This is a genomic window from Microcoleus sp. Pol17C6, assembly GCF_036701145.1.
Lineage (GTDB): Bacteria > Cyanobacteriota > Cyanobacteriia > Cyanobacteriales > Microcoleaceae > Microcoleus.
Genome location: NZ_JAUBQH010000049.1, coordinates 1 through 49,887 on the forward strand (window position 1 = coordinate 1; position 49,887 = coordinate 49,887).

General features: G+C 46.4%; 37 protein-coding genes. 12 read left to right on the forward strand and 25 right to left on the reverse strand.

From position 1 onward, the window contains the following. Window positions 1-346 precede the first annotated feature (346 nt). Window positions 347-1,078 carry an IS66 family transposase gene (locus QUA25_RS21285; RefSeq protein ID WP_333041133.1) on the forward strand — a complete coding sequence of 244 codons (732 nt, stop codon included), beginning with the start codon at window positions 347-349 and terminating at the stop codon, window positions 1,076-1,078. A gap of 380 nt (window positions 1,079-1,458) precedes the next feature. On the opposite strand, the gene QUA25_RS21290 is transcribed toward QUA25_RS21285, so the two are convergent. From QUA25_RS21290 to QUA25_RS21300, 3 genes are all read right to left on the reverse strand, one after another. Then, the gene (locus tag QUA25_RS21290) at window positions 1,459-2,919 is read right to left on the reverse strand and encodes a response regulator (RefSeq protein WP_333041134.1); all 1,461 of its coding nucleotides are present in this window, start codon (window positions 2,917-2,919) and stop codon (window positions 1,459-1,461) included. A 226-nt stretch (window positions 2,920-3,145) separates the two neighbouring features. After that, entirely contained in the window at window positions 3,146-5,359 is a 2,214-nt protein-coding gene (locus QUA25_RS21295) for an ATP-binding protein (protein WP_333041135.1), read from the reverse strand. A gap of 866 nt (window positions 5,360-6,225) precedes the next feature. Beyond that, on the reverse strand, window positions 6,226-6,939 hold the full coding sequence (locus tag QUA25_RS21300; RefSeq protein WP_333041136.1) for a DUF1997 domain-containing protein: 714 nt from the start codon (window positions 6,937-6,939) through the stop codon (window positions 6,226-6,228). A gap of 121 nt (window positions 6,940-7,060) precedes the next feature. Here QUA25_RS21300 and QUA25_RS21305 point away from each other — a divergent pair, with 121 nt between their 5' ends. Together QUA25_RS21305 and QUA25_RS21310 are read left to right on the forward strand one after the other, a co-directional pair. Then, entirely contained in the window at window positions 7,061-7,720 is a 660-nt protein-coding gene (locus QUA25_RS21305; RefSeq protein ID WP_333041137.1) for an NAD(P)H-binding protein, read from the forward strand. Between the two features lie 288 nt (window positions 7,721-8,008). Beyond that, the gene (locus QUA25_RS21310) at window positions 8,009-9,295 is read left to right on the forward strand and encodes a glycoside hydrolase family protein (RefSeq protein WP_333041138.1); all 1,287 of its coding nucleotides are present in this window, start codon (window positions 8,009-8,011) and stop codon (window positions 9,293-9,295) included. A 122-nt stretch (window positions 9,296-9,417) separates the two neighbouring features. Here the strand turns inward: QUA25_RS21310 and QUA25_RS21315 are convergent, their stop codons facing one another. From QUA25_RS21315 to QUA25_RS21330, 4 genes are all read right to left on the reverse strand, one after another. Further along, on the reverse strand, window positions 9,418-9,810 hold the full coding sequence (locus QUA25_RS21315; protein ID WP_333041139.1) for a hypothetical protein: 393 nt from the start codon (window positions 9,808-9,810) through the stop codon (window positions 9,418-9,420). A 350-nt stretch (window positions 9,811-10,160) separates the two neighbouring features. Further along, complete coding sequence (locus QUA25_RS21320) at window positions 10,161-10,286, reverse strand: hypothetical protein (RefSeq protein ID WP_333041140.1); 126 nt, start codon at window positions 10,284-10,286, stop codon at window positions 10,161-10,163. Between the two features lie 244 nt (window positions 10,287-10,530). Then, window positions 10,531-10,779, reverse strand: coding sequence for a hypothetical protein (locus tag QUA25_RS21325; protein WP_333041141.1), 249 nt, complete (start codon window positions 10,777-10,779; stop codon window positions 10,531-10,533). Between the two features lie 171 nt (window positions 10,780-10,950). After that, window positions 10,951-11,295 (reverse strand): hypothetical protein, encoded by a 345-nt coding sequence (locus tag QUA25_RS21330; protein ID WP_015174589.1) that lies wholly within the window; start codon window positions 11,293-11,295, stop codon window positions 10,951-10,953. Window positions 11,296-11,502: 207 nt separating this feature from the next. Between QUA25_RS21330 and QUA25_RS21335 the strand changes: the two genes are divergently transcribed. After that, window positions 11,503-13,011 (forward strand): SGNH/GDSL hydrolase family protein, encoded by a 1,509-nt coding sequence (locus QUA25_RS21335; protein WP_333041142.1) that lies wholly within the window; start codon window positions 11,503-11,505, stop codon window positions 13,009-13,011. Window positions 13,012-13,173: 162 nt separating this feature from the next. Here the strand turns inward: QUA25_RS21335 and QUA25_RS21340 are convergent, their stop codons facing one another. The 5 genes from QUA25_RS21340 to QUA25_RS21360 all read right to left on the reverse strand — a co-directional run bounded on the left by QUA25_RS21340 (window position 13,174) and on the right by QUA25_RS21360 (window position 17,898). After that, window positions 13,174-13,986, reverse strand: a complete 813-nt coding sequence (locus QUA25_RS21340) for an MlaE family lipid ABC transporter permease subunit (protein WP_333041143.1) — start codon at window positions 13,984-13,986, stop codon at window positions 13,174-13,176. A 225-nt stretch (window positions 13,987-14,211) separates the two neighbouring features. Beyond that, window positions 14,212-15,246 carry a patatin-like phospholipase family protein gene (locus tag QUA25_RS21345; RefSeq protein WP_333041144.1) on the reverse strand — a complete coding sequence of 345 codons (1,035 nt, stop codon included), beginning with the start codon at window positions 15,244-15,246 and terminating at the stop codon, window positions 14,212-14,214. Between the two features lie 156 nt (window positions 15,247-15,402). Further along, on the reverse strand, window positions 15,403-16,023 hold the full coding sequence (gene mtnB / locus QUA25_RS21350; RefSeq protein WP_333041145.1) for a methylthioribulose 1-phosphate dehydratase: 621 nt from the start codon (window positions 16,021-16,023) through the stop codon (window positions 15,403-15,405). Window positions 16,024-16,271: 248 nt separating this feature from the next. Further along, window positions 16,272-16,940, reverse strand: coding sequence for an HAD-IB family phosphatase (locus QUA25_RS21355; protein ID WP_333041146.1), 669 nt, complete (start codon window positions 16,938-16,940; stop codon window positions 16,272-16,274). Between the two features lie 124 nt (window positions 16,941-17,064). Further along, on the reverse strand, window positions 17,065-17,898 hold the full coding sequence (locus tag QUA25_RS21360; protein ID WP_445242201.1) for a Crp/Fnr family transcriptional regulator: 834 nt from the start codon (window positions 17,896-17,898) through the stop codon (window positions 17,065-17,067). 355 nt (window positions 17,899-18,253) lie between these two features. On the opposite strand from QUA25_RS21360, the gene QUA25_RS21365 reads away from it, so the two are divergent. Together QUA25_RS21365 and QUA25_RS21370 are read left to right on the forward strand one after the other, a co-directional pair. Next, window positions 18,254-19,234 (forward strand): DALR anticodon-binding domain-containing protein, encoded by a 981-nt coding sequence (locus QUA25_RS21365; RefSeq protein WP_333041147.1) that lies wholly within the window; start codon window positions 18,254-18,256, stop codon window positions 19,232-19,234. A 346-nt stretch (window positions 19,235-19,580) separates the two neighbouring features. Continuing rightward, the gene (locus QUA25_RS21370) at window positions 19,581-21,113 is read left to right on the forward strand and encodes an MFS transporter (protein ID WP_333041148.1); all 1,533 of its coding nucleotides are present in this window, start codon (window positions 19,581-19,583) and stop codon (window positions 21,111-21,113) included. Between the two features lie 180 nt (window positions 21,114-21,293). On the opposite strand, the gene QUA25_RS21375 is transcribed toward QUA25_RS21370, so the two are convergent. From QUA25_RS21375 to QUA25_RS21390, 4 genes are all read right to left on the reverse strand, one after another. Continuing rightward, window positions 21,294-21,461, reverse strand: coding sequence for a hypothetical protein (locus tag QUA25_RS21375; protein ID WP_333041149.1), 168 nt, complete (start codon window positions 21,459-21,461; stop codon window positions 21,294-21,296). Window positions 21,462-21,543: 82 nt separating this feature from the next. Next, complete coding sequence (locus QUA25_RS21380; protein WP_333041150.1) at window positions 21,544-22,701, reverse strand: ATP-binding protein; 1,158 nt, start codon at window positions 22,699-22,701, stop codon at window positions 21,544-21,546. Next, window positions 22,698-23,069: a response regulator gene (locus QUA25_RS21385; protein WP_333041151.1), complete on the reverse strand. Its 372-nt coding sequence runs from the start codon at window positions 23,067-23,069 to the stop codon at window positions 22,698-22,700. The genes QUA25_RS21380 and QUA25_RS21385 overlap by 4 nt, the downstream gene beginning before the upstream one ends. Window positions 23,070-23,505: 436 nt before the next feature. Beyond that, window positions 23,506-24,969: an ATPase domain-containing protein gene (locus tag QUA25_RS21390; protein ID WP_333041152.1), complete on the reverse strand. Its 1,464-nt coding sequence runs from the start codon at window positions 24,967-24,969 to the stop codon at window positions 23,506-23,508. Between the two features lie 97 nt (window positions 24,970-25,066). Between QUA25_RS21390 and QUA25_RS21395 the strand changes: the two genes are divergently transcribed. The 3 genes from QUA25_RS21395 to QUA25_RS21405 all read left to right on the forward strand — a co-directional run bounded on the left by QUA25_RS21395 (window position 25,067) and on the right by QUA25_RS21405 (window position 28,351). Continuing rightward, a complete protein-coding gene (locus QUA25_RS21395) occupies window positions 25,067-26,482 on the forward strand; it encodes an FAD-binding oxidoreductase (protein WP_333041153.1) in 1,416 nt (471 codons plus the stop codon). A gap of 174 nt (window positions 26,483-26,656) precedes the next feature. After that, window positions 26,657-28,066 carry a heterodisulfide reductase-related iron-sulfur binding cluster gene (locus tag QUA25_RS21400; RefSeq protein WP_333041154.1) on the forward strand — a complete coding sequence of 470 codons (1,410 nt, stop codon included), beginning with the start codon at window positions 26,657-26,659 and terminating at the stop codon, window positions 28,064-28,066. 66 nt (window positions 28,067-28,132) lie between these two features. Next, complete coding sequence (locus tag QUA25_RS21405) at window positions 28,133-28,351, forward strand: hypothetical protein (RefSeq protein ID WP_333041155.1); 219 nt, start codon at window positions 28,133-28,135, stop codon at window positions 28,349-28,351. A gap of 85 nt (window positions 28,352-28,436) precedes the next feature. Here QUA25_RS21405 and QUA25_RS21410 read toward each other — a convergent pair whose 3' ends face one another. Beyond that, a complete protein-coding gene (locus QUA25_RS21410; protein ID WP_333041156.1) occupies window positions 28,437-30,755 on the reverse strand; it encodes a hypothetical protein in 2,319 nt (772 codons plus the stop codon). Window positions 30,756-31,371: 616 nt separating this feature from the next. On the opposite strand from QUA25_RS21410, the gene QUA25_RS21415 reads away from it, so the two are divergent. Beyond that, on the forward strand, window positions 31,372-31,887 hold the full coding sequence (locus tag QUA25_RS21415) for a phycobiliprotein lyase (protein WP_333041157.1): 516 nt from the start codon (window positions 31,372-31,374) through the stop codon (window positions 31,885-31,887). A 25-nt stretch (window positions 31,888-31,912) separates the two neighbouring features. On the opposite strand, the gene QUA25_RS21420 is transcribed toward QUA25_RS21415, so the two are convergent. From QUA25_RS21420 to QUA25_RS21435, 4 genes are all read right to left on the reverse strand, one after another. Next, window positions 31,913-32,584, reverse strand: coding sequence for a hypothetical protein (locus QUA25_RS21420; RefSeq protein WP_333041158.1), 672 nt, complete (start codon window positions 32,582-32,584; stop codon window positions 31,913-31,915). Between the two features lie 160 nt (window positions 32,585-32,744). Next, window positions 32,745-35,273, reverse strand: coding sequence for a DUF3769 domain-containing protein (locus QUA25_RS21425; RefSeq protein ID WP_333041159.1), 2,529 nt, complete (start codon window positions 35,271-35,273; stop codon window positions 32,745-32,747). Window positions 35,274-35,574: 301 nt separating this feature from the next. Then, window positions 35,575-35,691, reverse strand: coding sequence for a photosystem II reaction center protein I (locus tag QUA25_RS21430; protein ID WP_039887172.1), 117 nt, complete (start codon window positions 35,689-35,691; stop codon window positions 35,575-35,577). Between the two features lie 78 nt (window positions 35,692-35,769). Continuing rightward, entirely contained in the window at window positions 35,770-37,743 is a 1,974-nt protein-coding gene (locus tag QUA25_RS21435; protein WP_333041160.1) for a hypothetical protein, read from the reverse strand. Window positions 37,744-37,925: 182 nt separating this feature from the next. Here QUA25_RS21435 and QUA25_RS21440 point away from each other — a divergent pair, with 182 nt between their 5' ends. After that, on the forward strand, window positions 37,926-41,654 hold the full coding sequence (locus tag QUA25_RS21440) for an alpha-mannosidase (RefSeq protein WP_333041161.1): 3,729 nt from the start codon (window positions 37,926-37,928) through the stop codon (window positions 41,652-41,654). A gap of 57 nt (window positions 41,655-41,711) precedes the next feature. Here QUA25_RS21440 and QUA25_RS21445 read toward each other — a convergent pair whose 3' ends face one another. The 3 genes from QUA25_RS21445 to QUA25_RS21455 form a co-directional block, all read right to left on the reverse strand. Beyond that, a complete protein-coding gene (locus QUA25_RS21445; RefSeq protein WP_333041162.1) occupies window positions 41,712-42,899 on the reverse strand; it encodes an anion transporter in 1,188 nt (395 codons plus the stop codon). Between the two features lie 180 nt (window positions 42,900-43,079). After that, complete coding sequence (locus QUA25_RS21450) at window positions 43,080-43,670, reverse strand: cytochrome b (RefSeq protein WP_333041163.1); 591 nt, start codon at window positions 43,668-43,670, stop codon at window positions 43,080-43,082. A 128-nt stretch (window positions 43,671-43,798) separates the two neighbouring features. Next, window positions 43,799-44,011, reverse strand: a complete 213-nt coding sequence (locus QUA25_RS21455) for a hypothetical protein (protein WP_333041164.1) — start codon at window positions 44,009-44,011, stop codon at window positions 43,799-43,801. A 297-nt stretch (window positions 44,012-44,308) separates the two neighbouring features. Here QUA25_RS21455 and QUA25_RS21460 point away from each other — a divergent pair, with 297 nt between their 5' ends. Beyond that, a complete protein-coding gene (locus tag QUA25_RS21460; protein WP_333041165.1) occupies window positions 44,309-48,262 on the forward strand; it encodes a PAS domain S-box protein in 3,954 nt (1,317 codons plus the stop codon). Window positions 48,263-48,360: 98 nt separating this feature from the next. Here QUA25_RS21460 and QUA25_RS21465 read toward each other — a convergent pair. Further along, window positions 48,361-49,887 (reverse strand): calcium-binding protein (locus tag QUA25_RS21465; protein ID WP_333041166.1); only part of this gene is annotated, 1,527 nt, incomplete at its 5' end.

Here is a 49,887-nt window from a genome sequence, read left to right on the forward strand (position 1 = left end):
GGTTTTTAGCTGGCATTTTTGTAGAGATTGACTAAACTCATTTTTTATTATACCCTATTTAAAGGCACAACAGCTTAATTCAGGACTAGCGAGTAGTCCTTGGCAACACTTCGACCAAACTGGCGCGCGTGTAGGTGGAGTCAACCATACCACCAATATCATCTGCAACCCTTTATATACAGTCTACTTCACAACAGCTAATAAAGATAGATTGACGGTAATCAAAGGATTACAGCCCGGACGAGAACTAAAATTTATTCTGAATCCACTGACATTCTCACTAATTGGGGACTTCAAAATCCCGACTAAATGGCAGAATGCTCTCCAGCTATTACCCCAAGGAACTGTGTTGAGTGATGCACAGTTGAATCACCTACTCAATAAGTATGTACCCAAACTGGGCGAGCAACAAGTTACCCGGATTAGGGAAGCAGCAGCTATTGCTTTCTATCATCAGCAAACAGATTGCCCAGTCGTACAAACCCTCTGTTGTGATGATGCTCCGCAATTCAAGTTAATCACTGCCGAGCGAGCGTTATGTTGGGTACACGAGGGAAGACATTACAAGAAGTTAAGCCCGGTATTCGCTTGCCATCAAGTAATTTTAGGGCAGTTTATCGAAGATTTTTGGGATTATTATCGGGAATTATTAGCTTACAAAGACGCTCCCAGTCCCGAAGCTGCACAGCCTTTAAAGGCTAAATTTCGGCTGCTTTTTGAAACTCCGAGTGGCTATGAATTGTTGGATGAACGCAAACAATTAACTGCGACAAAAGCATTCGAGTTGCTCAGAGTTTTGGAGCATCCTGAATTACCTTTACACAATAATCCGGCTGAGTTAGCCACCAGAACTATGGTGCAGCGACGTAATATTAGCTATGCAACTCAAACGATTGAGGGTACGAGGGCTTGGGATACTTTTATGTCTCTTGTGGCTACTACTCGTCAGTTGGGAATCAGTTTTTTCGATTATGTGCGTGACCGAATTTCTCAACTTGGAGTTATTCGCTCTCTCTCTACTATTATTCGCTCCAAGTTTTCTCTTCATCCCTTGGGCTTGTCTTGGCAACTAGATTAACTGTTACCCCGACTTATTGAGCCGATACTTTTAACCCAATATAACTTTGGTGGTCGCAACTAAAATCTTTTTTGCGTATGTTCGCTCCAACTACTACGTCCATGATCGATCAAATAATTGCCGTTGCCCTGAACTTAATCAATCCTCAACATTTAAGAAATTGGTTTGCTAATTGTTGCTACTGTACTTCATAACAGCGGGAACCGCTGTATCCTATTTTTTGTTTAAGTCCCGCTAACTCCAATTAGAGTAGACCTATTGCATAAATCTTTCATTGATAGGGAAAGCACAGACGCAACGCAGATGCAATGCAGGATAGTGATCGACTTTTTCAATAGGTATTAACTATTGTGGGGTGGGCTTCAAGCCCGCCCTAAACGTTAAATCGAACTGCTATTTGCAGGTAGAAAACCTAGTTTTTCCTGGCAGCGATTTATATAAAAACTGACGACTGTATCAGCAGGGTTTTGTTCGATTAGTTGCTGAAAATACCCCAAGGCTGCGACAAATCTTTCGGATTGCCATCCTTGAATGCCTTTGTCAAATAAACTCTGGGTAAGCTGCTTTGCCTCAGAGTCTGGACAGGAGGCTGCCCAGATTTCGTAGATTTCAATAGCTTCCTGCTTGCCGCGCGGGGTTACTCGATCGATCCAGCGATAGTAATAATTGTTGCGGGGCAAATGGCTGTCAGCAGCCGTCGCCCCAGAAGTAGAAATAATACTCTCCTGTGTTTCCACTTCTAAGTCGCACTTTAATAATAGACTTTCTTTTGAGTGGGAGTTGGAACTTATGCCATTTAGAAATTCTCTCGCATGAACGATCGCATTTTCGCTAACAATAATTTGGCAGCCGTATATTTTAGTTAAATTTTCTAACCGAGAAGCTGTATTTACCACATCGCCGATGACTGTAGAGTCCATGCGGCGATCGGAACCTAAAGTGCCGATCATGCCGATACCTGTGTTAATTCCCGTACCAATATTGACGGGAGATTCTAAATTGTATTGGTGGCGACTGGCATTAAATTCTTGCAAAGTTTCTTGCATTGCTACTGCGGCTTCGATCGCATCCATGGCGTGAGAATTTGGCTTGTCAAATACTGCCATGATTGCATCGCCTAGGTATTTGTCAATAAACCCGCCGTGAGACGTTATGCACTCGTTCATTTTAGTAAAAAAAGCGTTCAACCATTCAAAAGTCTCGCGAGCTTGTTGAGATTCAGCGATCGCAGTAAACCCGCGAATGTCACAAAATAAAACAGTCAGCTCTTCTTCTGTGGCATTGCCCAACTGAATAGATTCTATTCCTTGCGGCGCAATTCGCTCCAGAATTTGCTCTGGCACAAATAGCTGAAATTTTTCTGAAAGATATTCGTTGGCTTCCCAAGCTGCGGCGATTTGGCGTTTGCTTTGCTCTCTGACTTGCTGGTTGAATAGGGAAGATACAGCTTGCGATCGCATTTGACTCAACTGCAAAATATTTTCCACTTTCGCCAGCAACAAACGACTGTTAAAAGGCTTTGTCAAATAATCATCAGCCATCATTTCTAACCCTTTGATGCGAGACATATCGTCATCGAGGGCCGTCAAAAAAATCACCGGTACAGTTTGCAATGCCGTATCCTTCCGCAGGATCTCGCACACATCAAAACCGTCCATCTCCGGCATCATAATATCTAGTAAAATTAAATCGGGTCGAGAGGCGCGGGCAAGGGAGAGCGCTTCATGGCCAGATAGCGCTGATACTGTAGCGTATCCTTTCAGGTGCAATAACTCTTCCAGTAAAGTCAGATTAGCTGGCTCGTCATCAACCAACATGATGCAGGGCGACTTGTTTGACATGGAATATGATATAATATATTGAATTTAGCTCGGGAGTTGCGCGTGGGGAAGCTCGAAAACGGGTTGATTGGTATATTTCTCCTTACTAAACTCGATATTTTTCGTAGGAACAGGCTTTCGGAGGCAAGTGCGGGCAAGTCATATAGATATTTATCTACTATTGAGTTTAACCTTTGTTGTTATCAATTATCATAAATGGCAGTGCTGGAACTGCAAATAATTATTGTTAGCCAAGAAAAGAACGGACAGTAGCGATCGTCAAATTCAAATCCAGTGGCTTGCTCAAATAAGCAGAAGCGCCAGCTTCCAAACATCGCTCACTGTCACCGGGCATCGCCATCGCCGTCACCGCAATCATCGGTACCGAATCCCAGACAGGATCTGCTTTAACTCGGCGCATCAACTCAAAGCCGTCAACATCCGGCAACTGAATGTCCATCAAAATCAAATCCGGCAGCAACTCCGGGGCTGCAGAGGCGGCGAGAATACGATCGGCCATCGCCTTCCCATCTGCGATTATCTCTACCCCGTACCCCTCCAATTCCATCACCTCAGAAATTAACATTTGGTTAAAAGGCTGGTCTTCGACAACCAAAATCCGCTTCCTGGCAATTGGTAAAGCAATCGCAGAAGCAGGAACTAACTTGGTATCCAAAGCACAAGAAGCAAAGTTTCCCAACTGTTGACGTATCTCCGTCAAAGGCAGCCAAACGCGGAAAAGACTTCCCCGATCGCAAACAGATTGAAAAGAAACAGTTCCCCCGTGCAATTCTGCCAGACGCTTAGTCAAAGCCAAACCCAAACCTGTACCTTCGTGCCTCCGAGTTAGGGAAGAATCCACCTGTTGAAAAGGTCGAAATAACAAGTGCCAGCGGTCTTGAGGAATGCCGATGCCGGAGTCTTTCACCTCAAAACAAAAATAAGGAGTGCTGGCATTTACAGGAGAACAATCCGGTCGGTAGTCGCCGTCTATTTCGCTGCCGTAGGCCAGACGCCCGCTGAGTTTAACTTGTCCCTGTTCGGGGGTAAATTTGATGGCATTGGAAAGTAAATTAATCACAATTTGTCGCACTCGCCGTTCGTCGAGCCAAACTTTAGTAATACGGTTGTCGAGTTCTAAAGACAAACCGATTCGCTTTTTCTCGGCCCGTGGCTGCATCATTTTCAGACAGTCTGTCGCGAGTTCTTGAACACGAACAGGCTGTAAGTTTAGTTCTACTTTCCCCGCTTCAATTTTAGAAAGATCGAGAATATCGTTGATTAGCTGCAACAAGTGCTGGCCGCTTTTTTCGATCAGTTCTACATAGTTGATTTGTCGATCGCTCAACTGTCCCGCCGTTTGCCGCAGCAGCAAGTCAGAAAAGCCCAGAATGCTGTTCAGAGGCGTCCGCAATTCGTGGGACATCGAGGCTAAAAACTCCGATTTCAACTGAGAAGAATACTCTAATTCTTCATTAACTTGGCGCAAGTTCTCTTGTGTCTGAGCCCGCTCGATCGCCGCCCCCAAAGTCCGGCAAGCAGCCTCCAGCACTTCTTGGTTGAGGGCGGTTTGCAGTTTTTTGACGTTGCGGGACTCCAGCGTCAGTACGCCAATAATTGTACCGTCGGTGGCTGCGATCGGAAAAATGCCCAGTTGTCCAATTCCTGGATGCCGAAATTTCGGCACGGCATTGGGATGTTGGGCATAATCCTCTACGAACAAAGGTTTACCAGTTTTCACCACTTCCCACAGCAAACCGATGCCGTAGGGAATGCCTTGGTCGAGCAATTCTTGCATTGCTGCGACTACTGGTTCCCCGTAAGTAGCCAGAAATTGACCAGAAATGTGGTTGGAAATCGCCGCCGCTTGCCGATCGTTTCCCTTGCCGCTAATCACCTTGACATCTCCGAAAGCAGCATTCATTGCCTCTACTAGATAGGTGAGGGCAAACTGACCTATTTCTTGCAAACTGTCAGACTTTTGCAGGCGTTCGGTTAAACCTAAAAGAAATCTCAGTCGCCTGACTTCTGCGTTCAAGCTAGCTTGGGAGTTTTGGTATACCGTAACGTCTCGAAAGGTAAACAGCCGTCCGCCGCTGTTGGTAATCGTGGCGCACACCTCCAAACAAACCGCATTGGATTGCTCGAAATAAAATGATAAACTTTCCTGCTGAGATTTTTCGAGCGCTTGCTGAAACTCTTGCCACTGCTGAACTGACAAGTAACCCCGATCGACAATTTCCGCAAACAGCAAGTGGCACTTCGGCTTTGTTTCCAGCCATTCTGGGGACAGTCCCCAGATTCCCGCCAATTTTTTGTTAAACAAAACTAAGCAATCAGACGAGTCGAACAGAGCGATCGCATTGTCTACTTGATTGAGAATCAGTTCTTGGTCTGCCCTCAACTGGTGCAAGTCTCTCTCCATTTTCTCTGTGTGTTTAGCTCTTAGTTTCGTTGTCATAACTTTCTAGGGATATGGCAAGAGTTATTTTATAACTCCTTACTTAAGGTGACATAATTTTATGTTTTTGGGCAGTGAGGGCGATCGATCGGTCTTGTGATCTGAGACACTTGCTGGTTTCGGAGGGCGATCGGAACCCGCTTTGAACTGCGTCGGCTACACTGCTTAATCATGAGGCAATAAGGAGGGAAAGCATTATGAGAGAAGCAGAATCTTTTAATAACAATGCTGTCGAACTTGATGGCATCTGACTTGAAACTCTTGTGTCCAACCCTGTGCTAAATTTACCCATAATAAAAACTAATTCCGATGATAAGAAATCAGCATATAGCAATCATAAGTCATTTGTGAATTTCTTACGGACTCCCAGCGGGTTCGGGGAGGGTTGGGGTGGGGTAAAAAATTTACGACTCCTGCAAGGATTGCTATATGTCAAATGCAATCATGACCTTACCCTTAAATTTTATTAGCAATAACTTGATGATTGGGATTAACTGCTCAAGCAAGTATTGGATTCAAAAACATAGGCATAAGGCGCGCCCTAAGCACCCGGAGACAGTGATATCAGTTTCAAAAAAGCAACTGTAGCCTCGTGAACCCAACCCATACACAATCAGTTATTCCCAATAATTTAACCTCAAATTGTGCGACTGAGCGCTCACGCCCAACTCTAAAATATACAATGGTATGAGTTATGACGATCGCACTTATGAGTAAGGTGTGCAGTGCACACCCTACAAATGTGAGTTAAGCTAATCCGCATTTAAATTGCAGAGTAAAATAAATCTTTACTCTTGTGGGGTGGGCAGGAGATGCCGCACTTAACATACAATTTAAATGCAGTACATGTTAGAGCGTAAGTATTGTTAATGTTTCTTAGGATTTTTCGGAAAAGGAATGCCCAAACTTTCGTGAAAAACAACCTGAGTTTTATAAGTCAAGCGCCGGTTAACTTGTTTGATGATTTTTTCCAAAAGCGCATCGCCGGTTTTTTCTATTAAAGGCTGAGACATCGATCGAATAAACTTGGGAAAGCAAACCCCCACAGCCAAATCCAGCTTCCAGCTAGTAATGGTAATCGCAGGCGGCAGCTTAGCACGTTCCGAGCTCGGCCAATCGGCGGCAAACTCCTGAGACGGTATCTCCACTAGCTTCATTGCCGATCGAAAATCCACTTCATACCCAGGCGAGGTATAATCCGGAACCGGAATAGTCTTAATTAAATAGCAGCCTTCAGCGTCAGGCGGCAGCAACTCTAAACCAATTCTCGCTTCAACGCGGTAGCCGAAAGCCCCAAAACGCCCGATTAATAAATCATAGCCGTTTTCTCCGAGCGGCTCGGCCTTCATCGGCGAAGCGCACTGGCAAAACCAAGTCTTGTGGTTGTTCAAATGCTTTGCCACCGTCTCCGCATCGGCGTACATCTCCATGCTGTCTTCAAAATGCGTGTGAAACCAAATCGGCTCAACTTCCTCTCCTGCATCCGCGCTTTGACTTTCCGGCTGTCGGAAACTCGCATCTGGGTAGTAATTTTCGTCAGAAGCTTCAACAGTGTGATATTCAGCGGAATCCTGCTTCATTGTATGCTCTCCTGTTATACACGCCAATCGATCCGGTTGGGGATGTGTTAAGGGAGTTTCCTCCCTACAATTGAGAAATTGATAGTAACAAAACTTACCCTAATCCAGCATAACTCGACTTATGAAAGCATTTGTAGCAGGAGCCACAGGTCAGACTGGCCGCCGCATCGTCGCAGAATTAGTCAAGCGAGGTATTCCCGTGCGCGCCTTAGTCCGAAATCTAGACACAGCTAGACAAATTTTACCACCGGAGGCTGAGTTAGTGACTGGGGATGTATTAAATGCGACTTCCCTGGGCGATGCCATCGGGGATAGTACGGTATTGCTGTGTGCGACAGGGGCGGCCCCTGGTTTTGACCCGACAGCGCCTTACAAGGTGGATTTTGAAGGTACTAAAAATTTGGTGGATGCAGCTAAGGCTAAGGGCATTGAGCATTTTGTGCTTGTGACTTCTCTGTGCGTCTCTCAGTTTTTTCACCCGCTGAATTTGTTCTGGCTGATTCTGGTTTGGAAGAAGCAAGCCGAGGAGTATTTGCAAAAAAGCGGTTTGACTTATACGATCGTCCGTCCGGGCGGTCTCAAAAATGAGGATAATTCAGATGCGATCGTCATGACTGGTGCGGACAAAATGTTTGAGAGCAGCATTCCCCGCACCAAGGTAGCCCAAGTGTGCGTGGAGGCGCTGTTTCAGCCGGCTTCTCGCAACAAGGTTGTGGAAATTGTGGCGAAGTCGGAGGCTCCGCAAAAGAGTTTTGAGGAGTTGTTTGCCAGTGTGATTTGATTGAATTAGCCTCGCTTGGGTTCGGTGCGTCAGACCAAAAACACTTTGATTTGGATCTGAGATGTTGCACCATTGTCAAGAACAGGCTTTCCGGCCTGTTCCACAAAAAGTGCATTTTCTTGTGGGGTGGGCATCCTGCCCGCCCAAAAAAGGCTTATCGAGAATGGTGCAAGATGTGATTTGGGTCAAAGATTCGGGCTGACGCACCCTACAGCAATTTTCCGATCGCCAAATCTGGCAAAATCTTAATAGTTTTACCATTCGCCGTTGAAATTTCTCTCTCCCAGCATGAAAACTCTCAAGTGGCCAGCTTGGTTCCCCTATCCGATTTCGTGGTTAAGGGCATTTGCTCTCGCTCAGAGTTTTAGTTTTGTCCTTGGCAGGGGCATTCCTTTTGTCAGCGACGATATCGGCTTTCTGACTCTACTGCTGGCGGCTTGGCTGATTCAGTTGCCTGTGTTTTTTGTTTGTCACTTTTTAGCAGTCAAAATCTTAAATCCCTTACTAATTATGCTGCCGGGGCGCTTTCGCGTTGCGCGCAAGTTCAAGCGCCGGCATACGGGTATTCGATCGCACTTGCGAGAAGGGTTGAATGCTGTTGTAGTGATTTTTTTTGCCTTTAATCTGTCGCTGTTGGTGCAACTTGCGATTTTTTATTGGCCAGCGCGATCGATCGATCCGGCTCAGTTACTAACAGGAATATCTACTCTGACAAATGTTGCGGTAGCCGGTGAATTAGATTTCTGGCTGATTAAATTGGCGGGGGTTTTATCGAGTCTAACGCTGGTAGCCGCCCCCCTATATCAATACGATTTTCGGGTGCGCCGGATGCGGGCGGCTCGAAAATGGGTTGAATTGGCGGAAATGGAAATGACCTTGCTGGAAGCTGAGAAATTGAGCCGTCGAAAAAGAGGTTTGCTGAGGCGATCGGAGATTCAAATCCTCGGATTTATACTTTTAATCGGCGCTGTGATTGGCGGCGGTGTTTTTTTGGTTGACAGTTTGCGGGGAAATCAGCAGTTGTCGCAGTCGGCAAGCGGGGTGGGAAAATTTCCGCCGCTGGCTATGAAAACCGGCGATCCTTACATTCGAGCCCTGATGCGAACTATTTCTGCTAGCGAGTCGAATGTTGCTCGACCTTATCACGTTGTTTACGGTGGCAAATATATATTAGATTTGAGCCGCCATCCTGACTGGTGCGTGAAGATTGTTAATGGCCCGAATCGAGGCAAGTGTACTACCGCTGCGGGCAGGTATCAATTTCTGACTTCGACTTGGAAGGAGAAGGCGAAGCGCTATCAGGCCCGTCGTGCTAATTTTTTATTTTGGGAAGATTACAGTTTTGAACCAGAAGATCAGGATGCTGTGGTTTATGCTTGGTTGAGCGATCGCAAGTTTTGGAAAGCTGATATTCCTGAGATGTTGCGGCAGGAAAGATTAACTGAGGTATTGCGGATGCTTTCGGGAACTTGGACGAGTTTGGGATATGGAATTGAGAACAATTCTATGAGTTCTCGTTTGCCGAAAGTCTACCGGGAAATGCTGCGGGAAGAATTGGAAAATGCTGGTGCTTAGCGAGTTAAATGTTGACTGTTGACATTTGACTGTTGACGGTTGACTGTTAACTCTTAACGAATGTTGTTGGTTATTAACAAGCCAAAGCGATTAAGAAGTAACCACTAATAAGTAACGAATAACTAATCTTTCAAGTTTGGTAAAAATGCTGTCAAACATTTGTACAATTCTAATCCAGGTCCAGCTTGCAGGGGATAAAGCCTGTCGAAATTAATGGGGTTTCCCGGTGCTAATTTCCACTCGGTTTGCTGTGCTGTTTTTGGGGAAATTTCGATCGCTACCGTGATGTTAATAATGTTGTTGTGCTGGGGGATGCCACGGAAGCAGTAACTTTTGCCGGTGCGTTTGTCTGAATCGCTGCCGGTGATGTATCTGTCTTGTTTGCGAAATTGAATTTCTCTGAAAGGTCGATCGATCGCAAAGGAGTCTCGGTAGCGGTAGTCTCCGTCGCGCAAGATTTCGACAGTCGGCTTGATTTGACTTATCACTGTTGCTGGACTAAGAGTTAGCATCATTGATCCGCGTTCCTCCTGTGAAATAGGTGATTTTGGTTGCTGGTGTCTGAGTCTCTGGGGGCGATCGGCTTAAACAAATCCGCCCTGTAACAAATTAATAAAAGTTGTGATGCAGTTTAAGTTGATCCCTGTTTATCATGAATAATTATTTCATGGTTTCATCTCTGTTACCTATCTGAGTAATAATAGAAACATACAGCAAGCCGTGAGAAATTTTACGGGCGCATATTTAGGGATTAATTGACGATACTGCGAGGATACTGCTATGTTGTGCGTGACGCGAGAAACAAAAAATTTAGGGCGGCTTGAAACCGAAAATTCCCAACGGCGAGGCTCTTTCACCTCTGCGTCTAAAAGTACCCGTATTCTGCGATCGCGAGTTTACAAAGATGAGGCTCTGGTGTCGGCCACGCTAGCGGGACTGCCAGCTCTTTTGGCATCCCTCGAAAGCTTTCGCGAGCAGTAGAACTTGGCATTTTCTCTTGCTATATTTGGCCCGTGGATGTTTGTGATAGCGCCTGCCAACCGAGTAGGGGCTGTTTTGATTGCACCTAAAATTCTCCTCGATTTGAGTAGAGTTTTGCTGTGCTGAACTATTCCAGGACTCAGAAACCTGGTTGTTTATACACAAACATTTTTACAGCCCTTTGTTATGGTATGAAAAATGGTATAAAAACCAGGTTTCTTGGTATCTGTCCGTAAGTATTGTGTTAACAAAATTTATTTGTCAGTGTCATCAGGTGCGATCGATGCCTCTACCTCTTGGGAGGAACGGCTTAACATAGAGTCGTGCAGGTGTTCGCTGTGCTGCCTTTCTTGAGCCATTAATTCTCTGGCTTTTTCTTCAGCAATTCCCTCCCCAGGTGTTTCTAGCTCGTGGGAGGAACGGTTGAGCATAGAGTCTTGCAAATGTTCGCTATGCTGTCTTTCTCGTGCAATTAGTTGTCTAGCTTTTTCTTCGGTGTTCATGAGTAGTTTCTCCAATTGTTTTTGAGAACTGATTCTTATATTAAGATGCCACAATTCGAGGGTAAATGTAGCAATTTTAACATAAATTTTTACAAATAATTGTAGAAAAAAATGTAGAAAAAAATTGAGTCGGCTGGCGGTGGGTATCGGGATCGGTGGTTGCCGAGCTAATTATTGCCAGACACCGGAAAAGATATTCTTGACTGCGATCGCAATTCGATTTAAGTCTTCCTTCAGCAGCGGTGGCCAAGAAACTCCTCTGCGGAGTCCAGCTTCAAATTGCTGCAAACCTTCTACTGACAGTAAATGCAGTGCCGAGATCAATTGTCGATCGAGCATTGGAGATTCTTGCAGCCCTTCAAACAATATTTTTAAAGCTAATAAAATCGATGTCACCTGTCCGGGTACAGGGGGTTGACCTTGTTTGAGACGCATCAGGAAGGCGTCGGGATTTTTCTTGGTTTCCAGGGCGGTTCCTTGGTCGATCAGAAAACTGCGGGCTGTTTTGTAATCCATTTGACGTGCGATCGCTCTCCTGCAATTAATTAGCAGGCATTATATCACTTTTTGGCTCGCTCAATTTGGTAATATATTTCCATACAGCCTACACTACAGCTACTCGTGAGGTGCGCCCATAAGCACGCTACAGCTACTGATTAGAGGCGTAGCATTCATCCCACAGTCGCCTTGAGCGAAGTGAAACGGACAGCGAAAAATAAAACAATGGCAAAACACCAAGGAAATAGCAGAAAATCCAAGATTTATCGCTACTTGTGGCTGCTTTTTTTGTGTCTGAGCTTTCTGTTAGTTCCGCTCATCCAAAAAATAGCTGCCGATACGCCATTCCCCCCACCCGCTCCTATTGAAAATAGTGCTACTTTTGGAGCGAGGATTCAAAGGACGATGGGGCTACTTGCTGCTAGCACTCCAACAGACCGCCGCCAAGTGCGTATCCTATTCTACGGTCAATCCATCACTCAGCAAGATTGGTGGCAAGATGTAGTGAAGGATTTGAGACAGCGATTCCCCAATGCAGATTTAATTGTGGAAAATCGGGCGCTCGGAGGATTTGCAGCACCGATTTTAATCCGTCCCAGCGAACACGATTTGTATCCTTTTTATCCAGACTTGCTAATTTTTCACGTCTACGGAGGTGGTGAAGATTACGAAGCCATAATTGCCAATGTCCGCAGCCGCACTGCTAGCGAAATACTCTTGCATTCTGACCACATCGACTGGATGCCGACAGGCAACAGCGACGATCCAAATTCAGTCAAAAGATACGAATGGCACAACACTCATTCTACTAAATGGCTGCCGGAGTTGGCCGATAAGTACGGCTGTGAAATCGCAGAAATTCGCGAACCTTGGCGCAGGTATTTGAAAGACAATCGCTTGCAGCCACAACAGCTATTGAGCGACAGCATTCACCTTAACGATTGGGGAAACTTTCTCCTAGCTGCTCTGATAAAACCGCATCTGCGATACAAGCCAAATTCTTCTCAACCGCCGCAGGATTTAGTGAAAACCTATATGGTTGGCAGCGATGTTAAGTGGCAAAATGGCAAGTTGGTTTTAGAATTTGAAGGAAATAGAATAGATGCGATCGCCGATAAAACCTTCAACGGCAAGGCAATGTCTGCTAGAATTGCGATCGACGGCAAAAAACCCTCAGAATTTCCTGAACTTTACAGCATCACCAGACCTAGCGTTACTCTTGGCGTCGGTTGGCCGGCAATCATCCAAGTATCCAGCCAAAAACCGCTAATCGTCGAAGATTGGAAAGCCATAATTACTGAGATTAACAGCGACGCTAGCAAGTTTAAATTTGACGTTGTAGGTTCTAAAACAGGTTACGACGGCAGCGGTACAAACGACGAAATGTTTGTCTCAAACTCTGGCCGCGTCGTGATTGAACCGAGAAACTGGTGGCTGAAAAATTCTTATGAAGACTCTCAAAAACCGACGCCTAAAGGCTTTGAAATTTCCTGGCAGGTGCGACCAATGTTTGTTGATTCATACGTTCCTCCACAAATTACGGATTCAAGCCGCGAGTATTCTACAACATTGGCTCAGAATTTGAGCAACTCCAAACACATCCTCGAAATCGTCCCCGAAACAGATGGGAAAGTTCCTATTGAGGCAATTCGAGTGTATCGCCCTCCTTTCTCCAATCTACCATCTAAAGTTGAGAGTCTTAAACCGCAGAGTTCAGCGGATGAAGACGGATGAACGCTGATGCAATTTGAGCAGCGTTTATTTGCGTTCATCAGCGGTTTAAAAAATATTCCTGTTATTTTATAGCCATCCTGGTGGCACTCGGGTTGATGAGTGTTCAAACCCTTAATATTTAAGCATCTTGACTCCTGACTACGGCCATAATCGCCAAGATTATCAACTTCTCATAATCCCCAACTCTTGAAACATCAACAGCGATAAAAAGAAATCGGCCACAAAAATAAACACCCACGAAGTCACAACCGCGGCCGTTGCAGCTTGGCCTACTCCTTTCCCTCCGCCCACTGTCGTCAATCCCCAACCGCAACCGACAAGGGCAATTATTAACCCAAAAATAAAACTTTTAATCACCACAGTTACTAAATCCCCAGGCCCCAAAAAAGTCCGCACCGATTCCAAAAATACCGACGGTTCCAAATTATAAAAATGAACCGCTACAAATAGCCCGCCCAAAATCCCCACCGCTACCGCAAAAATTGTTAAAATCGGCAGCATGATGCAGCAAGCTATCACCCTCGGCACTACTAAATAATCAACCGGATTTGTTCTTAACATATACAGGGCGTCTATTTGTTCCGTCACCTGCATTTCTCCTATCTCCGCCGCAAAGGCCGAACCTACTTGTCCCGCCACCACGCCCGCCGTTAAAAGTGGTGCTAGTTCGCCACAAAATGCCACAGCAAATGCACCTCCCATAGCCCCAACCGCCCCAAAGCGCACCAATTCTCTGGCTGATTGAAATGTAAAAATCATGCCGCCAAAAAAGGCTATTAGCAGCACGGATCGCAAAGAATCCAGGCCTACTGTTACTAAATGTTCCATGATTTTGCGGCGGTCAATTTTGCCTTGGAGTATGCGTAGCAGCACTTGGCCACCCAGGAACAACGTCACAAAAAACCGCTGAAACCACCTGTTATTGAAGGTTTCATCTAAATGTCGATCGTACTTTTCTTGGTATTTTTTAACCAATGACGGAGGGCTCGCGATTAATTGCAAACAGGGCGAAGCACTGCCACATAGAGATTTTCGGCAATCCTACAGCAATTATTGCACGATTTGTCAACATATATTTTCAGTCGGCTTGCCCTGCGGTTGGTGCCCTATACCATTTTAGACTTTAGACTGGCAGTGATTGATTCTGTGGTCATTATCACTCATTTCCCAATCTAAAATCTAAAATCTCAAACCCTAGGACTACTCCGCAAGTAATAAGTCAATAAAATTATCCAACTGTTCATTATTCTTTTCGGCTTGCTCCTTGCCAATTCTCAGCAGGTCTGATATTTTATCTTCCGAGGCATCATCAATCGGCAGCGGTTGTTCGTGGCTCAAATCGGGAGTAATTCTCAAATATTGATTCGGTCTTTCAACCGCATCATAAATTTGAATTAGTTGATAATTTACAGTTTCCGCTACTCCCGTCATCATGATATTAATCAAAGGCTCAACCCACTCAACTTGACCCCAATTTTTTACTTTTTCGTAGGCGAATTTTTTCTGAGCTTCTCCTGTTCCCAAGGATAAAATTACCATATCTTTTGCGGTCGGGCCTTTGTCGGAGCGATCGTCAGGAATTGTGAATTTATTTCTAACTTCTGCATAGGCACAAAGTGCCGGATTGTTTGCGAAGACTCCCCCGTCAATTAAAGCGTAGCATTCGTTGCTAAAAGAGTAGAGTTTAGAAACCTCAAAATAAGAGGGAGCTGCCGATGTTGCTCTGGCGATATCTCTAATAAAATAGTCTTCTGCTGGACATTTTTGAGCATCTATTTGATCGAAGAAGTGAGCTTTTCTCCTTTCGATGTCGTAACTGGAAATTAAACAAGGTTTTAGCAGTTCGCTGAGTTTGCAATCTCTAAAATTTTCCCAAAATAATTTTTCTAAGGGATCGCTGGGATATTTCTCATCTCTCAAACCATCTAGAGATCTGACTTTTTGCCACAATGAAGTCTGAAAAACGTCGCGGCCGCTCTTAATCGAAAAATTAACAGCGTCTTGGGCCGCCCACCGAGGCCTGCTAGGATTTTCGGCATCGGGACACAAATAGATGCAAGTTAAAATTCCTCCCGCACTCGTGCCCGCGATTAAATCAAAATAGTCAGCTATTCTCGCATCTGGGTTGCCACTTTTTTGTTGCAGCTTTGACTCAACGCTAACTAAAACTTGCGCGGGAATAATTCCTCTAATTCCGCCTCCATCTATGGATAAAATTCTGGTATATTTAGCCATAACTGTTGCCTCTTCTGAATGTTTGCTCGTTTCCTACAGTCCGGGATACAAAAATTGGTTTGAGAGGCTAATCATAGCGGTAATAGCCGTAAGCTGCTTAGGGCGCACCTACATAATTCCGAATTCATGCACCGCTCAATCTCAAATCCCAAATCTTCAATCTAAATTTAATGGGCGGGCTGCGATCTTATAGCGAAAAATGTATTCTACAATTTCTACGTAATTGTAAGCTGCCGCTGGCGAGTCTGCCCAGACTGTGATGCCGTGATCGCGAATTAACAAAGCGGGTACAGAGGGCGCACAAATGGCAAAGAATTCGCAAATTTCCTTGGCTATCTTAGGGACTTCTAAATAATTTGTAAAGAGGGGTATCGACACTTGCGGGTTTTCCTCCCACACCCCCAAACCTTTCAGCATTTCGATCGCGGGTAAAGGCACTGCATCTCCTGCGGTTAGCCGAGAAACTAAATTTGCCTCGATGGAGTGCACGTGATAGCAAGCTTTAGCGTCTGGAAAACAATTGTAAACGGCTAAATGAATGCTGGTTTCGGCCGAAGGGCGGCTGTCGGCAACAGGTTGCTCGACAATTGCCCCCTCTGAGTTCATTCTGATAAAATCTTGTTCAGTTAACTGCCCTTTGGCGCGGCCGCTAGCAGTAATCCAAAAACTGCCATCTGGTAAGCGGGCTGAAAGATTGCCAGCAGTCCCAACCATCCAACCGCGATCGTAAAAATGTTTGGCTGCTGCAATTAAATCCGATCTCAAATCGCCACTCATTCTTTACAAATCCTCAGTTTTTAATCTACTTTTTACTTTAATAGGAGTTGCGCTGGCCTATCTAAACGTATGGTAATCCGTGCAAAGCTTATATCAAATTCGGTCGCATCGGACTTATCTGCACGGGGGCGGGTTTATTATATTGTTTATTATGGGCAATTATTGTTGGTGAACCCGCCCCTACAAAATTTAACATCATACAATACCGATGCAAACGGAATTTATATTACCTGAGAAAGGCGATAGTTTCAATTCCATTTTTGGGACAAATTTTCCAACACATCAAAAAAATTATCCCATTTAGTATAAGGCTTTTGTTGTTCGTCTAGATACTCGGCAAGCCGATCGCGCGCAAACACCGACGAAGCCTGCAAAGCCATATTAAAATCCGTCAGAGAATCTCCGATCGCCACCTGTTCTTCGGCCGGGTGCTGCGCCATCACCCGCACCTTAGCCACCAATTCCTCATCTCCTTCCAACTCAGAACTGACTTGCAACCGAGGGCCGCTAGCGTCCACATCCACAGCGTAAATAACGCTCGCCCGGTGTACCAAATCGCCCATTACCGTCTCTACCATGACCCGAAGACCGCCGGACACGATCGCAAAATCTACCTTTTTATCGTCCAAAAAATCCAGCAATTCCAACAATCCCGGCCGCATTAGCCTTCCCCTAGAAAATTCCACAATTTCCCCGTAACATTGCGAGGGAATAGACTCTAATAACTGCCGCACTCCCGATCGCAAACTCAGCCTTCTAGCGTATATTTCAGGCATTAGTTGAGACGACAATTCCGGTGCGAAATGCTTGAGCATTGCCACAAAAGTTTCTTCAACAGTTATCGTGCCGTCAAAGTCGCAGAATACCACCCGTTGCTGATTGTTCGGGATTGAAGATTTTTGCTTGTCATCGGTCATTGTCAGTCGCACCTTTCGAGAACGGGAAAAGTTTACACAATTCATCGTACACTATCGAGCGATCGAGCGGGACTGCCCAAAACTAATAGTGAGGCGCTGTTTGTTGGCAATTTCCCGCAGGATTTTATGCAGATTCTTCGAGAGAATCTTCATCTTCCAGGGAATCTTCATCTTCCAGGGAATCTTCCAGCGAATCTTCCAGGGAATCTTCCAGGGAATCTTCTAAGTCCTGCTGTTGGTTTTTTGTCTTTTGGGGGTTAGACTTAGCCGGCAAACAGATTAAATTATCATCCTCAGTATTAATCAAACCTTTCGATCGCAACTTACCCATCAGGCGCGTCACAGTCACCCGCGTTGACCCGATGGCGCTACCAATTTGAGCGTGAGTCAAGGCCCAAGGCAGGCGGTAGCCCCGAACCACATCCGGTTCGCCGTCACCTACGTAAGGTTCGCCGAACTCCTCGATCAACAAAGTGAGAAATCCCAACAGTCGGTCGATCGTCCGGCGCTGTCCCAAAGTGCTCAGCCAGAGAAGTTTCCGCTGGTGCTGGTAGCGAAACGCATCCAAAATTTCCCTACGAAAGTGAGGCCAATTATCCAAGTCGTGCCAGTACATCCACACTACGTGAGTTTGATCGGCATGAGCGTAAGCTTGGAGAGTAAACGGAGACTGAGCAACCAGTTCAAAGGGCTGGCCAGCGCCGACGAAGCCCAAGAAAGCTTCTTCTGTAGTTTTGTCAACGGATTTTGACTTCGCCGCCGCAGCGCTAACTTGAGCGCTACCTACGAGCCGCACAGAACCTTTCTGAACTAAATACAGCAGTCCGGGCCTTGCGGGAATCCGCTCGTCTTTGCTAAAAGTCCGGCAGCGGTAGTGTTCCTGGGCCCAGTCGATAATTCGCTGCCAAGTGATAAAAGGTCGATCGATAGTCTCTAGAGGTGTGGAAGTTGATTGCATAAGTGAGGCTCTGGGATATATTTAATAGTGAGACAAACAGTTTCTGCCAGCAGTGCGATACAAAGTGAGATAACCAACCCCCGATCGAGCTTGTACGCTTCTTAACTGTGCTGACTTTTCTGTGTTTTACCGAAAAATTAAATGTAGCAAAAAATACATCAAAATGGTAGAGATCAGCAAAAAATTTGTCTGAAATAATTGTATATTTAGCCCCAAAATCGCTACAAAGCCGATTAATTCGATTTAGCCCCGTCCGGGGGAGGCGATCGACTATCCCTGACATCCGCAGTTTAACGTACAAGAAAAGTGCAAGCGGTCACAGTGGATCGTTGCTTTTACGGTAGGATGAGCCGATATGGATACAGCAAAGAGCTCACAGTGCCCGGAAGTTACAGTGAAGTGTTTCTTGCTTTCAATGTTCCAAAGCGCGATCGCCCAGCAGGGAACACTGGCCCAAATTCCGTTAAATCCCATAGGTGGCAGCCTTTTCAAGAACAGGCAAGATGCCTGTGAAGCGAAGAGTGAATTTGATTGTGGGGTGGGCATCCTGCCCGCCCATAACAAGCTTATTGAGAAGGGTGCAATAATTCCGTTAAATCGAAGTAAAGATACCGCGCGGGTGCTGTACGTGTCTGCGATCGCCCTGAAATTGGCTAAAACTTGGCAGCAGACACCGCAGACAATCGCCGCCGAGTTGGTCGAAACACTCGAACCGCTGTGCTACCCAGATTTCGCCGTTAAAGTAGCGCCGGGGGGAATGATCGAGATGGAGTTGACTGATGCAGGTTTAGCCGTCTGGTTGCAGCGTTTAGCTCAAACGAACCTTCCAGTTTCAGGATCTAAAATATTAGATTCTGTTGTGTGTGCCGATCGACTGTTTCCCATTCAATACAGCCACGCGCGCTGCTGTTCCCTGCTGCGAATGGCTCACCGCGATCGGATAATTGCGATCGCCCAGCCCGATGTCACTACAGCCCCGGAAATTTGGTCGCTGGCGAGTCCAAATCCTATCCCTTGGATTGACGAGGGCGATCGACTGCGGTTAGTGCATCCAGCAGAACGCCGTTTAATATCGCAACTGTTAACAGTGCTAGACAATTTATATCCTACTTTTGAGGTGAAAAACCGCGAAAAACCTGTTAATTATTTCAAATTAGCCAATAGTTTGAGCGAAGCCTTTCAGATTTTTTACAGCCAGTGCCGAATTTGGGGAGAAGTTAAAATAGAACAGCCAAAACTCGCCCAAGCGCGATTAGGTTTAATATTTGCAACTCAATCTTTGCTGCGATTTATCCTAGAAAATTTGTTTAACGCTCTTGCTCCTTTAGAACTTTGATTTGGTTCTCATTTTTAGCAACCTTTATTCATAATAAAAGGTGGGTTTCCGAAACTAACCTTGACTTCTTTCATCTGAAAAGCTCTCTATTTTATAGGATTCATCCTGAAGAATCCAGTAACCTAATGTCGCAAAAAATATAAAAAATTAGCTCTTTATATAATTATAATTAATAATATTTCGGGAATTTGGGCATTCTTATTTTTTCTAATTTATTTAAGTAATCTTTCTTTTGGCTTTTGAGAGAAATGATTTTTAGCTTGCATCTATGGCTGTGCTCCTTAAAATACTTAACCTTATATTATACAATTAAGCTGCGTAGCAGCTCATCTATTGGCTATCCAGTATGCTCGAAACACAAGAAGAAGATTACAGCTTAGTAGGAACGAATCCTCTCCCTCTTCAGGAAATCCAAGAGGATATAGCCTTACCAGAGACGGTACTTCTGACCAATCCGCCTCTAAAATTTTCCAAACCGGAAACTCGGTTAAGCCTCAGATCGCTAACTTTGGAGAGTGTCTTCGCTACGCTTTTTTACAGCATCATCGGCGGCGCGTTGCTCAGTAATTTCTTGCTGGATTTAGGGGCTGGCCCAATCGAAATTGGTATGCTCGCCTCCATTCCTCAACTGGTAAATCTGCTCCAACCGTTCGGAGCTTATATAGGAGACCGACTGCAGAGCCGCCACTGGTATTCCATCTGGATTTTCGGACTGTCGCGACTGCTGTGGCTGATTATCGTGCCAGCCATTTGGTTGGGAGGGTCATTTCAGCTCGCTGGACATCAGCTAGTGCAGTTGACATTGGCAATCATCTGGGTAACTCAAGTCTTAGAATCTTTAGGTCGTGCTTCCTTCTTGAGCTGGTTGGCGGTTTTAGTACCTCAGCGGTTGCGCGGGCGGTATTTTGGCTTTCGCAATAGTGCTGTCAGCTTGACGAATCTCATTGGTGTGCCGTTGCTGGCTCTAGTGGTATCGAACTGGCCCGGTGGAAGGCTCCAAGGTTACGGTGCCATCTTGGTTTTAGGAATTGTGCTTGGCATCATCAGTCTAGGTTGTCAGTTCTTTATGACCGATGTGAACCCAAAGCTTGTACACGTCACGCATTCAGATAGAGGCGAAAAATCATCCATAGGGACAATTTTTAGCTTTCTCAAGGAACCCAATTTTTTAAAGTTTTTGCTTTACTCTGCTCTATGGAGCTTTGCCGTTAACGTCAGCGCTCCCTTCTTTAACCTCTATCTGCTGGATAACCTAAGTATAGATGTCAGTGTGGTAACGCTCTACAACAGCTTAGGAGCAGGTGCTAACTTACTGCTGCTGGTTTTTTGGGGCAAACTGGCTGACCGGGTTGGGAACCGCCCGATCATGATAGTAGTGGGAATCTTGGTGGCTCTGACCCCTCTGCTCTGGCTAGAAGCTGGAACGGCTCCAATTTTTATATGGGTGTGGTTCCCCCTGTTGCACATCATCGGCGGTGCCACGTGGGCGGCGATCGACCTGTGCAGTGGTAATCTGATGATGTCGGTGGCACCACTACGTAATCAGTCCCTTTACTTTGCGATCGCGGCGGCGGTTCCTGGTGTCACTGGGGCAATGGGAATCACCCTTGGTGGCTTTATCGCCACTTTGACCAATCTCGGTGGCTTGCCAGGGGTGTTTGCCCTCTCAGCCGTCTTACGAGTGGCGGCTCTCCTGCCCTTGGTTTTTGTTGGCGAGCAGCGTTCTGTGTCTTTGGGTAAGTTTTGGCTGCTCTTGTTGCCAGCTTGGTGGAGAAAAGTGCCAATTGAACCTGGAAACATCAGGTTTCAACCATTAATAGTTGAACAGTTGGACTCTGGGCCTGAAAGCTCAGGCGATCGCTCTTCAACTCTTGATTGATTGTAGTCGGACAATAATTCAGAAAAGAGTTGATTAACCATTTTTAAAGTGTTAAAATCAGCATCATATCATCTAAGATGTGACGGCTGTTGGGTCGCTTTTTTTCAGAAATATAAAGTCTGGCAATTCGGGATAAGTTTTGTAGGGCATCTAATTATTTTTGGGTGCCTTCAACATTTTTTACGATAGCGATCGTTCGTCGCAGCTCGATCGCCAATTCTCCCGCTCGTCGCTCGCTCCTGGAACGACGCTGCTCAATTTCATCAGTTGACCAGCGGTTGTTAAGGGTTCTTCAAATTCTGGCGTTGTAAAATAGCGAGAGTTTTCTTCACTTTTTTGAGGATACATCTCATGGTCACACTACCACGTATAGCCTCACCCGGTCGTGAAATTCATCGATGAATATCCCAATATAATGCCTGCATCTAGTTTAAGGCGTTGCAGGCGAGATTTGCTTTTTTCCAGGTTTTGCGATCGGCAGCGTTACTGTAAATGTACTGCCGACGCCTTCTTCACTTATCAAAGTAATTTCGCCACCGTGCAAGTCCACGCATTTTTTAACAATGCTCAGCCCCAGTCCAGTACCGGGAATTCGACCGACATTTTTAGCCCGGTAAAATGAATTAAACAACCGTTCTTGGTCGGCGACAGGTATGCCAATCCCTGCATCCAGTACCGAAAAGATCGCCTCGGTTTCAGTAAGTTTTAATTCAAAGATTACTTCGGTATTAGGGGGAGAATACTTAATAGCATTGGACAGCAAATTCCCCAGAATGCGCCGGAGCAAGCTTACCTCCAAACACGCCATCGCGGATGGATTGTGATTTACAAAAATCAGCGTCACCCGGTCATTTTCAGGTTTCAACTTCAGGCTGTTCTGAAATTCCCCTACCAACTCATTACAAAACTTTGTTAAGTCTATCGGTAGCAAGGAAAACCCGGTTTTTCCAGACTCAACACGCCCCAGCAGCAGCACATCATCTAATAACAAATCTATGCCTTTTGCTGCTGCTTGAGTTTTGTCTAGAAGTTCTTGGGTTTTCTCCTCTGTTAATGTCAACTTGTACTTGCTAAGAAGTTGTGTAGTGCCGATGATGAAATTCAAAGGATTGCGAACGTCATGGGCAATCATGTACAGCAAAGATGTTTTCATCTCGTTGAGTTCTTGGGCTGTTTGCAGAGTGCGATCGAGTTGGTCGTGAGACAATTTGAGAGTTAAAGACAACTGGCGCGATCGCAGCAAAATCTCCACCCGCGCTTGCAATTCTATCTTCTCGATCGGAGCGATAATCAAATCGTCAATACTTTGCCAAATAAATTGCGTTGCCATCCCTACATCCGAGCGGGATGTAATCAAAAGAAAAGGCAAGCATACCGGGTGTTCTGCCTGTTTTTGGGCTGCAACCCATTGCCAATGGCGTTTCAGGGCAAGACCGTCAATTATAGCCAGGTCAAAAGATTGATTAAATGGTAAAAAATCCTCACTATCTGTTGAGTTGGGCAGCAATACCTCATAATAAACTGCTAGCCATTCTAATAACAAGCGGCGATTTTCTTTCTGTTCGACAAGCAATAAAATTTGACTCACGCAGGTTCTCCTAGCAAGCTGTGCACAATTCCCAGCAAATCTCTAACGATCAAAGGTTTTACCAACATATTCCGAGCACCGTGGCAGAGGCTTTCGTGCTGAATGGCAGCGCTTTGTTTGGGCGAGAGTATCAGAAAAGGGATTTGGTGATTTCGCAGTTGTTCGCAGCACTCCCAAATCCGGCGATCGAAACCAGAAATATCTACTAAAGCCATCCCGATCCTAGCAGGCTGACTGATAGCTTGTGCAACATCTTCAAAGTTATAAGCCGCGATCATCTGGTATCCTTCTTTGTTGAGAAACTGTGCTAATAGTTCCAAGTTGCGCTGATTGCGGTCTACGGCTAAAATTATTGAAGTGCCAGTCATTTATCAGCTTCCTGTGAATACGGGTTATAACCATTTTAGAGTTTAGAGTTTAGATTTTAGAAGGGGGAGTGACTGATTATATATGGGTTGGGAGGTTGTCTAAAGTCGGATTCTTTTTTTATCTGGTATTAGCTTACTTTTCGGCGATGGATTACATGGGTTTTCAGTGGAGTGAAGTACAGATGATCAGACACAGGACACGGCCCCGCGCCCTTTGCCCATACTGTATTTCCTAGAAGTGAAAACTGCTATAAAAGTCGAAAAATACACAAATTTACCAATATATTTAAGTTTTCCAGGACTTAGGCTAGTGGTGAGGTGCGCGGTGCGCGCAGTACAGCTAGTGGTGAGGTGCGCGGTGCGCCCCTACTGATTAGTAGATTCACGACTGCAAAATTAGCTGCAATTGCCCCAAAACAGCAGGACAAATCCCGATTCAATCTTCATCTGCTCCCCCCTCAATCCACACCGGCGCCGAACTCAAAATGCCGCGTAGCCCCCCTATCGGTTTGCTGACTTTGATGCCGTAGCGAGTAATCTCAAGTTCTCGCAGAGTTCTCTCGAAATTGCTGACTCGTTTTTTAATTACTCCGATCCCCTTGCGGATTTCTGTCCTATTATGCAGTTGGCGTTCCATATAGCGTATAAACAGAAGATTATCCGCCAAATAGCTAATCCCGATCTCGGTCAGGCGAAAATCTCCGCTAATGGCTTCTACCTCATTAATCAAGATAACCGTAACTCCCATATTTTTCAGATACTTGCACAAAGCGTGCAAATTATTTACCAAATCTTGCCCCTGCATCGAAAGCTGATAGCCAGAAATACTGTCAAGCATCACAATCCGCGTCTTTTCCTGCTCCACCTCCTGGCGAACCATACAGGCAAACTGATCCGGTGAGTACAGCAAAGGTTCCACGGGTATCACCGAAAGACTTCCTTGCCCCATCATCGCCCCAACCGGGATGTTAACTGATTCGCAGCGCTGCAGCAGAGTAGAAGTTGACTCCTCAAAAATGTAAACTACCGATCGCTCCCCCCTTCCTGCTGCTTCCTTCATAAACTGAATGCCCACCGTCGTTTTACCCACGCCGCTAGGCCCGCTAATCACCGTCACAGTCCCCCGTTCCAGTCCCCCGTGCAGTAGTTCGTCAATTTCTGGAACCCCAGAAGAAATTGCTTCAGCAACAAAATCCTGTTGATAGTTGTCCGGCAGCAATCGCGGATATACCTCCATACCAGCCTGAGTCAGGCGCAGCGAATGGCGGCCGCTGCGGAAGTTGGACCCTCGCAGCTTGGTGACAGAGAGGGCGCGTCCTTCTTTCAATAGTTCTAAATAAATTACTCCGTCGCTGATGAACTGCAAATCGTCGTCGGGAGCACTTGATGTGCCCTCGGAGGTAAACACCACCGTCGCCCCCCCTTCCACCAAAAACCGCAGAAAAGACAAAACTTGCTTGCGAAACTGAAACTCATCCGCAGCTAAGTAGCGAAATTGAGTGATTGCGTCCAAAAACACCCGTTGTGGCTTGACAGCTTGGACTCGCTCAATAATCTTTTGTGTAGTCGGTTCTCGCTCAACCTCGGAGGGGGAGAAAATGTCATAAGTCTGAACTTCTGTAAAGAATTCTGACGATGGGCTCAAATCCAGGAACGCCATCGCTTCCATATCAAAACCGAGACTTGCCGCATTGGCCCGCAATTGCGCTTCGGGTTCTCCTAAAGTAATAAACAGGGGCGTTTCTCCCACAGCCACACCTGCTGCCAAAAAGTGAAAGCCCAGTGTCGTCTTGCCAGTACCCGGGCCGCCGCGCACCAGATAAGAGCGTTGAGAAATTAGGCCGCCGCCAATCACTTCGTTGAGACCGGTAATTCCCAGAGAAATTCGGTTTTGAGACATTTGTTTGTTCATGTTTTGAATATCGGGCCCGTATTAATATTTAATGGTTTTAGGCACTGTTTTGATAATTTTTTTTACCGGGCGTCTGATAACCTTCATGAAATCTTTTTCTACCGAAAATTACGTAAGCACACAAGAATTAGAAAGTATTGTCGGGACTGCTGGCATCTGTCGCTGGCAAGATACAGAGCAATTTTGGCAAGAACGGGTAGAAAAAGCAGTTGCCCCTGACACGAAAATAGATTGTACCGTTTACCCGAATACTCAGGAAGAACTGGCGGCTGTCATTGCTTGGGCACAGCAAAATCGCTGTGCAGTCTTGCCTTGTGGTAGCGGCAGCAAACTTGATTGGGGCGGTTTAGTAAAATTAGACTCCGATCCCCCCCAGCCCCCCTTAACAAGGGGGGAGGAAGATGTTGTCAAAGTGGGTCTTTTGAAGGGGAATTTAAGGGTATCTTCTGATGCAGCGGGGCTTGTGGCTGTCAGCACTTCGCGCCTCAATCGACTTGTACAGCACGCTGTGGGCGATTTAACGGTGACTGCCGAAGCGGGGATGAAGTTTGCGGATTTGCAGCAAATTTTAGCAGCAGCAGGTCAATTTTTGCCGATCGACCCAGCATATCCGCAACAGGCAACCTTGGGCGGCATTGTCGCTACTGCTGATGCGGGTTCCTTGCGGCATCGCTATCGGGGGGTGCGCGATTTGCTGTTGGGAATTACGTTTGTGCGATCGGACGGTAAAATTGCGGTAGCCGGGGGTCGAGTTGTTAAAAATGTCGCCGGTTACGACTTGATGAAACTGTTTACTGGTGCTTACGGCACTTTGGGGGTCATCAGTCAAGTAACTTTCCGAGTTTATCCGCTGCCTGAATCATCGGGAACCGTAGTGCTGACAGGGGAAGTTAATGCTTTGTCCCAAACGGCTCAAATCTTATTATCCTCTGCTTTGACACCAACAGCAGTTGATTTGCTGTCACCTGAATTAGTCGCCAAATTAGGCTTAGGAAAGGGCACGGGATTAATCGTCAGATTTCAAAGTATCGCAGAAAGTGTTAAACAACAATCAGCCCGCTTGCTGGAAGTTGGCGAAAAGTTGGGTTTGCAAGGCACTAGCTGCTGCGAAAATGATGAGCATCAGTTATGGCAAAGATTGCCAGAAACAATGTGGAATTCTGGTACAAAGTCGGCAATTATTTGCAAAATAGGAATCAGACCGTCGGAAGCTGTAACCGCAATTAACGAATTGCCTGTACAGGACGCTTGGATTCATGCAGGCAGCGGTTTGGGGGTTTTGCGGTTTGAGAATGCGACGGCGGACAGGTTGTTTCAGGTACGCAGAGGGTGCGAAGCGAAAGGCGGTTTTCTGACTGTTTTAGCAGCGCCGACCGACCTCAAGCAACAGTTAGATGTTTGGGGCTATAATGGAAGTGCGATCGATTTAATGCAGCGGATTAAACAGCAGTTTGACCCGGAAAATCTTTTGAGTCCCCATCGTTTTATAAGCGGTATTTAGTTTAAAGTTTGTAGTCAGGACTTGATTCGTTCATAAATTATGTAAAAAGTGGTTTTACACGCTACTTATAGCGGCAAATTTCCCGTTGCAAACATACATATAAAGCTTCTGCATAAATTCCATTAAGCTGATTAAACTCCTTGCTACGAAGAAAAACAATTAGGTAATATATATATGCAAACTTCCGAAAAATCTCCAGTTCCCAGCGACGATTTAAGACCTGCCAAAGAAAGCAATTTTCTAGCACAAAATCCCCACTTAGAAACCCTAGAAATCCCAGGTTTCGACGCCAATAATCCGCCCGATCCGAAATTAATCGATACTTGCGTACACTGCGGCTTTTGTTTGTCAACTTGTCCGAGTTATCGCGTACTTGGCAAAGAAATGGATTCCCCCAGAGGCCGCATTTATTTAATGGATGCAATTAATGAAGGCGACGCACCTTTAAACGAAGCAACCTCACAGCATTTCGATACTTGTTTGGGCTGTTTGGCCTGCGTAACAGCTTGTCCGTCTGGAGTTCAATACGACAAATTAATTTCCGCCACTCGCCACCAAGTTACTAGAAATCAGGAACGCACTTTTTCCGACAATGTAATTCGCACTCTGATTTTTAATCTCTTCCCTTATCCTCACAGATTGCGACCTTTGCTTGTACCCCTGTTTATTTATCAAAAATTAGGACTGCCAAAACTTGTCCGCAAAACAGGTTTGCTGAAAAAAGTATTTCCTCGCTTGGCGGCGATGGAATCAATTTTGCCGAAAGTTACTGTCGATTCTTTCCGGGATAATTTACCAGAGGTAATTCCGGCACAAGGAGAGAAACGCTATCGAGTCGGTGTGATTTTAGGCTGCGTGCAGCGGCTGTTATTTTCGCCAGTTAATGAGGCTACGGTGCGAGTTTTGACGGCTAACGGTTGCGAGGTTGTGGTTCCTAAAAGTCAGGGATGCTGTGCTGCTTTGCCGGAACACCAAGGCCAAGCGGAACAGGCTAAAGCTTTGGCGAGACAAATGATTGATAGCTTTGAAAATACGGGTGTTGATTTTGTAATTATCAACGCTGCTGGGTGCGGTCACACTTTGAAAGAATACGGTCACATTTTAGCAGATGACCCGCAATATCGGGAGAAAGCTGAGAAATTTGCTGCTAATGTTAAGGACGTGCAAGAGTTTTTGGCAAGTGCGGGAATTACGGCGAAACTCAATCCTTTGATTGAGGGAGATTTGACAATTGTGTATCAGGATGCTTGTCATTTGTTGCACGGGCAAAAGATTAGTTTGCAGCCGCGTCAGTTACTGCAACAAATTCCAGGGGTGAAGTTAAAAGAACCTGTGGATGCGGCTTTGTGCTGCGGGAGTGCGGGGGTTTACAATATGCTTCAGCCAGAGATTGCTGATGAATTGGGAGTGCAAAAGGTGGAGAATTTGCTGAATACTGGCGCGGAGTTGATTGCTTCTTCTAATCCGGGTTGTTCTTTGCAAATTAAGAAGCATTTGGAGTTGCAGGGAAAGGAAGTTACTTTAATGCACCCAATTGAGCTTTTGGATTATTCGATTCGCGGGGTGAAGTTGCTGAGGAAGTAGTTTTCTAGGGCGGGCGGTGTCCGCCCTATTTTCGATGCGCTCTTTTGTGAATGAGATTTTTTTTTAATGAATTGCAAGAATTCACAGGCGGGGCGCCTGTTCCACAGAGGAGCGTCGGGTGAAGAGTTGCAAATTTATCGCCCTGAGAGCGAACTGTTTAGAAGTTATGAGGAGGTTTCTCGCCACTTGGAACAAGCCGAAGAGCGTGCAGAACAAGCCGAAGAGCGGGCTGCTGTACTGGCAGAAAGACTGCGAGCGATGGGAATTGACCCGGAACAATTGTAAACTAGATGTGGGAAAAGAGCGATCGCACTCTTAAATTTTAGCAAAAGTGCGATCGGCATAATAACTAATAACTAATGACTGATGACTATTTCCCCTCTTCTAACCTCAAAAAATGCACCTGTCCCGAAGCTTCCGCCACTACGATTGTCACCCCATCTGGTGCAATAGCGCAAGCTTTCAAAGCACTATCTCCCCTGAAACTAGCAATTACTTCTCGACTTAACAAATCCCAAACTTTGAGAGTATTATCGTCCGAAACAGAAATTGCCTTTGTTCCCATAGTCGCCAGAGATGTTACCGCCTCAGCATGACCTGCCAAAGTAAAAACTTCTTTTCTACCTGACAAATCCCAAACTTTCAAATTGTGTTCCCGCCCTCCTGAAATCGCCCATTTGCCATCCGCTGTAACTGCCACAGCATTCACAAAACTCTCATGACCTTTGAGAGTGAAAAGTAGATTTTTGACGGCTAAATTCCATAAAATTGCCAAAATATTCTTTTCTTTCCCCAAACTCCAAACTTTCAGAGTTTGGTCGCCGGAAGCCGAAATAACCCGCTTGCTGTCAGGAGTAACTGCCACAGCTTTTATCCCGTCCTCATGACCTGAAAAAGTAAAAAGTTCCTCTCCTGTTCCTAGATTCCAAACTTTAATAGTTTTGTCTCCCGAACCGGAAATCGCCATCGTCCCATCCGCAGTCACTGCCACAGAATTTACCCAGTCTGTATGACCCGTGAAAGTAAAGATTTCCTTTCCGGTTTCTAGATCCCAAACTTTCACTGTTTTGTCGCCGGAACCCGAAACAACTCGCTTGCTATCCGGTGTAATTGCGATCGCTTTTACCCAATCTTGATGTCCCGAAATAGTAAAAATTTCCTGTCCGTTTTTGAGATTCCAGACTTTAATGCTGTTGTCTCCTGAACCGGAAATCGCTTTCGTACCGTCCGCCGTCACTGCTACAGCATTTACCCAGTCATCGTGACCTGCAAATGATAAATTTTCTTTGCCTGTTTCTAAGTGCCAAACTTTGAGAGTTTTGTCAGAGGAACCAGAAATTATCCGCTGACCGTCGGGGGTAACAGCCACAGCATTCACTGGGGCGATGTGATTGGTAAAAGTGAAAAGTTCTTCTTTTGTTTCCAGATTCCAAACTTTCAGCGTTTTGTCGCCGGAAGCGGAAATTACCCGTTTGCCGTCGGGACTGACTGCCACAGCTTGAACGAAACTGCTGTGTTTTCCTAAAGTGAAAAGTTGCTTTCTTTCTGACAAACTCCAGACTTGAACAGTTCCGTCGTAACTGCCGGAAATTATTTTTTCGCCGTCAGGAGTAACTGCTACACTTTTTACCCAGTCTTCATGACCGATGAGAGTAAAAAGTTCTTTTCCGGTTTCTAGGTTCCAGACTTTCATGCTGTTGTCTCCCGACCCGGAAATCAACCGTTTGCTATCAGGAGTTACTGCTACGGACTGGACAAAACTGCTGTGACCTTTAAAGTTAAAAATTACTTCCCTGCTTCTCAAATCCCAAACTTTAATACTGCCATCCCAAGAACCTGAAATTACTCGCTTGCCGTCGGGAGTTACTGCTACTGCTTCTACGGCAAAAGTATCGCCGGCAAAAGTAAATATTTCTTGTCCAGTTTCTAAACCCCAAATTTTAATAGTATTGTCCCAAGAACCGGAAATTACTTTAGTGCCATCGGGGGTGACAGCTACAGCATTGACGTAGGTAAGATGACCTTTGAGGGTGGCAAGTTCTTCTCCTGTTTCTAAGTGCCAAATTTTGAGATTGTGGTCAGAGGAGGCAGAAATTGCCCGCTTGCCGTCGGGGGTGATTGCTACAGCTTGTACCCAGTCTGTATGTCCGGTGAGGGTACGCAATAATCTCCCGCCGGGAGGAGTAAAGCTGGGCGTTAGCGGTCGCAGCCAGGGGGTTGTTTGGTGTTGTGCCTGTGCTAGCAGTGCTTGAATATCTGGACTTTCAAAGCACATCAAGCGGGCTATTAGTTGGGTCGCTAGTTGGCTTTTATCTGTGGCTAGAATGTGGGCAGACAGCCGAATTGCTTCTTGGATTAATTTGAGTTGGTCGGCTTTTTGCTCTGAGATAATAATATCGGAACTTGTTGCTAAATCGTAATCTTCTATTAGCGCCTGTACTCCCGATGCTGACAGCTTGGCTTTAATAAAATTGTAATCTGTTAGTAAGCTGTATAATTTTTCGGAGTCTGAAGCTGCTGCTAGCTGACTTGGCAGGATTCCCAGGTAGTGCGTCTGTTCTGCGGGCTTCATTTTATCCAGCCCTTGTTTAAACTCGGTCATAAATTTACGGATGTGTTTTTTAAATGTATACGCTAGCTGCACCCTACCGAAAAGCCGATCGAGAATCTTTTCTCTTAGACTTAGCATGACATATTTGAATGCTATGTGCTATGGGCTTGCTGTCCTCGGTTTGGTGATGGTTGGATGAATTGCTTGTTTTTTAGTCGAAGTCTGCTTTGAGAATTTTCAAGCAGTGCGATTACAATAAATCGCCGCCAATATAATTGAACTCAGCAACGCCCAATTTACCGATCGATCGACAAAAGCTCACATATATCGTTGTTTTTCTTAACATAGCTGGTATTTGGGCGATGATGGTCGATCGATCAACACTGTCAAACCTAATAATTTTTAGGTATCGCAATCCTATTTAAAGTGCGAAAAAAACTTTTTATAACGAAACATGATGGCGGATGATCTAATTTTCTCTCAAGTCGGCCGCATCAGCGAGGCAGATGTCCCCCTGGTTGGGTTTGCTACCTCAACGGCATCTGCAATCTGTTTCACCCAAAGCTCTCAGAAAGCTTTGCAGGTGCGCCCCCTTCCTCTAAAATATAGAAAAGGACTTGCACTCTTAAACCGGGTTTCTAGACAAAATCATTGGTTTGACCGCTAGGTACGTAGGAAGAAACCGGGTTTCTGACTCCATAGCGCGCAAGTCACGATCGCAAATAAAGCAGTATTGACTTTAGAGACAAATTTCATGGATGTTATCGAGTTTTTCGAGTTAAGTGCGGGTAAATGGTTTTCTCAGCGTACCGTACACAATCTCAATTCTGGGGAATTGCAGGCGGGTAAATCCGACCTCAACATAGAAATACTGACAGCTAGCGATGCAGCAGTCGTCAAACTTTGCCAACAACACTCGATTAACCCGGCTTCAACTAAGCTAACCAGCGTTCGGATTAGTTGGGACGGTATTCCCGATCGCGACAAAGCTAAACAAATCGGTTCTACAATACTAGCGATCGTACCAAATCCCGACAATCCCAGCGAAGGCAAAGTATTGCAAGACAAGGGTAACAGTCGGTACGTGATGGGCGACGACGTGCTGACATTGATTACAGAATCAGACACCCTCCATGCCGAAGAAAGGCTGTGGTATCTCATGCCCAACCTGCGGCTGCGGACTAGCGTTGTTAAGCAAGCTAACGGTACCGAACAAGCATCTTTTTGTTCGGAAATTCGGATGGGAGTAAGTGCCCAAAATGAAAAGTGAAAAATAACTATCTAGTTCCCAAAGTTTACACTCTATTTCTGCTTTCTCCCTTCTTTCTTCGGCCTTCTCTGGCAATGGCTTTTAACTTGGTGTGAAAATCTGTGTGTTTGACAACTGGGAATGATTTTGCCACAGGTTTGTCGGCTAATTTGTGCTCAGCTTCGGCTCGATCAGCGAGGGCGGTAACAGCCACATCTTCATATACTACAAATTCTGTATTTTCTTTTGTGCGATCGTCCGCTGCGGGTAATTTTCCTGTTTCCTCTGCCTCTGTGTTTGGGACTTCTGCATGAAGTGCCACATCAAGTTGCGCCTCTGACGGTCCACGCCACTCTAACTCTGCGGCAGTTACTTCCGATTCCTGGTTTGATAAAAGTATATCTTCCGGTGACAGTTGATCAGCACTTTCCCCGGTTAAATTTTGAGGAAAATTATTGCATACCAAGCGTTCAAACTCGCGATTGAAATGATAGAGAGGTTGACCTATCCGATGCCACATACTCAATAGCTGTCCCACAGAAACAGCCTTGTAGCGCCCTTGATAAAGCGCTTCAACCACTGCTAAACGCAGCCAATAGCCGGGATACTTGGTCAGCCATTCACCCGCCAATTTCTCGGCTTTTTTGCCACCTAGGTCAAAACCGTAGTGAACCAGCAGAGCCGCTGCTTGTGCAGATATTGCCGTCACTTCTGTCATTTGTTGTCTGTTGACTGTTGACTGTTATCTGTTATCTGTTGACTGTTGACTGTTGGTTCCAATTACCCAATTACCAATTCCCCATTACCTATTACCTATTCTTAATTCCCCCTTACCAATTCCCAATGCCCAATGACCAATGCCCAATTAGCCAATTGAATTAATCTGATAAACGCACGCCTCCTTCTACAGTTCGCGCGTCCCCGGAAAAAGGTTCGGGAGTCCCATTCCAGTTGAAGTCGCTAACTCTAAAAGTCAGGCTGCCGACTTGACGCTCAGGATTAAAACGCAAAATGATTGCGTAACTGCGGCGACTGTATTCTAAAGTGTAATTCGTACTGATTGTTTCCCCGCTTTCTAAATTAATAGCACTTTGAAATCCAACTCGAAACCCTCCGTAAACTTGCTGGACAAGCCCAAAAGACAGGACTCTCAAATCTACTAAGCGATCAAATAAAAACGGCGATATACCATCCCGCCCCACCTGGGTATAAGTCACGTTAAACCCAGTGTAATCGAGGAAAGGGCGGGAGAAATGACCGAACTGCCCTTGAATGCCGACGCTGCCGGCGAGGGAATTTTGTCTGTCGCCACTGCTGTAATAAGTGCCAACTCCCCGGAGTCCCAAGGCCAGTTGCAAGAAAGGAACCACCGGCGACCGCGTATACCTCAAACCCTGGGTGGGAGTGCGGGGCAGCGGTTCGCCCTCCCAGAGGTTGAAGCCGCGGCTTAAGGCGAAGCTGACTTGGGAACGGCCCAGATCGACGCGGTTGTTTTCCCGCACTGGTTCGAGCAACTCTGCTCGATCGGTGTCAGCATTGATAAATTGATACCCAGCTTGGTAGCTGAGATTGATGCCAGTGCCTCCGAGTGGGATGACTGGGGAAGTGAGGACTGCCCCGAGGCTGCTCTGCACGGTTTGATAGCCCAGAGAACCGTTAAACAGCCGATCGCGATAACTGTATTCTGCTGCCAGAGTGTGAGTGCCGATCAACTGTCGCAGGCGCAAATTGCCCCGAAAGCTGTTTTCCGGCAAATTCGGGAAATCTTCCAAACTCAGAAATATTGCCGCTCCGTCCAGCCTGGTGCGCGGGCCGAGACTAGCGCGTAACCTCGCTTTCAGCCCGTAGCTGTCGGGAGAAAACGGATTACCGCCGTGCTTTTCCACAACCCGCTGCAGGTAAATTTGGGGCGTTAGGGTCAGCCGCACCGGCCCGTTTTGCAACACCTCAAAACCGCACTCGGCATACAAACCGCCGCGGTCGCCTCCGTCGTAGCCAAAGGTCAAACACGGGCCGTTCTGCTGCCTGCTGTCAAACACTTGCCTGCGGGGATACACGGGTATTTTCACGCGGTTGTCGAACACCAAGCGGGGTTTAGTTGTGACCAATTCCTCTGCCGTGGGCGAAATCCTTCTAATCGTCGCCCTCCGGGCCCTGTATTCAAATTCCGGCGGGGAAAACGGATCGTTAGTAAGCCGAATGTTGGTTGCTACCCTCGCGCCGTCTGGCAGCAGTTCGATGCGTTCTGCTTCAAAGCGGACGCGGTTGACCGCGCCGGTCACTTGGGGGGCTGCTAGCTGTCCGCCGCCACCGAGAGTCACTGTAGCAGCGCCGGGGGATTTGACTCCGCGCAGGGGCTGCTGGCTGGTAATTCGATCGCTCAGCGGCTGTTCGAGAATCGTCCCGGCACTGATATCCGTCGGCAGTGTGGGGGTCAATTCGCTACCTGCTGCTGGCAGGAAAATTTCGCCCCTGGCTTGTTCGACTGCGCCGCTGTTGAGGCCGAGATTGAACTCCATCCGCTGGCCGCGCACTACTTGTTGGCCGCGGGTATAGGCGACATTGCCGGATGCTACCACTTGGCGGGTGACTAAGTTGACGATCGCTCGATCGGCATCAATCACAGTTTGCCGGAACCGGACAACGACATTACCAACCGCCGTGACAATTTGCTGCTTGTCGTCGAATTCTTGGCTGTCAGCCTTAACTTCAATAGTATCGGCCGGAGTGACCGGAAAAGGCACCGTCCGCTGAGAAGGCGCGGTGCGGACTCCCGGCGCGGCTGGTTTAGGCTTCGGTGTCGGCGCAGCGGGTGTTCTGGGTGCGGGGGCAGTTCCTGGTGTGGGAATGTCGAACTGCTGTTGCCCGCTGGGTGCTGGTTCTAGCGCGGGTTCTGGAACGGGAATCTCCGCAGGTTCGGGAGGGTTATCTTCTAACTGCCGGCCTTGGGCCTGATACCAACTTTCCTGCTTTCCGGCAAGATTTCTCTCCTGTTTTCTCTGCGCCTCTGCGGTTCGTTTTCGATTGCGAATCGCAACGGCATTTTCTACCGAACCCAATTGGTAAGCAGTAAACGAGGAATCTTTCGGAGTTTCCGCAGTTTCGGGTTCTCCCACAGGAGGCCGACGCTGAAATCCCACCACTGCCTCGCCGCTTTCCACGGCAGCTAGGGGGTCGGCGATTTCTGGAGGCTGGTCGGTGGCTGGGGTAGTGCCGAGGAGTGTGGCTGCGGGTTCTGCTGGGGCCGGTGTGGGTTCTGGCTGAACGATATCTGGGCTTGGTTCCGGTATTTCTGCAGGGTTGCGGAGGGTGTCTCCATCGCCTGCCGCGACAGTGAGGGCGACTTTTTTTGGCTTTGCGATGTAGATGATGCCAGGGGGTTCTGGCGGCGGTACCGGATAGGGCATAGTTATAACAGGTAAGTCATCCGATTTTAGATTTTAGATTTTAGATTTTAGATTTTATAGGGTACAAATTATTGAAAATTTTTGCATCTAAAAGGCAACTGTTTAGACATTAATCTGACATCTAAAATTTGCAGTGGCTTTGGCGCGCCGAAAGATGGCTGATTTGAGAACTTGCTTTCGCCACAAGATAACCTCGCTGCTGGTGCGAGGTCAAGTTTTGTTCGACTAATTTTTGCGAGTTTGCGGGCTGGCTGCGGGGCTGCGGTAGCGTACCCCCCAGCCAGCGGGCGGGATAACTTGTTTATTCCATGTCTCTGCGGTTGGGGTTCCGGGCTGGGTCATTGGACAAAAATCCAAATATGAACAGGGAAACAAAAAATAAAACAACTACATTAACTACGATTTTGAGGGTTAGCACTGTGGGAGTCTCCAAAGATGGCATAATACTGAGCTGATTTGCTGCTGTTGCGGCAACTTTTTTATCATAAGCTAAAGATTAGTCAATTTTCTCTTTGCTTTTGAGGATTTTTGGCAAGTTGATTTTTGCCCAATTCCAGAGTTGCTCCGCGATGTTTTCTAGCCGCAGCATAACTCGATCGAGCCATTCGAGCACTTGTTCTAGCGGATGCTTAATGTATCCCATCGATTCTGCTTTTGTTTCTAAGTAGTCTCCATCGGATGGGACGCCTGCGCTGGGATTTTTTGGTTCGGCTGCGGCGGCGGGGGTTGCGGCGGTGTATCTGCTAGTTTGCGCGGTGATTGCTGCTGGGGATTGGTTGTTTTGTGCGGTGTTCGGGTTTGTGTTTTTTGGCACTTGGGTTTCCGGCGCGCGCCCTGGGGTTGATTCTGCTGCGAGTGCAGAGCTATTTTTTTGAGTAACTGCTAAATCAGATAAATCAGATGCTGTTTGGGGTTGACTTTTTGAGCTTTTTGTCAGCAAGCTCTGTTTTAGCTGCCCCAGCAGGCTGTGAAGTGCTTCGGGGTAAGGGGATATTGAGACTGCGGTTGATCGACCTTCTGCCAATTCTCCTAATTCTGCTATTTTCTCCTTGACTTTAGCGCTGCTTTGAGCTGCTGCCTGGGTTTCGGAACTTCCGTCGATTAAATGCTGCGGTGCTGCTTCGCCGAATAAGTCTTGCCAGTTCAGCCACGGTCGATCAACCTCTGGGCTTTTTTCGGTGTTTTCTTGTTCTTGTCGCTGTTTCAAATAATACTGAATTGCGACTGATTTCTCAGTATTATCACTCGCTGCCGTTTCTTTGCCCAAAAGGTGGTCTACTGACGACCAAATGACTTGTTCGATGTTGCGAGCGTATTTTTCGAGGATGTCGCGGGCGGAAAAATCTAAATTGGTTTCGGTGCTGGATGTGTCAATTTTTACTCCAGAGTTTTCTGTGGGTGCGGCGATTGTTTTTACCGATGGCGGTAGAGTAAGTTCTTCCAGGTTGACGGCGGCGCGATCGAGTAATGTAACAAAGGAGAGAGGAGTAGGGGGTCGATCGAACTTGCTGTTAAAATTAGTTTCTAGTTTTGGGGTATTTTGGTCGATCGAATTCGATGCCACAATTGACTGCTGTGCGGTTTTTGCTTCGATCTGGGCGCGGGCTTTTTGGACTAGGATTGAATTGCGGTCGATCGATTTTTTAACTGCAAGGATTGATTCTCCAAACTGATTTCTTTTGAGAGCAACCGGACTCGTCTGAAGCCATGCCATCAATTCCCAAAAACGACGCACCGGCGGCAACTGCGCTTTTTTGGCCGCCGACTCCAAACCGAGATTAAATTTTAATTCTTTTTGGGTAATTTCCCGCCGTTCCGGCCCGCAGTTTGCTACTTCCCAAGTTATGCGACCTTCGAGCAGTTCCTGCTGTTCGGGTGTCAAAATATCTAAAACCTGATTTTCCCTTCCGACCAATACTAAAGTGCGGGCTGGGATAAAACTGGCAATTCCCTCAACTTTTGGTTGCGGTTTTAATCCTGTTTTAGCAACCGGGAGTTCTAAGACGGAAGTTGTTTGATGCTTTGTGATTTGTCCGCTAAAATTGATTGCCGGAGGTAAATCGCTAGCAGTATTTCCCTGATTAATTAACAGCGGGAAGGTGGCTAAAGTTTTCGCGGTTTGCGACGAGTTTAGTAAATTTTCGGCGAGGTGCAAAATTTCGGCGATCGAACTTTCGTCGGAAGTTTCCCCCTGATACCAATTTTGTTGCCCATCGGGATTTTCGTCGCCCACAAATTCTTGCAGTTCAGGTAAATCTACTTTTTGACTTGATTCCCGCAACTGTCTGCCTAGCAGTCGGGAACTTTGCACCAGCAAATAAGCTGGATAAAGCAGAATTTGGGTAGCGGTGAGAGTGGCTTCTTTAATTTGACGCCAAGTTCGATCGCAATTGTCAGCGACTTGGCGGGACTGTTTCGATATAAAATTTAATAGCCGGCTTTGGTATGGGCCGTAGTAACCGTTGGACATAAGTTTAATTATTGAATTCAGATTTTTGATTCGCGCCGGAATAGCTGAATATTGCTGTAAAATCAAAGCGAGATCTTAATCGCAGCTTCAAACCCTCTGAAACCTTTATTTCTTCGCGTCCTTTGCGTCGGGGCGGTTTAATCCGATTTTTGATTAATACACAATTCCTATTTTAGCGAAATATGAGCGCTTCTGTGTCACCTGCTAGCAACAATATTTCTGCCGCTGTCGAGAAGTTGCGCCGCCTCAGCCAAGTGGAGGTTCAGTCTGGTTGGAGGTACTGCGATTCTGAGTCGGCTGTCTCTTCGGTAAATATTTGTAACAGCCCTGTTGCTGAACTTAACAGCAAAGGACATATTGCTTGGCCGTCTGGGAAGCAAGTTTTGTATTTGGGCCAGCAATTTGTAATTCCTGACAATTTGCACGGCTATCCTGTGGTTGGTTTGCGGTTGCTGCTGGGCTTGACTTGGTGGGCAGAAGATGCTCAAATTTTTGTGAACGGCGAGTTAGTCGGACAGGGAGATTTATTTGATTTTGCCGATCGAGTTTTGTTGAGTTCGTCGGCCAATCCCGGAGATGAATTTTTAGTTATTTTGCGGTTGGTAAGTCCGGGTCACGATAACGGTGCTTTAGTACGATCGATTTGTTTGTACGAAGCTGCGGATTCTTCTTATTTCGATCCGGGTTTTGTGGCTGCCGAATTAGAGATTTTGCAAAATTCGCTAAGTCGAAATTTAGAAAATTTAAATTCCCAATACCTCTCCACTGAAACAATAGCAATTCGCCCTATGTTTGTCAAGGGGGAAACGCTGAAATCTGAGATTGATTTGGCGATGGATTTGATTGATTGGTCGGCGGTGGGCGATCGCGAAAAGTTCGATCGCTCGTTGTCTGTTTTGCGGCACAATTTACTGGGATATCTGCGGGCTTTTTCTGGGGATTTAGATGAGGGAACCGCAGAGGGCGCAGAGGGCGCAGAGAGAGGAAGAAGAGAGGAAGTTTCGGAGGTTGGAGAAAAGGGCAATTCTACATATATATATATAGGAGAAATTGGTGAACTGACATCTTTTTCTGGGGATTTAGATGAGGGAACCGCAGAGGGCGCAGAGGGCGCAGAGGGAGGAAGAAGAGAGGAAGTTTCGGAGGTTGGAGAAAAGGGCAATGCTACATCTATATATATAGGAGAAATTGGCGAGCTGACATCTATATATACAGGTAAAATCTATTTGGTCGGTCATGCTCATTTAGACTTAGCTTGGCTGTGGCCTGTCCCGGAAACTTGGCAAGCGGCCCAGCGAACTTTTGAGTCGGTATTGAAATTGCAATCGGAGTTTCCCGATTTGATTTTCTGCCATTCAACTCCGGCGCTTTATGCTTGGATGGAAGAACATCGGCCGGACTTATTTGCTGCGATTAAAAAACAGGTGGCGGCGGGTTGCTGGGAAGTTGTCGGCGGGATGTGGGTAGAACCGGATTTAAACTTGATTTCCGCTGAATCAATGGTGCGGCAAGTTTTTTACGGACAGCGTTACGCAAAAGAAAAATTTGGGGAATTGATGCGGGTAGCTTGGCTACCGGATACTTTCGGTTTTGGGTGGCAATTACCTCAGATTTTGCGGCAAGGCGGAGTTGACTATTTTGTGACGCAAAAGTTGCGTTGGAACGATACAACGGAATTTCCCCACGGTGCATTTTGGTGGGAAGGGTTGGACGGTACTAAAATATTTAGCATGATGTCTGCTCCCATTGGCGAAAGTATAGAATCTGTGAAAATGGCAAGTTATGCTTTTGACTGGCAAGTTAAGACTGGTTTGCAAGATGCTCTTTGGTTGCCTGGGGTTGGCGACCACGGCGGTGGCCCGACTCGTGATATGTTGGAGGTGGTGAAACGCTGGAAAATGTCGCCTTTTTTCCCGAAGTTGGAGTTTGCGAAAGCGGTTGATTATTTGTCTTTGATTGAGAGTCAGTTTTTGCCTGAAGTTGGGGCAACTAAGTCCGAAAGCTATGTTCCAGAATCCGACAACCAGGAGAATTTACAGGCGCGAGAATTGTCAAACTTGTCGGCAATTTCGGATGCAAATCATTCCATCTCACAACTCAAAACTCTTCCCATTTGGAAAGACGAACTTTACTTAGAATTCCACCGGGGTTGCTACACGACTCACGCCGACCAAAAACGCCAAAACCGTCGCTGCGAAGAATTGCTCTACCAAGCCGAGTTGTTGTCTTCGCTGGCAACGATTTGTACTGGTGCGGTTTATCCGAAATCCGAGTTAGAATCTGCTTGGAAACAAATTTTGTTTAACCAGTTTCACGATATTTTGCCCGGTTCTGCGATCGCCCAAGTCTACGCGGATGCTAATCTAGCCTTTGCCGAGGTCGATCGCACTTGTCGCGAAATCCTGCTAAAATCTTTGGATGCACTCTCGGCTCAAATTTCTCTGCCGCATCCTCCGCAGCCCGATGCTCAACCGATTTTAATTTTCAATACTCTCAATTGGTCGCGCTCTGAGGTTGTCGCCGTACCGCTTCCCGATTCTGTTGATTCAGCTTGGCAAATTTACGATTTTTCCCGACGGCGATTGGCTTCACAGATTGTCAAGGGCGATCGACCGCAATCGCAATCTCAACTATTATTCTGGGCAAATAATATCCCCGCCGTTGGCTACCAGGTGTTTTGGCTGTGTCGCGAAGACGCTCAAACTGTGGATAATGCGTCCGCGAGTCCAGAAACTGAAAAAAAGACAGAGTTATCAAAACTTACATACGGTATAGCACAAAAAAACCCAGTTAGTCAAGAAACGCCTTTTGCAGCCGCACAAATGGTTTTAGAAAATGAATTTATTCGGGCAACAGTTGACGGCAAAACTGGGGATTTATCCAGCATTTGGGATAAAGTAAATAACCGAGAAGTCCTGAATGCAGCAGGCGGAAATCAACTGCAAGCATTTCAAGACAGCGGCCAATATTGGGATGCTTGGAACATCGACCCAAATTATGAAAAACATCAGTTACCCGCGCCGACACTCAAAGAGATTGCTTGGGTAGAGCAGGGAGAAATACGGCAGAGTTTGCGCGTAGTCCGACAAATTGGCAAATCGGAATTTTGCCAAGATTATATAGTAGAAATAGGTTCGCCGCTGCTGAAAATTAAGACAGTTGCAGATTGGCAAGAAAGTCACGTTTTAGTAAAAGCAGCCTTTGGGTTAAATGTAGAAGCAGATTTTGCAACTTGCGAAATTCCCGGCGGTGCGATCGCACGCACAACCAAGCCGCAAACACCCGCCGAAAAAGCCAAATGGGAAGTGCCGATTTTGCGCTGGACTGATATCAGCAATGACGGTTTTGGAGTGAGTTTGCTCAATGATTGCAAATACGGTTGCGACCTTCAACCAAATCAAATTCGGCTGACATTGCTTCGGGGCTCGACTTGGCCGGATGCACAAGCAGATGTAGGAGTTTCCGAATTTACTTGTGCAGTGTATCCGCATAGCGGAAATTGGCAGGATGCAGGCACAGTTCGGCGCGGGTACGAGTTGAATTTGCCGCTGCTAGTAAAGGTGTTGCCGGAGTTGGGAGAAAATCGAAACAACAGTTTACCCGCAGTTGGCAAGTTCTTGGATTTGTGGGCGGACAATTTAGTTTTGATGGCTTTCAAACAATCGGAAGACGATTCTAATGTGTGGATTTTGCGCTGTTGCGAATCCGAGGGGAAAGAGGCTGGGCTAGAATTCAAGAGTGATTTGGGATTAGAAATTGTAGGGCCAGTAGATTTGTTAGAACGACCTGCCAATTTGTCTGAAAAGCTGCCCGAAGGGCGAGGATTTAAGATAGAGCCTTGGAAAATCGCGAGTTTTGGAGTTGTAGCGAACCGCGAAGGCGCGAAGGAAGAAGGGGAAGCGAAGAGATGAGGGGATTATTGGCAGGTTAAATGCTAAAATTTAGGGTAGTGTCGATCGCTCTGCGAATTATATCCAAAAATAAGCTATTGCCAAAGTAACGAAAGTCAGCGGCAGCCCGAACCGCAAATGTTCCTTAAAAGTCAGCCGATCGCCTGATTTCCGTGCAGCAACTTCAGCTACAATCAAATTAGCCACAGAACCCAACAAAGTTAAATTCCCCGCCAGAGTAGAACCCGCCGCCAACAATAGCCAAGCTTGGGTATCTGTTTTGACAATTACCGATTGCAGAACTAACACCGCCGGTACGTTAGAAATTAAGTTAGAAAGAATTACGGTAACTCCCAACAAACTCAGCGGTGTATTAGTCAAATTAGTTAAATTGTCCAACAAACCCAGTTGTTGAGTGGCTTTAGTCACCACAAACAATCCTGCAAACATTACTAGCAAATTCCAATCGACGCCTTGCAAAATGCGATCGGACTTGACGCGCCTAGTAATTAACAATATACTGGCAGCTATCCAGGCAGATTCTGCTAAAGGTGCACCCGCTAAAAAAGCTACTAAAAGTGCTGCTGTCACCCACAAACTTTTTGCTAGTAAAGGCTTGAACAATCGATACCTGACTTGAGTAACCTGCGGCAAAGATTTGCAAGAACGCACTTCTGGATAAAGCAACCACAGCCAAGCTACTTGAACCAGCAAACAAATTAAAGCTACTGGTGCGAGAGACCGGGCAAATTCCAAATAACTAATTCCCGAAAAAGAACCGACGAGAATATTTTGCGGGTTGCCACTCACAGTCGCCACTGAACCTAAATTAGTACCTCCGGCTAAAGCTAAAAGATAAGGGATAGGATTGAGAGACAAAGAGCGAGTCAGACTCAGCGTTAAAGGGGCCAGCAAAATAGCAGTAGTGTCGTTGAGAAAAAATGCCGATAAAATGCCGCTGCCAAAAGTAACTGCCACCATAATGCCGAAAGGAGAACGAGTAAAGCGAGTTAAAAACTCCAAAGCGAGTTGAAAAAAACCCGATGCTCCCAAAGCCGAATTAACGACCATCATTCCCAGCAAAAAAACGATCGTATTTGGGTCGATCGCCTCCCAAGCAGTTTTGAGGTTAAGTATTCCCAAAGCTACCGCAAAACCTGACCCGACAATTGCAACCGCCGCCCGGTTCATCCGCAGCCCCGGCAAATATCCCAAACCGAATCCCAAGTAGGTCAGTCCCAAGACTAGGTATTTGAGTGTTATCATATATACTTAAAATGCTTGATTGCCGCTTTTTTCCATTGTCTGGGATGCTAAAAGTACAGACCGGGTAATTGCAGCTAAACCTGCTGGCATTGCAACTAGCGCTAAATATCGCCGTGGAAAATAGCCAGTTTTGCAGTAAATTTATCAATACCAATTGAGATATAGTACCTCATCGCAAATTTATCCAACCTTTTGGGACTTTGCGAACTTAGTGCGAACAAAATTTGTCAATCGGCGCCAATTAGCCCTCACCACTTTCTTCTGATCTATAATATGCAAAATCGCGAACGCTAAAAATGTGTACGCCAGCCAAAAATGCAAACTCCTTCCCAGATCAACCATTGCGGAATTCTGGGGAAACATATCCGGCAAAACAATTCCGAAAAATTTCACATTGTTACTTTTGTAAGAGTTAGAAAGCAAGAAACCAGCAACCGGAACTAGCCACATAAAAACATACAAAGTTGTGTGCAGAGCAAAATTTTTGTACCATTCCTTCGTAAACTTTGGCAGGCGTTTCGTATATTTTTTCCACCATACCCTCAGCAGAGTTAAAATCCGCCAAGTCAGTAAAGCCATTGTCAGCACTCCTACGGATTTGTGAAAATCGTAAAGGGGGCCTCGAATAAACAATTCTCCTGGCAATCGAGCCATAGAAGTACCGGTAATAAACAGCACTAAATAGCAAGCTGACATCACCCAGTGTAAGGACATCAGTTGTTTGAACGCAGAATTAAGTCTGGGTTTCGCAGCGGGTTTTAGGGTACTCACTCTTTCTTACCTCCTTAGCATTTGCTGCACAAGATTAAGTATAAACTATAGGACTAAAGCCCGTGGTTGATTGTGCATTATAAGATTTACTTAACTTAACTATTGCAAATATTTATTAAACAGTCAAATTAACTATATTCACGATCGTCATTCCCAACATAAAACATCGTACTGGGGTCGATCGCCTCCCAAGCAGTTTTCAGGTCGAGTATCCCTAAAGCCACCACAAAAGCTGACCCGATAATTGCAACCGCCGCCCGGTTCATCCGCAGCCCCGGCAAATATCCCAAACCGAATCCGAAGTAGGTCAGTCCCAATATTAGGTATTTGAGTGTTATCATATATACTTAAAACCATTGATTGTCGGTTTTTTTTTATTGTCTAGGATGCTAAAAGTACAGACGGGATAATTGCAGCTAAACCTCCTGGCATTGCAACTAGCGGGAAATATCGTCTGCAGACCGTGTACCAGCTACCAAGAAACACAGTGGTTGGATGGGGAAGCGAAAACCAGCACGCTGGACAAGTGGTATTTTTGTTACAACTTGTAACTTTTTTCAAACAACAGGTTTAATTTAGTTTCACAAAAAAGTTAAATTCCAGAAAGTAAAATTAATTACAGTCGAGTTAAGCTAAAAGTGTTTGCTAAAAAAAGTAATTCAAGCAACCCCGAAACCAACTATTCTCACTTGCTCGACACGGACGGCGAGTTCGCGATAGCAAAACTTTCGTGCAGCCAACAAGTCGAACAAGATTGGTATGGAACTCTCTACGAGAATTTTCCGGGCATTTACTTCGTTCTAGATGCTTTGGGAAGAGTTTTTTCGCTCAATCAATTCGGTGCGTCTCGCCTCGCCTACAAATCGCAGGAATTAATTTGTCATTCAATTTTTAACATATTTTACTGCCAAGAGCAAGGCAAAATGCAGGCAGAATTTGCTGGATTGGCCCAGCCGGAAAACGGTACGCCAACTCCAAAAATTGCCTGTTGGGAAGGCTGCTTGACTTGCAAAGACGGCAAGATTATTAGGGTAAAAGCAACCGCGCGCCCAATGCCGGCGGTTGATTGGAAAATAGAGGAAAATACTAATGGTCGCTCAATTGCCAATTTTCAACGGCCGGCTGTACTGTTAGTTTGCGAAGAAATTAAGGCCGCTTCGCAGTCACCCATGCCGCCCAACCAGAGAGGAAATTGGCGCAGTCCAACTTTGGCGATCGCAAAATTAGCCAAAAGTCAACTTAAAGAACGCAACAATATAGAAGACTTCATCCGCGAAGTAACAGAAACCGCTGTCAGTATTATCAACTGCGATCGAGCCAGTATTTGGCTGTATGGCGAAGACAAAACGCAGCTTCACTGCATCGACCTTTACGAACAAAATACTAAACTCCATTCCGTACAAATCATCATCACAGCGGCCGACTGTCCGGCCTATTTTCAAGCTTTAAAATCTGCCAGTGTGATCGCAACTGTGGCCGCAGAAAATGACCCCAGAACGCGAGAACTTGTCGGTCTTTATTTGCTCGATCAGGGCACGACTTCCCTGTTAAACGTACCGATTGTGCTAGCAGGTAAAATGGCGGGAATAGTCAGCGCCGAACGCCAGGGTGCCGACGGTGATTGGACGGAAGAAGAACACGAATTTACCCAAATATTAGCAGATTTTGTATCCTCAAGTTTGTCAGCTAGCGAAAAGTTAAAATTAGAAGCAATGCGGCACGAACAGCAGCAAAACTTGCTGACCCAATACTACGATCAACTAGAAGAAAGAGTAGAAAGACGTACTGCTGAGCTCAAAAAAGCTAACCAAAAACTGCAAAAAGAAATAATTAAAAGAAAACAAGCAGAAGCCGAACTACGCCTGCAGCAACAAGAACAGCAAATAATTTTTGATTCCGTGCCGGCGATGATTTGGCTCAAAGATACCGAAAGTCGCCTGCTGCGAATTAATCAAGCCGCCGCTGCATCGAGAGGTTTGCCCGCAGCTCAATTAGAAGGTAAATCTTTTTATGAAATCTATCCAGACGAAGCAGAGCAATATTATTTAGAAGATTTGGAAGTAATCAATTCTGGCGTTCCCAAGCAGGGCCAAGTCGAACTGCTACCAACAGTTGCTGGTCAAAAATGCTGGGTGCGTACAGATAAAATACCTTACCGCGATGAAACAGGTAAAGTCGCTGGTGTAATCGTGTTTGCAGTAGATATTACTGATTTAATTAAAGTCGAAAGAGAACTGCGAGAATATCGCGATCGCCTCGCAGAAAAAGTCGAGAAACGTACTGCTATGTACAGGCAAGCCATGACCGCTTTGTACTCGGCAAATACGCAACTGCAACAGCTAATTAACAACAGCTACTCCTCTGGCGAAAATGGCAGCAGCCACTCCGCAGCACGCTTGCTCGAATGCGAAGCTTATTTTGAAGCAGTTGCCGTGGCTGACCGCGACACAATTTTGAGCGTCAGCAGTAATTTTGCCCAACTTTTCGGTTACGAACCTGCGGAAATGGTGGGAATGAGCTTGCTAGAACTACTGTCGCCGAAATCATACAAACAGGCGCCGCAAATGATTTCTGCTGCCAGCAATACAGTCTGTGAAACGATTTTTCTTAAGCGAGATGGAACTGCTTTTCCTGCTGACGTTCGCAGCAAATTCGTATTTTGGGAAGGTCGTTTAGTACAGGTGAAAGCAGTCCGAGACCTCACAGAACGGAAATTGACCGCAGCAGAATTAGAGCGATCGCGGTCTTTGCTGCACGCTACCTTAGAAGCAACGGCAGACGGCATTCTCGCCGTTACTACCGCCGGAGAAATGATTAGTTATAACGAAAAGTTAGTTCAAATGTGGGGAATTTATGAAGAAGTAAGAAACTCAATGGATAGAACGGTGCGACTGGCATTTCTCACTAAGCAAGTTAAAGATCCGAGAGCTTTTTTGCAGAGAGTTAAAGAATTTTATAGTGATACGGAGTCGGAAGGTTGCGATATTCTCGAATTTAAAGACGGTCGCACTTTTGAGCGCTACACGCAGCCGATTCGAGTCGGACAAAATATTATTGGCAGGGTGTGGCGCTTCCGCGATATTACATCTCGCGAAAAGGTGACGGCAATGTTGGGAGATTCTCAAAGGCGCTTTCGGGCAATTTTTGATTCTTCTTTTCAATTTGTGAGCTTATTGAAACCGGACGGCACTCTGCTGGAAGCTAACCAAACTTCTCTAGATTTTGCGGGAATTAAGCTACGGGATGTGGCCAATAAACCGTTTTGGCTATTGCCTTGGTGGGGAGATTCTGAGGAAGTTCAGGAACAGTTGCAAGAGGCGATTTCTCGATCGGCAAGAGGTGAATTTGTCCGCTATGAAGTGGAAGTTCAAGGTGTAAATCGGACGGCAACTGTTGATTTTTCTCTCAAACCGGTCGCGGATGAAACGGGCAAAATAGTATTGTTGCTGCCGGAAGGTCGGGACATTACTAAAAGTAAGCAAGCCCAAGTCGCGCTGCGGCAACAAATAGAACGGGAACGCCTGATCGGGCAGATTCAATCGCGAATCCGTTCTTCTCTGGATCTCCAAGATATTCTCAACACTACAGTAGCGGAAGTGCGGGAGTTTTTGGTAACCGATCGCGTGCTGATTTTCCGCTTCCGACCAGACTGGAACGGAGATGTGGTGGTGGAGTCGGTTGCAGAAGGATGGATGCCACTCAAAGGGATGGGAATTGACGATTGCTGTTTTGCCAATACTTACATCGGACAGTATTTAAAGGGCCGCATTCGCGCCATAGAGGATATTCATGCTTCTAATTTGAGCGAGTGTCACCTTAAATTTTTGGAGAATTGTCAGGTGAAGGCAAATTTGGTGGTGCCGATTGTCCAGCAGGGAATTGAACCGAGGGAAGGTAACGGTTCTTGTCAAGTGCCGAAGTTGTGGGGTTTGCTGATTGCCCACCACTGTTCGGCACCCCGCCAGTGGCAGCAGTTTGATGTGGATTTGCTTAGTCAGTTGGGTACTCAAGTTGCGATCGCGATCGAACAATCTTTACTTTACCAGCAGCTAGCGGCGGCCAACCAGCGGTTGGACGGGTTGGCGAATTTGGACAGTCTGACTCAACTAGCTAACCGCCGCCGTTTTGACGAGGTGATCAACCGAGAATGGGAGCAGTCGAGCTCTTCGGAACCGCTATCTTTGATTCTGTGCGACATTGACTGTTTTAAACTTTACAACGACAATTACGGCCACCAAGCCGGGGATGCTTGTTTGCAGCAAGTGGCGCGGGCGATCGGGGATGCTTGCACAAACGCACCCGCAGAACGCCTTTATTTGGCTGCTAGGTACGGCGGCGAGGAATTTGCGGTAATTTTGCCAAATACAGATGTCGTCGCTGCACAGGCTGTTGCTGAGGGAATCCGCAGCCGCGTCAAAGCCTTGGCAATTCCTCACATCAAGTCTGTTGTCAGTGATTCTGTGACTCTCAGCTTGGGAGTTGCGGCAGTTTCGCCAAGTCAAAACTCCCCGAAAATGTTGATTGAAGCTGCGGATAAGGCATTGTATCGAGCTAAGTCTGGCGGGCGCGATCGAGTGGCGATCAGCCAGTAATTATTAGTTGTTATTGGTTATTGGTTATTGGTTACTTGTTATTTGTTGGTTATGAGTAATTTGTTTCTCCTAACTCATAACCAACAAATAACCAGTAACTAAAGTAAAGTGATATCGCTAAGTGCGATCGTACTAGCTTCCACCCCTACCAACAGAACCAACCGTTCCCCACTTGCTTTACTAATTAAAGTGCCTTCGGTAATTTGACTTATTGCCAAATTCCCAATTGTTCCGCCTTTATATTGTAGCACATCCAGCCCTTTTGTGAAGTCAGAAATAACATCAAATTCGCCGTTATTTTCTAACACAAACGTGTCATTCCCTATGCCTCCAATTAGACTATCATCCCCCAAACCTGAGATTAAAATATCATCGCCAAAACCGCCCGTGAGAGTGTCACTGCCAGCCCCGCCAAAGATAGTGTCATTTCCCTCGCAGCCATCCAGCAAATCGCTACTTTCATTCCCACTTAAGAAATCATTGCCAGCACCTCCGCAGATAGTATCACTGCCCAAATTGCCGTACAGAAGATCGTTGCCTTTGCCACCGAACACAATATCATTACCTTTGCCGCCAAATGCAGAATCATTACCTTTACCGCCCTGGATAAAATCAGCACCTTCATTGCCAAAAATTAAGTCGTTTTCTTCTTTGCCATTTAGGGAATCGTTACCACGATTGCCAAAAATGATATCTTCACCTTCACCACCAACAATAATGTCATTATTCTTGCCTCCCAAAAGGATATCATTCCCCTTGTTGCCGTCAATAAAATCATTGCCTCGGTTCCCGTAAAAGATGTCGTTTCTTTCACCGCCATAGAGGTTATCGTCCCCTAAATTCCCATCGAAAAGGTTCTGATTCGGACTGCCGTAAAAAGCATCATTTTCCCCGCTGCCTAACTGAATTTCACCGCTACCATTGCTGTTGATAGTATTGTCAACTGGATTGGGTTGGTTGAAATTGGGCTGCGGAATAGTATCGCAAATGCAATCGCTTTCCATTGGCGTGGGAGTCGGTGTTCCCGATGGCGTGGGAGTCGGTGTTCCCGATGGCGTGGGAGTCGGCGTTTCCGATGGCGTGGGAGTCGGCGTTTCCGATGGCGTGGGAGTCGGCGTTTCCGATGGTGTAGGAGTAGGTGTTTCCGATGGTGTAGGAGTAGGTGTTTCCGTCGGAGTCGGGGTTCCCGTTGGAGTCGGAGTTTCCGTTGGAGTGGGCGTCGGAGTTTCCGTTGGAGTCGGGGTTCCCGTTGGAGTCGGCGTTTCCGTCGGAGTCGGGGTTCCCGTTGGAGTCGGAGTCGGGGTTCCCGTTTCCATCGGAGTCGGCGTTTCCGTCGGAGTCGGAGTTTCCGTTGGAGTCGGAGTCGGAGTCGGAGTCGGAGTCGGAGTCGGAGTCGGCGTTTCCGTCGGAGTCGGAGTCGGAGTCGGAGTCGGAGTCGGAGTCGGCGTTTCCGTCGGAGTCGGAGTCGGAGTCGGAGTCGGAGTCGGAGTCGGCGTTTCCGTCGGAGTCGGAGTCGGAGTCGGAGTCGGAGTCGGAGTCGGCGTTTCCGTCGGAGTCGGAGTCGGAGTCGGAGTCGGAGTCGGAGTCGGCGTTTCCGTCGGAGTCGGAGTCGGAGTCGGAGTCGG

Coding starts and splice junctions, on each gene's coding strand:
- QUA25_RS21290 (WP_333041134.1), bottom strand. CDS start 2,919: ATGTCAAACAAGTCGCCCTGCATCATGTTGGTTGATGACGAGCCAGCT.
- QUA25_RS21295 (WP_333041135.1), bottom strand. CDS start 5,359: ATGACAACGAAACTAAGAGCTAAACACACAGAGAAAATGGAGAGAGAC.
- QUA25_RS21300 (WP_333041136.1), bottom strand. CDS start 6,939: ATGAAGCAGGATTCCGCTGAATATCACACTGTTGAAGCTTCTGACGAA.
- QUA25_RS21305 (WP_333041137.1), top strand. CDS start 7,061: ATGAAAGCATTTGTAGCAGGAGCCACAGGTCAGACTGGCCGCCGCATC.
- QUA25_RS21310 (WP_333041138.1), top strand. CDS start 8,009: ATGAAAACTCTCAAGTGGCCAGCTTGGTTCCCCTATCCGATTTCGTGG.
- QUA25_RS21315 (WP_333041139.1), bottom strand. CDS start 9,810: ATGATGCTAACTCTTAGTCCAGCAACAGTGATAAGTCAAATCAAGCCG.
- QUA25_RS21320 (WP_333041140.1), bottom strand. CDS start 10,286: ATGCCAAGTTCTACTGCTCGCGAAAGCTTTCGAGGGATGCCAAAAGAG.
- QUA25_RS21325 (WP_333041141.1), bottom strand. CDS start 10,779: ATGAACACCGAAGAAAAAGCTAGACAACTAATTGCACGAGAAAGACAG.
- QUA25_RS21330 (WP_015174589.1), bottom strand. CDS start 11,295: ATGGATTACAAAACAGCCCGCAGTTTTCTGATCGACCAAGGAACCGCC.
- QUA25_RS21335 (WP_333041142.1), top strand. CDS start 11,503: ATGGCAAAACACCAAGGAAATAGCAGAAAATCCAAGATTTATCGCTAC.
- QUA25_RS21345 (WP_333041144.1), bottom strand. CDS start 15,246: ATGGCTAAATATACCAGAATTTTATCCATAGATGGAGGCGGAATTAGA.
- mtnB (WP_333041145.1), bottom strand. CDS start 16,023: ATGAGTGGCGATTTGAGATCGGATTTAATTGCAGCAGCCAAACATTTT.
- QUA25_RS21355 (WP_333041146.1), bottom strand. CDS start 16,940: ATGACCGATGACAAGCAAAAATCTTCAATCCCGAACAATCAGCAACGG.
- QUA25_RS21360 (WP_445242201.1), bottom strand. CDS start 17,898: ATGCAATCAACTTCCACACCTCTAGAGACTATCGATCGACCTTTTATC.
- QUA25_RS21365 (WP_333041147.1), top strand. CDS start 18,254: ATGGATACAGCAAAGAGCTCACAGTGCCCGGAAGTTACAGTGAAGTGT.
- QUA25_RS21370 (WP_333041148.1), top strand. CDS start 19,581: ATGCTCGAAACACAAGAAGAAGATTACAGCTTAGTAGGAACGAATCCT.
- QUA25_RS21375 (WP_333041149.1), bottom strand. CDS start 21,461: ATGTATCCTCAAAAAAGTGAAGAAAACTCTCGCTATTTTACAACGCCA.
- QUA25_RS21385 (WP_333041151.1), bottom strand. CDS start 23,069: ATGACTGGCACTTCAATAATTTTAGCCGTAGACCGCAATCAGCGCAAC.
- QUA25_RS21390 (WP_333041152.1), bottom strand. CDS start 24,969: ATGTCTCAAAACCGAATTTCTCTGGGAATTACCGGTCTCAACGAAGTG.
- QUA25_RS21395 (WP_333041153.1), top strand. CDS start 25,067: ATGAAATCTTTTTCTACCGAAAATTACGTAAGCACACAAGAATTAGAA.
- QUA25_RS21400 (WP_333041154.1), top strand. CDS start 26,657: ATGCAAACTTCCGAAAAATCTCCAGTTCCCAGCGACGATTTAAGACCT.
- QUA25_RS21405 (WP_333041155.1), top strand. CDS start 28,133: ATGAATTGCAAGAATTCACAGGCGGGGCGCCTGTTCCACAGAGGAGCG.
- QUA25_RS21410 (WP_333041156.1), bottom strand. CDS start 30,755: ATGCTAAGTCTAAGAGAAAAGATTCTCGATCGGCTTTTCGGTAGGGTG.
- QUA25_RS21415 (WP_333041157.1), top strand. CDS start 31,372: ATGGATGTTATCGAGTTTTTCGAGTTAAGTGCGGGTAAATGGTTTTCT.
- QUA25_RS21420 (WP_333041158.1), bottom strand. CDS start 32,584: ATGACAGAAGTGACGGCAATATCTGCACAAGCAGCGGCTCTGCTGGTT.
- QUA25_RS21425 (WP_333041159.1), bottom strand. CDS start 35,273: ATGCCCTATCCGGTACCGCCGCCAGAACCCCCTGGCATCATCTACATC.
- QUA25_RS21435 (WP_333041160.1), bottom strand. CDS start 37,743: ATGTCCAACGGTTACTACGGCCCATACCAAAGCCGGCTATTAAATTTT.
- QUA25_RS21440 (WP_333041161.1), top strand. CDS start 37,926: ATGAGCGCTTCTGTGTCACCTGCTAGCAACAATATTTCTGCCGCTGTC.
- QUA25_RS21445 (WP_333041162.1), bottom strand. CDS start 42,899: ATGATAACACTCAAATACCTAGTCTTGGGACTGACCTACTTGGGATTC.
- QUA25_RS21455 (WP_333041164.1), bottom strand. CDS start 44,011: ATGATAACACTCAAATACCTAATATTGGGACTGACCTACTTCGGATTC.